General features: G+C 57.7%; 56 protein-coding genes and 2 tRNA genes (2 of these 58 running past the window's edge). 33 read left to right on the top strand and 25 right to left on the bottom strand.

Features of this window, described 5'->3' with window-relative positions:
• The 5 genes from ccsA to Q0Y21_RS12455 form a co-directional block, all read left to right on the top strand.
• Positions 1 to 535: the 3' portion of a cytochrome c biogenesis protein CcsA gene (gene ccsA, locus Q0Y21_RS12475; RefSeq protein ID WP_297795901.1), read on the top strand. 266 nt of this gene lie to the left of the window's left edge; 535 of the gene's 801 nt are visible here — the last part of the coding sequence; the start codon falls outside the window, past its left edge; its stop codon occupies positions 533 to 535.
• On the top strand, positions 532 to 1,809 hold the full coding sequence (locus Q0Y21_RS12470; RefSeq protein ID WP_297795898.1) for an HlyC/CorC family transporter: 1,278 nt from the start codon (positions 532 to 534) through the stop codon (positions 1,807 to 1,809). The genes ccsA and Q0Y21_RS12470 overlap by 4 nt, the downstream gene beginning before the upstream one ends.
• A 151-nt stretch (positions 1,810 to 1,960) precedes the next feature.
• Entirely contained in the window at positions 1,961 to 2,563 is a 603-nt protein-coding gene (locus Q0Y21_RS12465; protein ID WP_297795895.1) for a Yip1 family protein, read from the top strand.
• A 201-nt stretch (positions 2,564 to 2,764) separates the two neighbouring features.
• Complete coding sequence (locus tag Q0Y21_RS12460; RefSeq protein ID WP_297795892.1) at positions 2,765 to 4,984, top strand: DUF1631 domain-containing protein; 2,220 nt, start codon at positions 2,765 to 2,767, stop codon at positions 4,982 to 4,984.
• Positions 4,985 to 5,022: 38 nt separating this feature from the next.
• Positions 5,023 to 5,766 (top strand): TonB C-terminal domain-containing protein, encoded by a 744-nt coding sequence (locus tag Q0Y21_RS12455; protein ID WP_297795889.1) that lies wholly within the window; start codon positions 5,023 to 5,025, stop codon positions 5,764 to 5,766.
• 4 nt (positions 5,767 to 5,770) lie between these two features.
• On the opposite strand, the gene grxD is transcribed toward Q0Y21_RS12455, so the two are convergent.
• Entirely contained in the window at positions 5,771 to 6,097 is a 327-nt protein-coding gene (grxD, locus tag Q0Y21_RS12450) for a Grx4 family monothiol glutaredoxin (RefSeq protein ID WP_297795886.1), read from the bottom strand.
• Between the two features lie 274 nt (positions 6,098 to 6,371).
• On the opposite strand from grxD, the gene argF reads away from it, so the two are divergent.
• Positions 6,372 to 7,286 (top strand): ornithine carbamoyltransferase, encoded by a 915-nt coding sequence (gene argF / locus Q0Y21_RS12445; protein WP_297795883.1) that lies wholly within the window; start codon positions 6,372 to 6,374, stop codon positions 7,284 to 7,286.
• 4 nt (positions 7,287 to 7,290) lie between these two features.
• The gene (locus Q0Y21_RS12440; protein WP_297795880.1) at positions 7,291 to 8,364 is read left to right on the top strand and encodes an ABC transporter ATP-binding protein; all 1,074 of its coding nucleotides are present in this window, start codon (positions 7,291 to 7,293) and stop codon (positions 8,362 to 8,364) included.
• 12 nt (positions 8,365 to 8,376) lie between these two features.
• On the opposite strand, the gene glpK is transcribed toward Q0Y21_RS12440, so the two are convergent.
• The 3 genes from glpK to Q0Y21_RS12425 all read right to left on the bottom strand — a co-directional run bounded on the left by glpK (position 8,377) and on the right by Q0Y21_RS12425 (position 12,487).
• Positions 8,377 to 9,858, bottom strand: a complete 1,482-nt coding sequence (glpK, locus tag Q0Y21_RS12435) for a glycerol kinase GlpK (protein ID WP_297795877.1) — start codon at positions 9,856 to 9,858, stop codon at positions 8,377 to 8,379.
• A gap of 246 nt (positions 9,859 to 10,104) precedes the next feature.
• Positions 10,105 to 11,679: an ATP-binding protein gene (locus Q0Y21_RS12430; RefSeq protein WP_297795875.1), complete on the bottom strand. Its 1,575-nt coding sequence runs from the start codon at positions 11,677 to 11,679 to the stop codon at positions 10,105 to 10,107.
• A gap of 70 nt (positions 11,680 to 11,749) precedes the next feature.
• Complete coding sequence (locus Q0Y21_RS12425) at positions 11,750 to 12,487, bottom strand: response regulator (RefSeq protein WP_297797142.1); 738 nt, start codon at positions 12,485 to 12,487, stop codon at positions 11,750 to 11,752.
• Between the two features lie 249 nt (positions 12,488 to 12,736).
• Here Q0Y21_RS12425 and Q0Y21_RS12420 point away from each other — a divergent pair, with 249 nt between their 5' ends.
• The gene (locus Q0Y21_RS12420) at positions 12,737 to 13,495 is read left to right on the top strand and encodes a GNAT family N-acyltransferase (RefSeq protein WP_297795872.1); all 759 of its coding nucleotides are present in this window, start codon (positions 12,737 to 12,739) and stop codon (positions 13,493 to 13,495) included.
• Positions 13,496 to 13,515: 20 nt separating this feature from the next.
• The gene (locus Q0Y21_RS12415) at positions 13,516 to 14,313 is read left to right on the top strand and encodes a lysophospholipid acyltransferase family protein (protein WP_297797139.1); all 798 of its coding nucleotides are present in this window, start codon (positions 13,516 to 13,518) and stop codon (positions 14,311 to 14,313) included.
• A 22-nt stretch (positions 14,314 to 14,335) separates the two neighbouring features.
• Here the strand turns inward: Q0Y21_RS12415 and Q0Y21_RS12410 are convergent, their stop codons facing one another.
• The 4 genes from Q0Y21_RS12410 to Q0Y21_RS12395 all read right to left on the bottom strand — a co-directional run bounded on the left by Q0Y21_RS12410 (position 14,336) and on the right by Q0Y21_RS12395 (position 18,702).
• Positions 14,336 to 14,794: a peptidylprolyl isomerase gene (locus tag Q0Y21_RS12410; RefSeq protein WP_297795869.1), complete on the bottom strand. Its 459-nt coding sequence runs from the start codon at positions 14,792 to 14,794 to the stop codon at positions 14,336 to 14,338.
• On the bottom strand, positions 14,794 to 16,995 hold the full coding sequence (locus Q0Y21_RS12405) for an acetyl-CoA hydrolase/transferase C-terminal domain-containing protein (protein WP_297795866.1): 2,202 nt from the start codon (positions 16,993 to 16,995) through the stop codon (positions 14,794 to 14,796). Before Q0Y21_RS12405 ends, Q0Y21_RS12410 begins: the two co-directional genes overlap by 1 nt.
• 138 nt (positions 16,996 to 17,133) lie before the next feature.
• Positions 17,134 to 17,436, bottom strand: a complete 303-nt coding sequence (locus tag Q0Y21_RS12400) for a hypothetical protein (RefSeq protein WP_297795862.1) — start codon at positions 17,434 to 17,436, stop codon at positions 17,134 to 17,136.
• Positions 17,437 to 17,664: 228 nt separating this feature from the next.
• On the bottom strand, positions 17,665 to 18,702 hold the full coding sequence (locus tag Q0Y21_RS12395) for an NADP(H)-dependent aldo-keto reductase (protein WP_297795859.1): 1,038 nt from the start codon (positions 18,700 to 18,702) through the stop codon (positions 17,665 to 17,667).
• Between the two features lie 87 nt (positions 18,703 to 18,789).
• On the opposite strand from Q0Y21_RS12395, the gene Q0Y21_RS12390 reads away from it, so the two are divergent.
• The gene (locus Q0Y21_RS12390; protein ID WP_297795856.1) at positions 18,790 to 20,037 is read left to right on the top strand and encodes a glycosyltransferase family 1 protein; all 1,248 of its coding nucleotides are present in this window, start codon (positions 18,790 to 18,792) and stop codon (positions 20,035 to 20,037) included.
• Positions 20,003 to 20,575, top strand: coding sequence for a phosphatase PAP2 family protein (locus tag Q0Y21_RS12385; protein ID WP_297795851.1), 573 nt, complete (start codon positions 20,003 to 20,005; stop codon positions 20,573 to 20,575). Before Q0Y21_RS12390 ends, Q0Y21_RS12385 begins: the two co-directional genes overlap by 35 nt.
• Positions 20,576 to 20,609: 34 nt before the next feature.
• Here the strand turns inward: Q0Y21_RS12385 and dinB are convergent, their stop codons facing one another.
• On the bottom strand, positions 20,610 to 21,674 hold the full coding sequence (dinB, locus tag Q0Y21_RS12380) for a DNA polymerase IV (RefSeq protein ID WP_297795849.1): 1,065 nt from the start codon (positions 21,672 to 21,674) through the stop codon (positions 20,610 to 20,612).
• A 104-nt stretch (positions 21,675 to 21,778) separates the two neighbouring features.
• Between dinB and Q0Y21_RS12375 the strand changes: the two genes are divergently transcribed.
• The 5 genes from Q0Y21_RS12375 (at position 21,779) to minE (ending at position 24,358) form a co-directional block, all read left to right on the top strand.
• Positions 21,779 to 22,057, top strand: a complete 279-nt coding sequence (locus tag Q0Y21_RS12375; RefSeq protein WP_297795845.1) for a DUF1244 domain-containing protein — start codon at positions 21,779 to 21,781, stop codon at positions 22,055 to 22,057.
• Complete coding sequence (locus Q0Y21_RS12370) at positions 22,057 to 22,446, top strand: HopJ type III effector protein (protein ID WP_297795842.1); 390 nt, start codon at positions 22,057 to 22,059, stop codon at positions 22,444 to 22,446. Before Q0Y21_RS12375 ends, Q0Y21_RS12370 begins: the two co-directional genes overlap by 1 nt.
• A complete protein-coding gene (gene minC, locus Q0Y21_RS12365; RefSeq protein WP_297795839.1) occupies positions 22,443 to 23,222 on the top strand; it encodes a septum site-determining protein MinC in 780 nt (259 codons plus the stop codon). Before Q0Y21_RS12370 ends, minC begins: the two co-directional genes overlap by 4 nt.
• Positions 23,223 to 23,287: 65 nt before the next feature.
• Positions 23,288 to 24,100, top strand: coding sequence for a septum site-determining protein MinD (gene minD, locus Q0Y21_RS12360; RefSeq protein ID WP_297795836.1), 813 nt, complete (start codon positions 23,288 to 23,290; stop codon positions 24,098 to 24,100).
• Positions 24,101 to 24,103: 3 nt separating this feature from the next.
• Positions 24,104 to 24,358 carry a cell division topological specificity factor MinE gene (gene minE / locus Q0Y21_RS12355; RefSeq protein WP_012138855.1) on the top strand — a complete coding sequence of 85 codons (255 nt, stop codon included), beginning with the start codon at positions 24,104 to 24,106 and terminating at the stop codon, positions 24,356 to 24,358.
• Positions 24,359 to 24,378: 20 nt separating this feature from the next.
• Here the strand turns inward: minE and Q0Y21_RS12350 are convergent, their stop codons facing one another.
• On the bottom strand, positions 24,379 to 25,386 hold the full coding sequence (locus Q0Y21_RS12350) for a DUF2804 domain-containing protein (protein WP_297795830.1): 1,008 nt from the start codon (positions 25,384 to 25,386) through the stop codon (positions 24,379 to 24,381).
• Between the two features lie 131 nt (positions 25,387 to 25,517).
• Between Q0Y21_RS12350 and Q0Y21_RS12345 the strand changes: the two genes are divergently transcribed.
• The 3 genes from Q0Y21_RS12345 (at position 25,518) to Q0Y21_RS12335 (ending at position 28,218) form a co-directional block, all read left to right on the top strand.
• Complete coding sequence (locus Q0Y21_RS12345) at positions 25,518 to 26,255, top strand: START domain-containing protein (protein WP_297795827.1); 738 nt, start codon at positions 25,518 to 25,520, stop codon at positions 26,253 to 26,255.
• A gap of 61 nt (positions 26,256 to 26,316) precedes the next feature.
• Positions 26,317 to 26,799 (top strand): CBS domain-containing protein, encoded by a 483-nt coding sequence (locus Q0Y21_RS12340; protein WP_297795824.1) that lies wholly within the window; start codon positions 26,317 to 26,319, stop codon positions 26,797 to 26,799.
• 63 nt (positions 26,800 to 26,862) lie between these two features.
• On the top strand, positions 26,863 to 28,218 hold the full coding sequence (locus Q0Y21_RS12335) for a PhoH family protein (RefSeq protein WP_297797136.1): 1,356 nt from the start codon (positions 26,863 to 26,865) through the stop codon (positions 28,216 to 28,218).
• A 56-nt stretch (positions 28,219 to 28,274) separates the two neighbouring features.
• Here Q0Y21_RS12335 and Q0Y21_RS12330 read toward each other — a convergent pair whose 3' ends face one another.
• From Q0Y21_RS12330 to Q0Y21_RS12320, 3 genes are read right to left on the bottom strand one after another with little or no spacing between them, the layout of a single operon-like run.
• On the bottom strand, positions 28,275 to 29,801 hold the full coding sequence (locus Q0Y21_RS12330) for a tripartite tricarboxylate transporter permease (protein WP_297795822.1): 1,527 nt from the start codon (positions 29,799 to 29,801) through the stop codon (positions 28,275 to 28,277).
• Positions 29,801 to 30,247 (bottom strand): tripartite tricarboxylate transporter TctB family protein, encoded by a 447-nt coding sequence (locus Q0Y21_RS12325; RefSeq protein ID WP_297795819.1) that lies wholly within the window; start codon positions 30,245 to 30,247, stop codon positions 29,801 to 29,803. The genes Q0Y21_RS12330 and Q0Y21_RS12325 overlap by 1 nt, the downstream gene beginning before the upstream one ends.
• The gene (locus Q0Y21_RS12320; protein WP_297795815.1) at positions 30,244 to 31,221 is read right to left on the bottom strand and encodes a tripartite tricarboxylate transporter substrate-binding protein; all 978 of its coding nucleotides are present in this window, start codon (positions 31,219 to 31,221) and stop codon (positions 30,244 to 30,246) included. Before Q0Y21_RS12320 ends, Q0Y21_RS12325 begins: the two co-directional genes overlap by 4 nt.
• A gap of 265 nt (positions 31,222 to 31,486) precedes the next feature.
• On the opposite strand from Q0Y21_RS12320, the gene Q0Y21_RS12315 reads away from it, so the two are divergent.
• The 3 genes from Q0Y21_RS12315 (at position 31,487) to Q0Y21_RS12305 (ending at position 35,844) form a co-directional block, all read left to right on the top strand.
• Entirely contained in the window at positions 31,487 to 33,076 is a 1,590-nt protein-coding gene (locus Q0Y21_RS12315; protein ID WP_297795812.1) for a sensor histidine kinase, read from the top strand.
• Positions 33,073 to 33,756 (top strand): response regulator, encoded by a 684-nt coding sequence (locus Q0Y21_RS12310; RefSeq protein WP_297795809.1) that lies wholly within the window; start codon positions 33,073 to 33,075, stop codon positions 33,754 to 33,756. The genes Q0Y21_RS12315 and Q0Y21_RS12310 overlap by 4 nt, the downstream gene beginning before the upstream one ends.
• A 144-nt stretch (positions 33,757 to 33,900) precedes the next feature.
• Positions 33,901 to 35,844 (top strand): alpha/beta fold hydrolase, encoded by a 1,944-nt coding sequence (locus Q0Y21_RS12305; protein ID WP_297795806.1) that lies wholly within the window; start codon positions 33,901 to 33,903, stop codon positions 35,842 to 35,844.
• A 45-nt stretch (positions 35,845 to 35,889) separates the two neighbouring features.
• Here the strand turns inward: Q0Y21_RS12305 and Q0Y21_RS12300 are convergent, their stop codons facing one another.
• Positions 35,890 to 36,315, bottom strand: coding sequence for a secondary thiamine-phosphate synthase enzyme YjbQ (locus Q0Y21_RS12300; RefSeq protein WP_297795804.1), 426 nt, complete (start codon positions 36,313 to 36,315; stop codon positions 35,890 to 35,892).
• A gap of 115 nt (positions 36,316 to 36,430) precedes the next feature.
• On the opposite strand from Q0Y21_RS12300, the gene Q0Y21_RS12295 reads away from it, so the two are divergent.
• Positions 36,431 to 37,552: an HD domain-containing phosphohydrolase gene (locus tag Q0Y21_RS12295; RefSeq protein WP_297795801.1), complete on the top strand. Its 1,122-nt coding sequence runs from the start codon at positions 36,431 to 36,433 to the stop codon at positions 37,550 to 37,552.
• Positions 37,553 to 37,587: 35 nt separating this feature from the next.
• Here Q0Y21_RS12295 and Q0Y21_RS12290 read toward each other — a convergent pair whose 3' ends face one another.
• The 5 genes from Q0Y21_RS12290 to Q0Y21_RS12270 are packed head-to-tail and all read right to left on the bottom strand — an operon-like array spanning position 37,588 to position 41,771.
• A complete protein-coding gene (locus Q0Y21_RS12290; RefSeq protein WP_297795799.1) occupies positions 37,588 to 38,652 on the bottom strand; it encodes a M14 family metallopeptidase in 1,065 nt (354 codons plus the stop codon).
• 1 nt (position 38,653) lies between these two features.
• Positions 38,654 to 39,559, bottom strand: a complete 906-nt coding sequence (gene rimK / locus Q0Y21_RS12285; protein WP_297795796.1) for a 30S ribosomal protein S6--L-glutamate ligase — start codon at positions 39,557 to 39,559, stop codon at positions 38,654 to 38,656.
• Positions 39,556 to 40,053 (bottom strand): ATP-dependent zinc protease, encoded by a 498-nt coding sequence (locus Q0Y21_RS12280; protein ID WP_297795795.1) that lies wholly within the window; start codon positions 40,051 to 40,053, stop codon positions 39,556 to 39,558. The genes rimK and Q0Y21_RS12280 overlap by 4 nt, the downstream gene beginning before the upstream one ends.
• On the bottom strand, positions 40,034 to 40,921 hold the full coding sequence (locus Q0Y21_RS12275) for a mechanosensitive ion channel family protein (RefSeq protein ID WP_297795792.1): 888 nt from the start codon (positions 40,919 to 40,921) through the stop codon (positions 40,034 to 40,036). Before Q0Y21_RS12275 ends, Q0Y21_RS12280 begins: the two co-directional genes overlap by 20 nt.
• 31 nt (positions 40,922 to 40,952) lie before the next feature.
• Positions 40,953 to 41,771 carry a hypothetical protein gene (locus Q0Y21_RS12270; protein WP_297795789.1) on the bottom strand — a complete coding sequence of 273 codons (819 nt, stop codon included), beginning with the start codon at positions 41,769 to 41,771 and terminating at the stop codon, positions 40,953 to 40,955.
• A 149-nt stretch (positions 41,772 to 41,920) separates the two neighbouring features.
• Here Q0Y21_RS12270 and phrB point away from each other — a divergent pair, with 149 nt between their 5' ends.
• On the top strand, positions 41,921 to 43,321 hold the full coding sequence (gene phrB / locus Q0Y21_RS12265) for a deoxyribodipyrimidine photo-lyase (protein ID WP_297795787.1): 1,401 nt from the start codon (positions 41,921 to 41,923) through the stop codon (positions 43,319 to 43,321).
• A 151-nt stretch (positions 43,322 to 43,472) separates the two neighbouring features.
• On the opposite strand, the gene Q0Y21_RS12260 is transcribed toward phrB, so the two are convergent.
• From Q0Y21_RS12260 to hemA, 4 genes are read right to left on the bottom strand one after another with little or no spacing between them, the layout of a single operon-like run.
• Complete coding sequence (locus tag Q0Y21_RS12260) at positions 43,473 to 44,222, bottom strand: molybdopterin-synthase adenylyltransferase MoeB (protein WP_297795784.1); 750 nt, start codon at positions 44,220 to 44,222, stop codon at positions 43,473 to 43,475.
• A 36-nt stretch (positions 44,223 to 44,258) separates the two neighbouring features.
• Positions 44,259 to 45,101, bottom strand: coding sequence for a peptide chain release factor N(5)-glutamine methyltransferase (prmC, locus tag Q0Y21_RS12255; RefSeq protein ID WP_297795781.1), 843 nt, complete (start codon positions 45,099 to 45,101; stop codon positions 44,259 to 44,261).
• Positions 45,094 to 46,179 carry a peptide chain release factor 1 gene (gene prfA / locus Q0Y21_RS12250; protein WP_297795778.1) on the bottom strand — a complete coding sequence of 362 codons (1,086 nt, stop codon included), beginning with the start codon at positions 46,177 to 46,179 and terminating at the stop codon, positions 45,094 to 45,096. Before prfA ends, prmC begins: the two co-directional genes overlap by 8 nt.
• Positions 46,176 to 47,462, bottom strand: a complete 1,287-nt coding sequence (gene hemA, locus Q0Y21_RS12245; RefSeq protein WP_297795775.1) for a glutamyl-tRNA reductase — start codon at positions 47,460 to 47,462, stop codon at positions 46,176 to 46,178. The genes prfA and hemA overlap by 4 nt, the downstream gene beginning before the upstream one ends.
• A gap of 221 nt (positions 47,463 to 47,683) precedes the next feature.
• On the opposite strand from hemA, the gene Q0Y21_RS12240 reads away from it, so the two are divergent.
• The 9 genes from Q0Y21_RS12240 to Q0Y21_RS12200 all read left to right on the top strand — a co-directional run bounded on the left by Q0Y21_RS12240 (position 47,684) and on the right by Q0Y21_RS12200 (position 54,833).
• The gene (locus tag Q0Y21_RS12240) at positions 47,684 to 49,438 is read left to right on the top strand and encodes a tetratricopeptide repeat protein (RefSeq protein WP_297795772.1); all 1,755 of its coding nucleotides are present in this window, start codon (positions 47,684 to 47,686) and stop codon (positions 49,436 to 49,438) included.
• A gap of 44 nt (positions 49,439 to 49,482) precedes the next feature.
• Positions 49,483 to 50,082, top strand: coding sequence for a lipoprotein insertase outer membrane protein LolB (gene lolB, locus Q0Y21_RS12235; protein WP_366517687.1), 600 nt, complete (start codon positions 49,483 to 49,485; stop codon positions 50,080 to 50,082).
• Positions 50,052 to 50,942 carry a 4-(cytidine 5'-diphospho)-2-C-methyl-D-erythritol kinase gene (gene ispE / locus Q0Y21_RS12230; RefSeq protein WP_297795767.1) on the top strand — a complete coding sequence of 297 codons (891 nt, stop codon included), beginning with the start codon at positions 50,052 to 50,054 and terminating at the stop codon, positions 50,940 to 50,942. The genes lolB and ispE overlap by 31 nt, the downstream gene beginning before the upstream one ends.
• 19 nt (positions 50,943 to 50,961) lie before the next feature.
• Positions 50,962 to 51,036, top strand: a tRNA-Gln gene (locus Q0Y21_RS12225).
• Positions 51,037 to 51,088: 52 nt separating this feature from the next.
• Entirely contained in the window at positions 51,089 to 52,039 is a 951-nt protein-coding gene (locus tag Q0Y21_RS12220) for a ribose-phosphate diphosphokinase (RefSeq protein WP_297795764.1), read from the top strand.
• A 190-nt stretch (positions 52,040 to 52,229) separates the two neighbouring features.
• On the top strand, positions 52,230 to 52,874 hold the full coding sequence (locus tag Q0Y21_RS12215; RefSeq protein ID WP_297795762.1) for a 50S ribosomal protein L25/general stress protein Ctc: 645 nt from the start codon (positions 52,230 to 52,232) through the stop codon (positions 52,872 to 52,874).
• Positions 52,875 to 52,904: 30 nt separating this feature from the next.
• Complete coding sequence (gene pth / locus Q0Y21_RS12210; RefSeq protein WP_297795759.1) at positions 52,905 to 53,495, top strand: aminoacyl-tRNA hydrolase; 591 nt, start codon at positions 52,905 to 52,907, stop codon at positions 53,493 to 53,495.
• Between the two features lie 77 nt (positions 53,496 to 53,572).
• On the top strand, positions 53,573 to 54,664 hold the full coding sequence (gene ychF / locus Q0Y21_RS12205) for a redox-regulated ATPase YchF (RefSeq protein WP_297795756.1): 1,092 nt from the start codon (positions 53,573 to 53,575) through the stop codon (positions 54,662 to 54,664).
• A gap of 92 nt (positions 54,665 to 54,756) precedes the next feature.
• Positions 54,757 to 54,833 (top strand) — tRNA-Met (locus Q0Y21_RS12200).
• 80 nt (positions 54,834 to 54,913) lie between these two features.
• Here Q0Y21_RS12200 and Q0Y21_RS12195 read toward each other — a convergent pair.
• Positions 54,914 to 55,423, bottom strand: a complete 510-nt coding sequence (locus Q0Y21_RS12195; RefSeq protein WP_297795753.1) for a gamma-glutamylcyclotransferase family protein — start codon at positions 55,421 to 55,423, stop codon at positions 54,914 to 54,916.
• Positions 55,424 to 55,491: 68 nt separating this feature from the next.
• Positions 55,492 to 55,934, bottom strand: partial view of a pyridoxamine 5'-phosphate oxidase family protein gene (locus Q0Y21_RS12190; protein WP_297795750.1) — the end only. Its footprint extends 559 nt past the window's final position; the window shows 443 of its 1,002 coding nt (coding positions 560–1,002); the start codon falls outside the window, past its right edge; its stop codon occupies positions 55,492 to 55,494.

The following is a 55,934-nucleotide window of genomic DNA, read 5'->3' as shown; positions in this document are numbered from 1 at the left end:
TCAGAGCCTGTTCCTGGGTGCCTATCCGCTGGCCGGGCTTACGATCATCCTGTCACTGATCACCCACACTCCTTCCCGCCTGGTACCGGAAGACAGCTACGGCATGCTCTCTCACATTGCCCTGTCCGTGACAGCCTACAGCCTGTTCACCCTGGCTGCCATTCAGGCCACACTGTTTTATTTCCAGAATCGCCAGCTCAAGCGCAACTACAACAGCCTGCTGGTTCGCAACCTGCCACCGCTACAGACCATGGAATCCCTGCTGTTTGAAATGGTCTGGGCCGGCGTAATCATGCTGATTCTGGCTATCGTTACCGGAGCGCTGTTCGTTAAAGATCTGTTTGCCCAGGACCTGGCCCACAAGACCCTGTTCTCCCTGCTGTCCCTGGTGGTGTTTGTGGCCCTTCTGATTGGGCGATACACCAAAGGCTGGCGCGGCATCACCGCCAGTCGCTGGACTCTCGCGGGCTGCGCACTGCTGATGCTGGCCTTTTACGGCAGCAAATTTGTACTTGAACTGGTGTTCCACCGATGAACGAAACCTCTCTTACCGTACTCTTCAGCATATTGGTTGGACTCATCGTTCTGTCGGCTTTTTTCTCCAGCTCCGAAACCGGAATGATGTCCCTTAACCGATACCGGCTGAAGCATATGGCCAAAACCGGCCACAAGGGCGCTAAACGTGCTCAGGGACTCCTGCAGAGAACCGATCAGCTGATCGGCGTGATTCTCATAGGCAACAACTTCGTCAACATCCTGGCATCCGCCATCGCTACCGTCATCGCTATTCGCATCTGGGGTGATGCAGGGATTGCGATTGCCACCATACTGCTGACACTGGTCATCCTGATTTTTGCCGAGGTGACCCCGAAAACCCTTGCCGCCCTGTTCCCGGAGAAGATCGCGTTTCCCGCCAGCCATATACTCGGGCCACTGCTCAAAGCCCTTTACCCCCTGGTGTGGGCGGTTAACCTGTTTACCGGAGCCATTCTGAAAGTCCTCGGCATCTCACCCCAGGATGCTGCCAATGACCACCTGAGCCGGGAAGAACTCCGCACGGTGGTGAACGAAGCCGGCGCCCTTATTCCTGCCAAGCACAAAGACATGCTGGTGGGCATTCTTGACCTGGAGAGCGTGACGGTAAACGACATCATGGTGCCCCGGAACGATGTGGTCGGGATTGACCTGGACGACGAACTGGACACCATCCTGCGACAGCTTCGCAGCAGCCAGCATACCCGGCTTCCTGTCTACAAAGGCGACGTCAACAACATCCAGGGCATCCTGCATCTTCGCAGTGCCTCAAAATTGCTGCTCCACGATGAGATCAACAAGGCCATGATCATGCAGTTGTGCCAGGAACCGTATTTCGTTCCCGAGAGCACGCCGCTGAATACCCAACTGATCAACTTCCAGAAAGGAAAACGCCGCTTCGGAATCGTTGTCGATGAATACGGCGACGTACTGGGGCTGGCCACGCTTGAGGATATTCTTGAAGAGATTGTCGGCGAGTTCACCACCGATTACGCAGCAACCAGCCCCGACATCATCCCCCAGGACGACGGCACCTTTATTATTGACGGCGCCACTGCCCTCAGAACCATCAATAAAACCCTGGGCTGGAAAATGCCCACGGATGGCCCCAAAACCCTCAATGGCCTGATCACCGAAACCCTGGAAAACATCCCCGAAACCAATGTCTGCCTGAAAGTCGCCGGCCATCGTATCGAGGTCCTGCAGATCAAGGACAATGTGGTCAAGGCGGCCATTGTCCACCCCAGCCGCCGCAAGAAGCGCTCCCTGCTCTGACCCACCCCATCCGCCGATACTGCCTAGATCATACTGTTATAACCGCCCGCGGGTTAGAAGATCAAAATTTAACCGACTCCTTGACCGACACCCACATTCCACCAAGACTGAAGAGGCGTGCGACATAACAACAATCACTAGGAGTCTGTCCATGAGCCTGACACATACTGTTGGCCTGTTCACTCACCCTGACCGCGAATGGGAGTCTATCCGCCAGGATTCCGAATCCGTTAGCAGACTGTATATCGGTCATATTCTCATTCTGGCCCTGATCCCCGCTGTAGCAGGCTTTGTGGGTACGACCCAGGTCGGCTGGCAAATTGGAGATGGCGCTGTTACCCGCTTGACGGTCACCAGCGGCCTGCAACTGTCAGCTCTGTTTTATGCAGCCATGCTGGCGGGTATCTATGTACTCGGCAAATTCATCGATTTCTTTGCCGCCACCTACGAAGTCAAGGATCGCACCCCCCGTGGCGTGACCCTGGCAGCCTATACAGCCACCCCGATGTTTCTGCTGGGCGTGATTGCCGCCTACCCCAATATATGGGTCAACATGGGCGTTGGACTGGTAGCAGTGGCATACGCTGTATACCTTCTTTATGAAGGCCTCCCGATCCTGATGAAGATTCCGGAGGACAGGGGCTTCATGTTTGCATCCTCAGTATTGACCGTCGGACTGGTCATGCTGGTGGCCCTGCTCGCAATCAGTGTGGTGATCTGGAGCGTTGGCATTGGCCCCGTTTACGTCCATTAGGACCGGAAGCACAGCTCAGCACATGCCACAACTCATAAACGGGGCACCCTTCGGGGTGCCCTGAAATATTATGTCAACATGTGCCTGTTATCATTCAGCCATGTTACGACACGCAAAAATGCGGTAGATTTAACTGATAAATAGAAACTCAATCATTAAGCTCGGTCATGTATCCGGTTAAGGCGCAAACAGGAGTCGGCCATGAATAAGCAGTCCGGCATACATTATCTCCGCGAGCATAGAGAGGCGGGCAGCTCCCGCCCCGTACCTGCAGAGGTAACCAGGATCCGTGACACCGTTGTAGCCGGACTGGGGGACCTGTTACAGGGTGCCTTTGACGCGGTTGATGACTCGTTGTTCGAGCTCGCCAACAACGCCCGCAGCAACAACGAACAGAACCGGTATTTTGAAGCGATGCGCGAAATCCGCATCAAGCGCAAGGGGGTGGAACGACACTTCCAGAATGCCGTTGCCCAGAGTTTCGCCAACCCGCCCCGCAGCGGTATCGTCGCCAGTGAAGACAGCCAGGCAACACAGCCCTCAGCGGACAGCCTTTCACTGGTGGGCAAGGACGATCTGGAAGAACAGGTCGCACTCAACGCCATGATCACCAAGGCCAAGGCACATTTCCAGGGGCCCCTGCATCAACTTCAGACCCGCTTCAGCGAAGTCTATCCGGAGTCCAGCGAAGAGCTACCCGTTAACCCAATGGCTCCGGAACACCTGTGTCGCGCCTTCATCGAAGCCATTCAGGCCCTGGAAATCCAGATTCGTGAACGGCTTATCCTGCTAAAACAGTTTGATCGCTATGTCGTTTCCAACCTTGGCATGTTGCTGGATGAAGCCAACCGAATTCTGATTCAGGCTGGGGTGATACCCAATTTCCGTTACCATGGCAAAGCGGGTCAGCAGCATAAGAAGGCTAAGGGCGAGACCGCCGAACCAGCATCCTCAGGCAGTAGCGCCGGCGAGCAATCCCAGGATTCCAGCCAGGCCGGTGGCAGTGCGATTTTCGACCAGATCCGGCAAATGCTTGCGCTACAGAGGGCCAACGCCGGTATCCCTCCTCGCGCGTCAGATCCCAACATTCATGTCATCGGCGACGCAGAGCTGATTGGCTTACTGAGCGCCCTCCCCCAACAACCAACAACGTCCCACCCCGATAACCTGAGTGCAGGAGAGCCGCTAACCGTGGATCTACGGCAGGTGGTGGAACAACTGCTGGCCCGAAACGCCACAGGGGATGGCAAGAAGCCCGCGCTGAATGAACTGGATGAGGATCTGATTAACCTTGTCTCCATGCTCTTTGAATTCATCCTCGACGACTACAACCTGTCTGCGCCAATCCAGGTATTGATCAGCCGGCTGCAGATCCCGATTCTCAAGGTGGTCATCAAGGACAAGAGCTTCTTCAGCAAGGCAACACACCCGGCACGCCGACTGCTGAACTCACTGGCCCGCGCAGGTATTGGCTGGAGCGACAGCGACGAGAAAGCCCGTGACAAGCTCTACGACAAGATCCACAGCATCGTGCAGCAGATACTGAACGAGTTTGATGGTGACCTGTCCCTGTTTGAACGGCTCGGAGAAGAGTTTGAACAATATCTCGCCAGGGAGAACCGCAAGGCCTCCCTGGTTGAGCAAAGAACCCGGGAATCGGAACGGGGCCGCATCAAGTCCCAGAAAGCCCAGGAAACTGTGGATCGGGTCCTGCAAGAGAAAGTGGCGCGCTACCACCTCCCGGATTCAATTAACAATATTCTGGTTAACGGCTGGAGCCGGGTCATGTTCCTGGCCTATCTAAGGGATGATGTTGAGCACCGCTGGCTCGAATCCGTAAGGGTGGTCGACGACCTGATCTGGTGCCTGCACCCTCACCAGGAAGACGAAGAACGCGACCAGTGGGTTCGGGTCGTACCCGGGCTGATAAAGTCGCTTCGTGCCGGGCTGGAGGAGGTTTCCTACAATTCCTCAAAGCTCGACGAAATGATGAGCGAACTCAAGCATGAGCTGACAGAAGCGTTCCGGGCGAACGCGCAGGCAGAAGCCCGCGAAGACATACCGGATACCTATTATGGGGAGCCGGAGCAACCGCCGCCAACCGCGGTTGAGCGACAGCAGGAACTGGAAGAAGCAGCGATTGCCGAATACATCGCCCAGATTGACAACATCGAAATCGGCAACTGGGTGGAATTCAATCTGGTCAATGGCGCCAGCTTCCGTTGCAAACTGTCAGCCATTATTGAGGAAGCGGACTGCTTTGTGTTCGTTAACCGCATGGGGCTCAAGGTTATTGAGAAGAGTCGCGTTGAATTGGCCCATGAGATGCGGCGGGGTCGCCTGACCGTACTGGAACAGGGGGCACTGATTGATCGGGCGCTGGACGCTGTTGTCGGCAATTTGCGAAACAGGGCGGGATAAGCCCTCAATCCTTTATCATCTGGAGTGCCTGACAGACCATGCTGGACTATGGCAGCAGCACCAGCCTTCCGGCCAGGTATCGCATTGCCTTTGCCATATCCCTGGCATTGTTTCTGCACACCCTTGGTCTGTCAGCCATCCCCTTGTCGCATGAACCCACAGAACAACCGCCCCCCACGATGACCATCGCGCTCATTCCGGCCGGCAGCGAAGCGACTCCCGAAACTTCCGCCAGCGCCGGAGAGACTCACGCGGAAGCCCCCGTCACAAACACGGCAACCGTGAACTCGCGTCAGGAGCGACACCGGGTAACGCCCGAACCTGCATCAACGACGTCACCACCCGCAAACGAGTCCCCTCAGGCCGCGGAGACAGCTCCACAAACTACCCCATCGCCGTCTACCGCTGCCGGCGCTCCCTCCGACTCACCGGTGGCCGAGTCACGCCGGGATATCGTACAAATGACAGAAGCTCCGAAAGAAACCGACGCTTACGTGATCAGGCTCGCCACGCGCGTTGCCCACGAACTGAAACGCAGCCGTATTCCGGCTCTGCGGAAATTAACCGCGCCGGTTGCCATGGAAATGGAATTGCACTTATTAAACAATGGCGCCTTGATCAAGGCAGACGTGAGCCGAACAAGCGGCACGGAGGCGATCGATGGCGCGGCTTATCGGGCTGCGCTGGCAGCCAGCCCCTATCCGGAACCACCAACCAGGGAAGGAGGACAACAACGCTACCGGGTTGAACTGTTGTTCTCCCCGGAGCGCCTGGAAAACTAGCGGATCAGGCTTCAGCCTGCTTCGCTGCTTCCTTGACGGCCTTGGCCAGCTCACCACTCTCGGACATCTCGAGAACGATATCGCAACCACCTACCAACTCGCCATTGATATAGAGCTGCGGGTAAGTCGGCCAGCTGGAGTAGATCTTCAGGCCTTCACGCAATTCCTGATTATCCAGAATATTGACGAACGCAAAGCGCTCACCGCAGGCCATCAAAGCCTGGACGGTTTTTGCGGAGAAACCGCACTGTGGAGCCTGCGGAGTACCCTTCATGTACAGAATGATCGGGTTACCCTCAAGTTGGCTCTTAATGGTTTCATTAATGTCCATGAACACTCACCTCTGATTGAAAACGGAATTGCCTGGAGGCAATGTACCTGGAGCTTATTGTACACGTCGCACAACGGGGTCACCAAACTCCCTGCTTGACCCAGCGCAACCACTGCGGCAGCGCCGTTGTCATCACCTGCCCGAAGGGCTAGACTTAAGCCCCTGTCTTTCAGGCAACTCCCGTTACGTTCACCCGCCGGTGCGGTTCTTCCGCAGTCTGGCGTGTTGTTGTTTTCCTGTGCGGCAAGGTTTTCGTTTGATAAAGGTCCAGAACATGGCAGCAAGACACTTTCTGACATTGAATGACATGACAGCCAGCGAGCTTGAGGGCCTGCTGGACCTTGCGAGCAAGCTTCGCAAGGAATGGCGCAGTGGCGCTACCCGGGACACCCTGAAGAACCGGGTTCTGGCGATGATTTTCGAAAAATCATCCACTCGTACCCGGGTATCGTTTGAGGCCGGGATGACACAGCTCGGGGGCGCCGCACTGTTCCTGTCCCCCCGCGACACCCAACTGGGAAGGGGCGAGCCTGTTGAGGACTCCGCCATTGTCATTTCCAGCATGGTGGATGCAGTGATGATCCGCACGTTTGCCCACGATACGGTGGAGAAATTTGCCAACGCGTCCCGCGTTCCGGTCATCAACGCCCTGACCGACGACTTCCACCCTTGCCAGTTATTGGCTGACATGCAGACGTACCGCGAGCACCGGGGCAGCATTCGTGGCGCCACGGTGACCTGGGTAGGCGACGGCAACAACATGTGCCATTCCTACATCAACGCCGCCACCCAGTTCGGCTTTAACCTGCGCGTTGCCTGTCCCGAAGGTTACGAGCCCAGCGAGTCCCTGATGCAGGCACACAGTGATCGGGTGACCATCATACGCGACCCGGCCGAAGCGGCCCGCGGTGCCAATCTTCTGGTCACTGACGTGTGGGCCTCCATGGGCCAGGAAGATGAGCAAAAAGCACGGGAGAAAGCCTTCCGGGGCTACCAGATCAGTCCCGATCTGATGTCTCTGGCAGACAAGGATGCACTCTTCATGCATTGCCTGCCGGCTCACCGGGGAGAGGAAATCTCCACCGACATGATGGAACACGCCAGTTCCGTGGTGTGGGATGAGGCAGAAAACCGCCTGCACGCGCAAAAGGCGCTGCTTGAATTCCTGATCCTCAACAAGCTGGACTGACCGAATGAGCCTTAGCGCGGACCTTCCCGTTGACTGGCTGCTGGAAGTAAATAACCTGTCTTGCGGCTACGGTAATGGGTCGGTCGTCAAAGACGTCAGCTTTGCACTGAGCCACGGCGACATTGGATGTCTGCTGGGCCCCAGTGGCTGTGGCAAAAGCACCATACTCCGTGCATTGGCCGGATTCCTGCCGCTCAATGCCGGGGAAATCCGCCTGCAATCACAGTCCATCAGCCTGCCCGGGCGGATGGTGGCGCCCGAAAAACGGCGCATTGGCATGGTATTCCAGGATTACGCGCTGTTTCCGCATCTGACCATAGCCGACAACGTCGGCTTCGGCCTGCACAAGGAAAGCCGCCGCGAAAAACGCCAGAAGGTCATGGAACTGCTGACCCTCGTGCACCTGCAGGATCTTGCAGACAATTACCCTCATGAGCTGTCTGGCGGTCAGCAACAGCGGGTCGCCCTGGCTCGGGCGCTGGCCCCGGAACCCACTCTGATCCTGCTGGATGAGCCCTTCTCCAATCTGGATACCGACCTGCGCAGGCGCCTGAGCCTGGATGTCAGGGACATTCTCAAAACCCTGGGCATCAGTGCCATCCTGGTCACCCATGACCAGCAGGAAGCCTTTGCCATGTGCGACCAGGTGGCCGTACTCAAAGACGGCAGCATTCAACAGTGGGACGTGCCCTACAACCTCTACCATGAACCCGCCAACCGGTTTGTAGCCGGATTTGTCGGTCAGGGAGGGTTCATCCCCGGAAAGGCCCTGGGACCGGACACTATTGAATCGGAACTGGGGATTATTCACGGTAACCGGGCCTACAAGTGGCCTCCCGGCACGCTGGTCGACGTGCTGATACGCCCGGACGACATCGTCTACGACGCAGACTCCGACCTCAAACCCAAGGTGGTCGAGAAAACGTTTGCCGGCACCTCAACCCTGTACCGCTTCCGCTGCTCGGAAGACACAGAATTCGAAGCCCTGTTCCGTAGCCACCTGGATTTTCACCTGGGCGAATCGGTACCGGTGAGCGTGGAAGCCGATCACCTGATTGCCTTTGAGCGAACCGCCTGAACAGACAGGCGGTCAGTTGTTACAGACCCGCTCCACTGCATCCAGCCAGCCCGCGTATAGCGACTCCCTCAAGGCCGGCTTCATGGCGGGTTCGAACCGCCGCTCCTGCTCCCATAACCGGGCAATCTCATCCAGGCTCTTGTAAACGCCGGTATGAAGCCCCGCCAGGTAAGCAGCGCCCAGCGCCGTAGTCTCCGTCACCCTGGGTCGGTCAACCGTGACATTCAGGATATCCGACAGGAATTGCATGACCCAGTCGTTCACGGCCATGCCACCGTCAACCCGTAATGCCTGCAGACTGGCACCATCGTTCTGAATGGCGCGCACCAGATCCTTGGTCTGGTAACACACGGACTGGAGCCCGGCCGTCACAATCTCGGCTATCCCCGTATCCCGGGTCAGCCCCATGATCGCCCCGCGGGCGTGAGGGTCCCAGTGCGGCGCCCCCAGACCGGTAAAGGCCGGCACCAGGTACACCGGGTTATCCACTCCCACCTGCTCGGCACAGGCGGTGGATTCGCTGGCATGGCGGATCAGCTTCAGACCATCCCTCAGCCACTGCATGGCCGCACCCGCCACAAAGATGCTGCCTTCCATGGCATAGCAGGGCTCGCCGTCCAGCCGATAAGCCATGGTGGTCAACAGGCGGTTCTCGGAACGTAACGCCCGCTTTCCGGTGTTAAGCATCAGGAAACAGCCGGTCCCGTAAGTGCTTTTCGCCATGCCGGGCTCAAAACAGGCCTGACCGATCAACGCAGCGTGCTGGTCACCCGCGATACCTGCAACCTTCACCGGCGCCCCCAAGCATGCCTCATCCGTCGTGCCGAAATCCGCTGCACAATCCAGGACCTCTGGCAGTAATGCCCTTGGAACGCGGAACATCTTGAGCAACTCGTCGTCCCAGGCCTGCTCATGGATGTTGAACAACGCAGTACGGGAAGCGTTGGTGGCATCGGTCAGATGGGAACGGCCGTCGGTGAGGTTCCACAGCAACCAACTGTCGACAGTGCCGAATGCCAGTTCGCCGGCCTCGGCCCTGGCCCGCGCACCGTCGGTGTTATCCAGGATCCATGCGATCTTGGTAGCGGAAAAATAGGGATCAATCAGCAACCCGGTGCGCTCGACGACCAGGTCTTCATAGCCGTCTGTCTTCAGCTTGGTGCAGACTGAAGCGGTGCGGCGGTCTTGCCAGACAATGGCGTGATGAATGGGCTTGCCGGTGAACCGGTCCCAGATAATGGTTGTTTCGCGCTGGTTGGTTATACCGATACCCGCCAGGGTGGCGGCGTCTATACCTGCCGTCTCCAGCACCTCACGACACACCGCCAGTGTGCTGTCCCAGATTTCAACGGCATCGTGCTCAACCCAGCCATCCCGGGGAAAGTATTGATGAAACTCCTGCTGGGCTACTGCGACACTCGTACCGGTCTCATCGAACACGATGGCGCGTGAGCTGGTGGTTCCCTGGTCAATGGCAAGAAGGTAGTCAGGCATGGTCTGGTACTCCGTTGTTTTTCCATGATTCTAACAGCGGAGGGCACGAACAAACCAAAAACAAACACCAAAAAAAAGGGCCGGTAAAAACCGGCCCTCAAATGACGAATGAAACAAGGAAAGTTCGTAAGAACTACAACCTCAAAAGTCATCCCTTACACTGCGAATTATGGACAAGTGAACGTCGGCATTCCGTTGAGGTTGTGTATGCCGATTGTTACATCAGGTGAGGGAGCGAGACACGGTTCACACTATGGCATCCACCGGCTTTTTACGGGGCCATACCAGACTGAACCTTGCGCCACCAAGTGCATCGCTGCGACTGACAAAAGCCTGCCCGCCATGCCAGTACAGGATTCGGCGAACGATGGATAATCCCAGACCGTAACCACCGGAGGTACGCGTACGGCTATCGTCCAGGCGGGCAAAAGCAGTAAAGACTTTCTCCCAGTCCTCTTCAGGAATACCGGGGCCATCGTCTTCGACATCCACCCGGCAGTTGTCCTCATCAAAATGGCAACACACCTCTACCGTGCCACTGGCGTACCGGCCGGCATTTCCAACCAGATTCTGGATCGCACGGTGAATGTAGCGAGGCTCTACATCAGACAAGCCCCACCGCTCAGACTCATCGTCGATTCTTGCAGCGATCGTCAGTTCCGGGCGAATCAGTTGCTGCTCCTCCACCACCTGGCGAACAATGTCCGTTACCGAGACCTCCTGTAGCGCAAAGACCGGGCCGCCCTGCTCCAGGCGGGCATAGGTCAGAATCTCATCGATCAGTTCATCCAGTTCCTGGATATCGCCATCAATGCCTTCCAGCTGCTTGTGCAAGGCCTCCGGAGTAGAGGCTCCCTCAATCATCTGCACGCCAAAGCGGATACGGGCCACCGGCGTACGCAACTCGTGGGATACGGCATGGATCATCTCCCGCTGTACCCCAACCAGCCGTTGGATATGTTCTGCCATACCATTGAACGCAGCCGCCAGGCGGGACACCAGTTTACTGTCTCCGGCATCCACACGAGCGCCCATTTCTCCCCTGGCAATACGAACGGCAACGGATTCGACTGCCCGAAGGTTGTTGTCAACCGCCCGCATTGCCAGGTACAGCACAAGCGCCAATATGCCACCACTAACCGCGACCAATAGCAGGATCACCGGCCAGGCCCACGGATCGAAAGGTGTCGGCATGGTGAGGTTGACCAGAGAACCGTCCTCGAGCCGGATGAGCACACTGGCCGGATCGCTGGCGTTCTTCTGGTACAAAGACAGGCCCCGCTCGGACACGCGCTCCAGCACTTCGGAATCCGGCACACTATCCGGATTCTCCACCCGTGACAGGGAAATGCGGAAAGCGTCTTCCAACCGTGCGGCCATCAGCTCTTGGCCACTCGCACCGACCTGGTCAAGATGTTGCCGCACAATCAGTGATACGGCCTCGGCCACGTCACGATAGATGTCCCGGAAGCGGAGTGATAGCACTGAACCATCGGCATTCTGAATCAGAACCTGCCGACCAATACTGGAATCCCTGGTAACAACCTGATCATAACCAAGCCGTTCCAGCGTGACCCTGGACAGAGACAGGTCACCGGGAGCCGACACTTGAAAATCATACAGGGACTGGAGCCAGTGATATTGCAGGAGGGGAGCCGGTGTATCCGCAAGCCAGCGCATCAGCGGCTCAGGAAAGCGTTCATTCCAGAACTGTGAACGAACCGAGTTGACCCCCATAAACAGGGTCGCGCACAACAGCAGAACCAAAAGGGTAAGACCAATCAGGCGCGCGTAGAGTTTTAGAAAGAACTTCAGGGGCATTGGGATAACCCTGGCAACAAACGCCGGCCCCGCCCCAATAAGGACACAACCAGCGCCAGAGACTGATGGTTCAGGCTTCTTTTACAAACAGATAGCCCTTGCTGCGAACCGTCTTGATGCGACGGGGATGTATCGGATCATCGCCAATCTTGGGACGAATCCGTGACACCCGGACATCAATCGAGCGGTCCTGACCGTCATACTCGATACCCCGCAAGGCCGTGAAGATCTCTTCGCGGCTGAGTACGCGACCGGCGTTACTGGCCAACAACCAGAGCAGGTCAAACTCGGCACTGGTCAATTCAATACTCTCATCACTCAACCAGGCCTCCCGCATGGAACGGTCCACCACCAGGTCATTGAACTGAAGCCGGACCGGCTCTTCGCCATTGGCCTCGTCAGCCCCGCCCTGGCCGCCTTCGGTAATCCGTCGCAACATGGCACGGATCCTCGCCAGCAGTACCCTGGGCTGCACCGGTTTGCCAATGTAGTCGTCCGCACCCATTTCCAGACCGAGTACCTGATCCAGGTCATCGGTACGGGCAGTGAGCATGATGATCGGCCCCTGGAAAAAAGGCCTCACCCGGCGACAAATGGACAAGCCGTCCTCTCCCGGCAACATGAGATCAAGAACAACCAGATCAGGCTGCTCGCTGCGGATACGTTCGACTGCACGGCCGCCATGGGTCTCCAGGGAAACGGTCAGACCGTTACTCTCCAGATATTCCCGCGTCAGCTCTGCCAGCCGTTCATCATCCTCGACAATGAGAATTCGCCAACTTTCGTTTGTCTGTTCCACGCCGTCCATCTCTGGTTTTGTTATTCCGGTTTCATGAAGAAGCACTCAGTTCCTGACAATACAGGCAACCTGCTGTAACAGCAATTATACATGCTATTCAGAAATATACATGGAACATCCCCTCTGTTACAGCTCGTGACATACTTCGCATCCATATTTGTCCCAAAGCGACTGTCACCGAGTCGTCATCGGGCGGTCATTCCGCTGTCATACCCAGTTCATAGCCTTGTCTGGAAACGGCAACAATGAGACAAGGTTATGAGCGCGCAATCCGTACGCATCACCCGCCCCGCCCGGCGTTTGAAGGCTGGAATAACCACCCACCCAACAACCGTGGAAGCCGCACAGCGCCTGCGTTACCGGGTTTTTTCCGAGGAATACGACTCCGATCTCGGAGCCAAGACCCCGGGTATTGATGCAGACAGCTTCGATGCCTGGTGCGACCACCTGATTGTCACCGACCAGGTCAGCGGCGAGCTGGTCGCCACCACCCGCATCCTTCATCAGCGCAATGCGGCGAAGGCAGGTGGCTTCTACTCGGAAGGCGAGTTTGACCTGAGCGCCTTTCACCAGCTCACAGGCACCGTGGCAGAACTTGGCAGAACCTGCGTCCATCCGGATTACCGCAACGGCGCCACCATCACACTGCTGTGGGCTTCCCTGGCAGAGTATCTGGTCAGGCACCGGGTGGACTACCTGATTGGCTGCGCCAGTATCAGCATGTCGGATGGTGGACTGAAAGCCTGGAACATTGCCCGCTACCTGCAGCGGGAGTTCATGTCCGATGAGGGATTTCGGGTGACTCCTAAACGGGAGCTGCCCCACCTGGCCCATCCGGTCAGCGAAGAGCGCCCGGTGAACGTCCCGGCGCTGATCAAGGCCTATATGCGCCTTGGAGCCCGAGTCTGCGGAGAGCCCTGCTGGGACCCCGAGTTCCGTTGCGCCGACATGCTGGTGGTGCTGGAAGTCAGCCGCCTGGCCTCACGCTACAGCCGACACTTTATGGGCAAGGTCTAACGAGGGAGATTCCCGTGGGAATGATTCGACTGATGCTGAGACTGGCACTGTTCTCCGCCTTTCTCTTCGCAACCGCCCTGATCGCAATCACCTGCGGGATAGTGGAAACGATTACCCGCCGGGCTATTGATCGTGCGCCCGTCGCCCGTTTCTGCTTCCACGGCGCCAGCCGCTGCCTGGGCCTGCGGGTTCGTCAGCAAGGCATGCCTGTCTCTGGCCCGGTGCTGCTGGTGAGCAATCACATCTCCTGGTCGGACATACCGGTCCTCGGTGGGACCACGCCTCTTAGGTTCCTGTCCAAGGCGGAGGTTGGCCGCTGGCCAGTCATTGGCTGGCTTGCGCGACAGGCAGGCACCCTGTTCATTGTCCGCGGCAGTGGCAAGGCCCGGGAAGCCAAACAGGAAATCACCTCCACTCTGAGCGGGGGGCAATCGGTACTGATCTTTCCGGAAGGTACAACCAGCGCGGGACTCTCCGTGCTTCCGTTTCACAGCCGGTTGCTCCAGGCTGCGGCGGATGCCGGTGTTGCCCTGCAGGGCATCAGCATCGCTTACACACGAGATGGACGACCCGACCACCTGGCACCGTTTATCGGCGATGATGAGTTCCAGTGCCACCTGCCGCGCCTGCTTCGTCACCCAGCGGTGGATGTGACCATCGTCTTTCACCCGCCCATCCGGGTCGAGGTCAACCGCCCACTGACGGAAGCAACGGAACAATTACGGGAAATGATTGCCGCCGGGGTGCAACAGATCTATCGGGAACGGGCCATAGAGGAAGACCGGCAAGGTAAGGAGGCTGTGCGTCAGCAGGCATAGCGCCGCACAGCCAAACCGCCATTCAGTAAAGCGGGCGCCCTTGCGTCACCTCTTCTTCCGTGGCCTCCCGTCGACCGACAATCTCCAGATCAAAGTAGAGGGTAAAGCCCGCCAGCGGATGGTTGGCGTCGACCTTCACCAGATTACCGTCGATACCCACCACCTGCACGATCTGCGCGCTGTCTCCGGTGTTGGTCTGGAACTTCATACCGATCTCGAGGTTCTCCACCCCCTCAAACATGGAGCGTGGCACCGTGCGAATCAATTCCGGGTTGTGATCTCCATAGGCCATGGAGGGCGGCACGGTCACTTCCAGACAGTCCCCCACATTCCGGTCCTTTACCGCTTCCTGAATGCCGGTGATTACGCCCTGGCTGCCGTAGAGGAAGTGCAATGGTTCACTGCCTTCCGACGTATCAACCAGCTCCCCGATCTTGTTCTTCAGGACATAGTGAACGGTAAAAACATCAGGTTTTTGCATCAGGTCTCTTTGCTTCCCGTATTCGATGGTGTGTCGAGTGTGCGCAGGCCATGAATGACCAGGCGCCGATCCAGCCTGGCTTTCAGCCCCCGGGGATTCTCCAGCCCCATACGCTGCAACAGTGACGAGTAACGACCCTCCTCATCTTTTTCCCGGAAGGCGTGCCACAAGGTCGCCAGTTTACCACGTTGGGTCGAGGTTGCGGCCTTCAGGGTTTTCAGCGCCTTGCCCAGAGTCAGCTCCTCGTCGGTGAAATCACGGCCGAAAGGAAATGCCGGGAACAACTGATCGTTACCACTGCAGCTGATCGCCTCACGCACCGACGCCGGCGTGTTATTGCACCAGTCAGCGGGCAGCGTGAAATCCGACGCCACCTTGCCTGCCTTCTGGGCCTGTTTCAACAAATCCTGCTGGAAACGCGAGTCAGCGATGCGGATCAGCCTCAGGTATACCTGTTCGTCAGACTGGCCCCGCAGATCGGCAATACCATATTCGGTCACCACAATATCCCGCAGATGTCGCGGAATGGTGCAATGACCATAACTGAACACAATATTGGATAGCGTCTCACCACCGGACTGGCGGGTGCTTCGCAATGTCAGAATAGAGCGGGCACCGGGCAGCTCATGGGCCATGGCAACAAAGTTATATTGCCCGCCCACGCCACTGACCACACGACCGTCTTCCAGGCCATCGGAAACGGCGGCGCCGCTGAGGGTATACATCATCGCTGAGTTGATAAACCGACTATGAACACGCTGGGCAGCCTTTAACCGCTGATTGCCAAAGGCGTGGTCATAGAGATGATTGATGAAGTTCACGCTCGTCATGCAGATGCGCTCACGGTCCTCGGCGGACAAATCCCGTAGCGCCTGATAAAAGGATTCCGGCCCGACATAGAAACCGCCGTGCATAACCACACCGCCGGTCAGACGATCACCCAGCGCCAGGGTACGAATGGCCTCCCTGGCGTCAGGGTTATCCAGATCCGCGTCCAGCGACTGCTCCCCTATCCTCAACCGACCGCCCTTGAACTCGACAGCGTCCCTGAAAATGCCGAAACGGGTCAGCCAGCGCACATCCCTGGCCCGCATCGGGGAATCAATCAATTGTTCCCGGCGGAGGACATCAAGCGTTTCCAGGGTTACCTGGTGGCTGATATCGCCCCGGTTGATCAGTGTTTGCAAACCTGCATGGTCATACACCTCGCGGGTCAGTACGCCAGCATCCAGCAGATAGTAGAAGCCATCCACCATCATTTCGCTGCACCCATAAAGCCCTTCCCGGAACGGGCCCATACCGCCGGTCTGTGCTGCTACGGGGAACCTGTCCGCGATTTTCAGGTGATCGAAAACCGCTCTCCAGTCATCATTCTGCTTGTGCCGCAGGATAGTGCTGTGCACCAACGCTGCCCCCAGAGACCCAATTCCCACCTGCAAGGTGCCGCCGTCTTTGAGCAGGGCACTGGCATAGAAACCGATCAGGTGATCCTCCGGACTCACTGCCATTTGCGGCGCGGAAAACAGTGGATAATCAGACGCCCGATGCTCCAGGAGAACATCGAACTCGTCTTCTCCAATCGCCGCATGATGGCCCATGAACGGCATATATTCATTGAGCTCCCCGATGATTGCGACCGGCGTACCCTCGGCTTCCCGCTCACGCATCAGAGGCAACAAATCCAGGGAAAGGTCCGGATTGGAACTGAGACTGACCTGTCCGGAGCCATCTCCGGGCGCCACCATCTGCCCAATCACATTTACCCCCAGGGCCATCAAATCCCGCACGGCGTGGGTGTAATTGGTACAGACGTAATGGCGCTGTTGGCCAGTGTTGTGAAGGAATGATCCCGCCTTGAAGAAAAACTCAGACACCTGGACGTTGTCCGGCAGGCGATTGGCGCTCACGTCCCGAGCGTATGCCAATTCCGGGGTACGGCCGTACAAACGCTCCACGAACGGCCCGAGAAACCGCTTTTCCAGAGAAGAACTGCCATGCGGAGCAAGCAACGAAAGCGCTGTCACAATATGGAGGTTGATGGAAGGGTCGTCCTTGGCACGCTGATAGAGCGCATTCACAAACCGAACGGGCTTACCCAGTCCCAGGGGCAATCCGAGGGTAATGTTCTTACCCACCCGCTCAATAACAGCGTCCACACAGGCATTGGTATCGCTCAGTCGTAACGGGGCGTCCGCGACCATATCCATACTCCTTTTTAACCTTCGAGAGGGTTCCGGAGAGGATCATCACATGAGAGGTGCACGCAGGCAATGAGCCAGGCGACTTATTCGGAGGCTATAACGATGAATTCGGGGAAGATTGCAGTGGTAGGTTAGCGTTCAGAAATTCCACTTCAGATTCAGGGCCGCACCCTCTTCCAACAGGGCAACACCGTGGTCCGCACGGGCCCGATCAGAGGCGTAGCGCTTCTTTCCGGACTCGGAACGATACAAGCTGAGACTCAACAGGCGGGATCCAATTTCGGCCAGTGCGTCTTCGGAGTCGTCGCGCTCAAAATCCCCTGCCATCCGTTCCTGAAGTTCGTATACATCCTCAGCAACGACTCGTTCTTCCGCTTCGGCACGAACGACGAATGCAACCATGTTGAGAGCTAACAGCGTGACAAAAATGCGGATAATCATGATACTTCTGACGACCTTTTTATTAGAGCAGCAGTTTACGTTCGTATAAGGCTAAAGTCTAATGATTCCAGGTCCGAAAGATGTGAATTCGCACACAAAGTAGTCGGTTTTTTGTCACCAAATGAAAGCGTTCATGTCAAAAATTAATCTTTAAGCCCTTCCACGTATCACACCACGCACAAATGCGCCCCGACCCTCTTTCTGAAAAAAGCGCCGGGGCCCAGTCATTCAGGGGCAGGGATAGGTAAATTCCTGATGAAGAGCCTCAATGGCGTCAATGACCTCGCGGTCCAGGGTGATGCGAGCCGACCCGATGTTTTCCCGCAACTGCTCCATGGTAGTAGCGCCAATGATGTTGCTGGTGACAAAATCCCGGCTGTTCACCCAGGCCAGCGCCAGTTGTGCCGGTGACAGACCATGCTCCCTCGCCAGATCCGCGTAGGCGCGGGTTGCCGCCTCGCCACGGCCGCCGGCGTAACGGCTAAAACGTTCGAACAGGGTCAGACGAGCCTTGGGTGGTCGCTGTCCGTCCAGGTATTTGCCGGACAACGTGCCAAACGCCAGGGGCGAATAAGCCAGAAGCCCAGCCTGCTCCCGGTGTGACACTTCTGCCATCCCCACTTCATAGGAGCGGTTCAGCAGATTGTAGGGATTCTGGATACTCACCGCCCTGGGCCAGTCCCTTTCCCGGGAAAGTCTCAGGTATTCCATGGCGCCCCAGGGCGTTTCATTGGACAGTCCGATATGACGGATTTTGCCCTCTTTCACCAATTCGTCGAGAGTCGAAAGGGTCTCCTCAATCGGCGTCGACTGCTCCTCGGAGTTATGGGCATAACCCAGTTTGCCGAAAAAGTTGGTATTCCGGTCTGGCCAGTGCACTTGGTAGAGATCAATGTAATCCGTCTGCAGGCGTTGCAGGCTGTCATCACAGGCCCGGCGGATATGATCGCGGGTCAGGCGGGGCCCATCCCTCAGATAGCTCAGGCCATTACCCGGCCCGGCCACCTTGGACGCGATCACCAGATCATCCCGGCGGCCGCGGCGAGCCAGCCAGTTGCCCAGATACTGCTCAGTCCGCCCCTGGGTTTCGGCCCGTGGCGGCACCGGATACATTTCCGCCGCATCAATGAAATTGATGCCTTCGGATACCGCCAGATCCAGCTGCTCAAATGCTTCCCGTTCCGTATTCTGCTCGCCCCAGGTCATGGTGCCGAGGCAAATCAGGCTGACATTGATATCGGTACTACCGAGCTTGCGCGTCTGCATAGATACTCCGGTTCGTCTGGTCAAAAGGTAAACAGATTGTCACGGGGTTGTCGCACAACTGTCACAGCGACTTTTCATAGTGGAACCATGATTCAGGGCAACACAGGACGCACCGTGACCAACCCATCGCAGGCCATCAGGCGCAGCAGCCACATTACCATCGTTTCCGAGACCTTTCCTCCGGAAATCAATGGTGTGGCTAACACCTTGCGGCACTTGTGCCAGGGCATGCTGCAACGCGGGCACAGCGTAACGGTGGTACGGCCCCGTCAGCAGCATGAAGCCAAAGGACAGGTGGCCCACGCCGGTGATCAACTGTTTTCCGCTGAACACGTAGTGACAGGACTGCCCTTGCCCGGCTACCCCGACCTGCGGTTTGGCATCGCCGGTGCCCGGTCGCTGACCAGGCTCTGGAAAAGGCAACGTCCGGACGCCGTTTACGTAGCCACCCAGGGTCCCCTGGGCGTGGCAGCCGTCACCGCAGCCAGACGGCTGGGCATACCGGTCAGTTCCGGTTTTCACACCAACTTTCACTCCTACAGCCAATACTACGGAGCCGGGTTCCTGGAAAAGCTGCTGTGCGCGTATGGACGCTGGTTTCACAATCGCACCGCCATCACCCTGGTGCCCACCCGCAAAATGCAGCGCACGGTCGCTGACATGGGCATTACTCCAACGGGACTCTGGAGCCGGGGCGTTGATTGCCATCGGTTCAGCCCACACAAACGCGACGAGGCACTGCGTCAGCAATGGGGTCTGAAAGGCAGTGACCGGGGAGTTCTTTATGTGGGTCGACTGGCCTCCGAGAAAAACCTGCAGATGGCCGCTGCCTGCTTTGAGCGCATCCGGGGACTGCACCCCCAGACCCGCTTCATCCTGGTGGGCGATGGTCCACTGCGCAAACAGATGGAAGAACGTCACCCGGATTACATTTTCTGCGGCACCCAGCGCGGGGAAGACCTGGCACGCCATTATGCATCAGGCGACATTTTCCTGTTCCCGAGCAAAACCGACACCTTCGGCAACGTGGTTACCGAGGCCATGGCAAGCGGCCTGGGCGTGGTGGCCTTCGACGATGCCGCGGCCAGTGAACATATTCGCCAGGAAGACAACGGCATGAAGGCATCGCTAACAGACGATGAGGGCTTCGTGGACAACGCCCTGCGCCTCGCCGACCAGCCCACATTACTGAACCGAATCCGCGCCCAGGCTCGCCTGGATGCACTGGAACTGAACTGGGCCAGCCAGATCGAGCAGTTTGAACAGCTGGTATTCAATCAGCCCACAAAGGCCAATGACCATGCCCTCGACAACCAAAGCATCTCGTTTCTTTAACCTGGTGGACCAGCGCGAATACGCGTTCTGCCAGGCCATTAACCAGAGCCTGCGCTTCCGGCCGGTGCACGGCTACTTTCAGCTGATCAGCCGCCTGGGTGACGGCTGGCTGTGGTACGCGCTGATTCTAGCCATGCCGTTGATCCGGCCTGACAATGGACTGGCGCTGGCCCTGCTGATGGCGGCGACCGGGCTCACCTGCACAGTGACCTACAAACTGCTCAAACGCTGGCTGATCCGGGAGCGACCGTTTATTTCCTTCCCAAGCATCAATTGCGGCACACCGCCGCTGGACCGCTATAGCTTCCCGTCCGGCCACACCCTCCATGCTGCCTGCTTCACCACTATTATTGCCATCATGGCTCCGGGACTGTTCTGGCCGCTGTTACCGTTTACCCTGAGTGTGGCGGCGTCACGGGTTGTCCTCGGACTGCATTATCCCAGCGATGTCGTCGCCGGCGCGCTGATCGGCGGATGCATGGGGGCAGTCGCGGTATACAGCTTTGCCGAGCCACTCCGGATTCTGCTCGCTGCCTGACTCAGGCTTTGTAACCGGGTGTGGTGATCCGCCATCACTCAAACAGCCGCAACTGCATCACCGGCGAATCATCATCGCGAAAACGAACGCCCAGCCCCAACAGTCGAACCGGGCGCGCACTGTCCGTGACCAACTCATCCAGTAAAGGGCCGAAATCCTCAACACCGGGTTCGCGTATCTGCTCCCGAACCCGCTCAAGGGTATGGGTCGAAAAGTCACTGTAGCGGATCTTGATAAACAGCTTGTGAATGGGCTTGTCACGGGCCTTGCGGTTCAGGCGCAAGTTCAGATCAGCCACCAGTGAAGCCATCACCGACTCGCAGGCAGCCTTGTCCGGAAGGTCCTGGGAAAAGGTTCGCTCCACGCTCAGGGACTTGGCAATACGGGACACCACCACCGGGCGCTCATCACGCCCAAAGGCCATCTCGTGCAACCGGTAGCCCTGCTTACCGAACCGATCGATCAATACATCGGCGCCAATCGCCTGCAGATCGCCACAGGTATTCACGCCGAGGGCGTGAAGTTTGCCAGCGGTGACCTGCCCCACTCCGAACAGTTTTTCCACGGGCAGTTCGGCCACAAAACCTTTCACGTCCTGGGGACGAATCACGAACAGACCGTCCGGCTTCTTCCAGTCACTGGCGATTTTTGCGAGGAATTTATTGGGAGCCACGCCAGCGGAGATCGTAATGCCGACTTCGTCCCGCACGCGCTGACGAAGATACTGCGCCATCAACGTTGCGCTACCTTTATGGTCAGCAACATCACTGACATCCAGGAACGCCTCGTCCAGGGAAAGCGGTTCCACCAGATCTGTCAGCTCACGCAGGATAGCCATGACCTGCTGCGAAACGGCACGGTATCGCGCCATGTCCGGCGGCACCGTTACCAGCCCCGGGCAGAGACGACGAGCTTCCCCCCCGGGCATGGCGGAGCGGACCCCGAATGCCCGGGCGCGGTAATTACAGGTCGTCACCACACCCCGGCCGCCTTCTCCACCCACGGCAAGAGGGATATCCCTTAACGAGGGATCATCCCGCATCTCCACGGCAGCATAAAAGCAGTCGCAATCCACATGTATGATCTTGCGCTGGGGCATCGGGTAACAACTCGGGTCGACAATCTGTACATATATACAGCCTTGTATCTTAAGCTAACATACAGAGAATGTCAGGATCTCTATGGCCCAACAGGCGAGCAACCATGACAACCCCCATTCCCGAGCAATCACAAACCGAAATCGAAGCCGCGGCATTCCGGCGCCTGGTACAACACCTGCGTGACCACACTGAAGTACAGAACCTGGACCTGATGAACCTCGCCGGGTTCTGTCGTAACTGCCTGTCCAAGTGGTATCGCGCCGAGGCCGCCGAACGGGGCTTTGAATTGTCCGACCCGGACGCCCGCGAGATCATTTACGGCATGCCTTATGAAGAGTGGAAATCCCGCTATCAGAAAGGCCCCAAGCAGGATCACAAATAATGAACGCGAACGAGGCAGTGCGGATTCACCTGGCCTCCCTGAGAGCTGGCCACGCCGACTTTGACGACACCCTGGCATTGATTGACCACCATTTCGAGTATCATCCGACCGGCTTCCACAACGGTCCACTGTTCAATGCCCTGGGCGAGAACGCGGGTTCCTGCAGGGTTTTCGCACTGGGCCAGTACTGCAGCCTCAACGAAGCCGATACCCTGCAACTGTTCGCACAACATTACCAACAGGTATTGAATGATCCTTCAGGCGATAGCCATGGTAACATTCGCCAGTTCATCAGCACCGGTTGGTCCGGCATCCGCTTTGAAGGCGAGCCACTGCGCGCCCGCCCCGCCGACACCCGGAACGATCCCAAGGAAGAGAGCCTTTCATGAGCGATACCGCCACCTCAGGGGTACAACACTGCTTTCAACTGAAAAGCGCCAGCGTGTCCATGACGGCACTGGAACTTTATTACTTTGACAACGACGAATTCGAGGACACCCTGCGGGACAAGATCAGCCAGGCTCCCGGGTTCTTCAAGGACATCCCGTTGATCATCAGCCTGGAGAAGTACGAAGGCCTGAGCAGCGAACTCGATTTCTTCAAGATTATCGGCACCTGCCGCCGCCACAATATCCACGTTGTCGGTGTACGCGGCGGCAATGACGACCAGCGCCGGCTGGCCCGGGGGGCGGCGCTAGCCCTGATGCCCGGAGGCAATCAGCGCGACCGCGAGGTGAGCCCGGCCGATCAGAAAACCACGGCCGCCAACGAGCCGGCACAGGTGAGCGAACCGGAAGCCAGCCCGGCCGCAGAATTGCCATCCGGGCCCGCACCGGCACGCATCATCAACCAACCGGTGCGCTCGGGCCAACAGGTGTATGCCCCGGAGGGTGACCTGATCATTCTGGCCCCTGTTCAGGCTGGCGCGGAGGTACTGGCGGCAGGTAACATTCACGTCTACGGCCCCTTACGTGGTCGCGCCCTCGCTGGCATACACGGCATGCAGTCCGCCCGGGTTTTCTGCCAGTCACTGGAAGCGGAGCTTGTGTCCATCGCCGGACACTATAAAATCTCCGAGGACCTTCAGGAGAAAAGCTGGAAAACCGCCGTTCAGATCCAGCTCAGGGACGACCTGCTGGTGGTGACGCCACTGGAGAAGGCCTGATAAGACTATAACGACCGATTTACTCGGCATATATGACGAATCCACCGTGAAACAGGAATGCAACCTTGGCTAGAATCATTGTCGTTACCTCAGGAAAAGGTGGCGTAGGCAAAACCACCACCAGCGCCTCAATCAGTACCGGCCTGGCCAAACGCGGCCACAAAACCGTGGTCATTGATTTTGACGTGGGCCTGCGCAACCTCGATCTCATCATGAACTGCGAACGCCGGGTGGTGTATGACTTTGTCAACGTCATCCAGGGTGAGGCATCGCTGAACCAGGCGCTCATCCGTGACAAGCGTGTCCAGAGTCTTTACATCCTGCCAGCCTCGCAAACCCGGGAAAAAGAAGCTCTCACCCGCGAAGGCGTTGAAAAAGTCATTAACGAGCTGTCGGAGACGTTTGACTATATTGTCTGCGATTCCCCGGCCGGTATCGAACACGGTGCCTTGATGGCACTGTACTACGCGGATGAGGCCATTGTGGTCACCAACCCGGAAGTATCCTCGGTGCGGGACTCCGACCGTATCCTGGGCATCCTGCAGAGCAAATCCCGCCGCGCCGAGATGGGGCAGGATCCGGTCAAGGAACACCTGCTGCTGACCCGCTACAACCCCTCCCGGGTGGAAAAGGGCGAAATGCTGTCTGTCGGCGATGTGGAAGAGATTCTTGCCATCCCTCTGCTGGGCGTTATCCCGGAAAGCCAGATCGTGCTGAACGCGTCCAACCAGGGTCTGCCTGTCATTCTTGAGGAAGACAGTGATGCCGGTCAGGCCTATGACGACGCCGTGGCCCGTCTGCTTGGCGAAGAACGGGAACATCGCTTTATGTCTGCCCAGAAAAAGGGCTTTCTCTCACGGATGTTCAAGGGAGGCTAAGGGATGAGTTTCCTCGATTATTTCAGAAGCAAGAAAAGCAACAACACCGCCAATGTTGCCAAAGAGCGTCTGCAGATTATTGTTGCCCATGAACGGGGCCAGCGCGAACAGCCGGATTACCTGCCCCAGTTGCAGCAGGAATTGCTGGCGGTTATTCGCAAGTATGTGCAGATCAGTGACGATATGGTGCAGGTGGAAGTGGACCGCAATGACAGTTGTTCCGTACTGGAACTGAACGTCACCCTGCCGGAAAGCTGACGCTCCGATCACGCCCGCGGTTACCAGCGGGCGAAATGATCCTCCATCACTCCCCGTAGCCCTGCTATGGGGATTTTTTTGCCCTCCTCATCCACCACAAAGCCCTCAAACGTCCCAGCGTATTGGCGGAAGTTGGACGCCAGCACCACTGCATTCAGCCGTTCCTTGCGAACACCCGAGGGTACAAAGCGAAGATCCACCCGGCCATCGCTGGTGGTCACCCGCCAGGGTGCGGACTCGTCATACCGATCAAATTCGAACCGGGCCAGATCAAGCTTGATGCAGCGGCCATCGAGCCACAGTGCGTTCTCGGTCAACCCCGATTCGTTCACCCCGGTGGCGAGATTAAGGCCGACAGAGGTACCGCCTGCCAGCTGACCGGCCAGGCAGGCCCAGTTCCAGGCGGTTTCACGGCGCATAAAGCCGCAACTCCAGTCGATTGAGCCCCGGGTATGGTCATCACAGCGCCAGACCCGGTCTCCCCAGCGAATTTCACCGGTGACTGGCAAGCCCGCAGACTTACGGGTAAACACCCAGCCATTATATCCCGCAGGGCAAGACAGCCGCAGAGGATCCCGGTCTTCATGCAGTGCAAACATCGCACGAATAGTGTCACCGACAGTGACACTGATACTTCGACCCTCCTCGCCCGGAATAATCCTCAGGTGCGCCTGTTTACTCCGGAAACTGGCCACACCATCCTCCGGACGCGGTTCAATCACAGTGCCCATGCCCAGCGGCTTCATAAATGTCTGTTCCAGCATTTCTCCGGATGCAAAATCGTATAGGTAGAAAAAACCATTGCTCACCAGTTTCAGGTCAACAATGGCCAGACCAAATACCCAGTGTTCCGACATGACACTGACAAACTGGAACTGATTGAACCGCCATTTCCGGGCCAGCCGGGATCGCGGTCTGTCCATCACCGTTCGCAGGTCATAATCCAGATAATTGATCGTTTCCACGGGACTCGAAAACACCCCGGTTTGCACCCGTCCCTTGTCATCAATCAGCTGCTTTATCGTCATCTTCAATTCGGGCCAAATTCAGTGTGTGGATGTAAAGGCAGTTACCCAGTTCACAATCCCTGGATTCGATGCCACGCCCCCGTATATGTGCATGGTAGACTCGTGCCACCCAAATCAAGGAAGTGTACTCTATGCGCAAACCAAGAGCCCATGGCAATCCCGCGTTCGGCGTTCTGGCGGCCATCCTGGCCTGCACCTCCATTTTCCCGGCGCTTGTCCAGGCTGCATTACCCGCTGAAAATGCCGATGACTGGACCCTGCGCAAAGAAACCGACAACATCAAGGTTTACACCATCGACCAGGACGACTCCAGTTTCCAGGCATTCAAAGCGGAAGCACTGATGGACACCTCCATGGAAAACCTGATGGCGGTGATGGTCAACCCGAAATCCTGTGTTGAGTGGGTACACAATTGCACCCAATCCCATGCGTTTGGTGACGGACACTTCCACGACCGCTACGCCTACTCAGTGAACAACATGCCCTGGCCTGTGGCTGACCGTGACTACGTCCTGCGTATCCGCACTCAAGGTGAACAGACGACTGGTGAGGTGGTGATGGAACTCAACGCTGTCCCTGATCGCCGCGAGGAGGTCGATGGCCTCGTGCGGGTGGACCGCTCCGATACGCTGTACCGTTTTATTCCCGAAGGCGACAAGACCCGTATGGTCTGGATCCAGCACACCGAACCCAATGGCGCGATACCCGGCTGGCTGGTCAACACCCTGCTGGTGGACATTCCGGTGAAATCCATGGAGCAACTGGAGCGAGTTACCCGCAAGGAACGCTATCAGGACCACACTCTGGTATACGGCGACGAAGGTAAACTCATTGATGTGGTACCTTCTGCGCAATCAGGGGATGACTAGCCGCACGGGACAAGCTAAGCTCTGTTGAAAAGGACCCTTTAACAGCACAGGACCCCGGTAAATGACTGTTCTCGCTCACGAGATCATGACCCCAAGCATCAAAGCGGTACCACAATCCTGGACCATGGAGAGGCTGGCCCGCTTCCTGACCGACAACGAAATCACCGGCAGCCCGGTGACCGATGAACACGGTGACATTGTCGGTATCGCCACCCTGAAGGACATCACTGAATTCCGCTGGAATGCCAACCGGAACGACAACGACGCCCGGTTGACCCCGGAAGAAGAGCAGGAAGCCCGCCGCCTGCGCATGGCCATCTTCGAGGAGATGGGCAAAGTGCCCGTCGAAGTGCGGGACATCATGACGCCGAGCATTCTTTCCGTTGATGAACAGACCCCGGTTCGCGATATCGCCGACATCATGATGCGTGAACACCTGCATCGGATTTTCGTCACGAAAGACAAGAAAATCACCGGAATCATAACCACTTACGACATGCTAAAACTGATTTCTGACAAGGAACTCACCAGCCGCTGTGCCTGAAACGACTGAGCCACCAGAGAGGTAACGCGCCCTATGCCAGGAGCATCGCAAGCTCGCCGAAAGATGTATGTCCTCGACACCAACGTCCTGATTCACGACCCGAACGCTCTCCTCAATTTTGAAGAACACGATGTCATCATCCCGATGACGGTCCTCGAAGAACTCGACAGCCTCAAATCCGGTAAACAGGCGGTAGCAGCCGATTGTCGCCAGGCCATCCGCAACATCGACAAACTATTGGGCGATGCTGTCCCGAAAGACATCGAGAAAGGCGTTCCGATCGTTCGCGGCAAGAAAGCCGAACCCCTTGGCACACTGTCGATCCTGATGAGTACGGAACACCACAACAATCATTCGTTACCGGAAAACCTGAACGACAACAAGATCATCAACACCCTCGCCGCCCTTCAGGACAGGCACAAATCCCGGGACATCATCCTGGTCAGCAAAGACATCAACATGCGGCTGAAAGCCCGCGGTTTTGGTGTGGAGGCGCAGGATTATCACAATGACCAGCTGCTGGATGACATCGACCTGCTCCCCAGGGGCTACAAGGAGTTTCCCAACTCCTTCTGGGACAACATCGCCAAGGTGGAAACCATTCAGCGGGAAGGCATCACTGAGCATATCCTCAAACGCGAAGGTGATTTGGCCAAGCTCAACATCAATGAGTTCGTGGTGGACGAACAGGGATTTGTCGGCAAGGTCGTGGACCTGTCCGATGACCAGCTGGTCATGCAGGATTTACATCAACACGACCTGATGAGCGAGGAAGTCTGGGGGCTGGTTCCCCGGGACATCTACCAGTCCCTGGCCCTGAACCTGCTGCTGGACCCGGACATTCACCTGGTCAACCTGACCGGGTCGGCCGGGTCGGGTAAAACCATCCTGGCGCTGGCCGCGTGCATCGAGATGACCGTCGCCAGCAAGCTGTACAAGCGCATCATTGCCACGCGAAGCACCCAGGGCCTTGATGAAGACATAGGCTTCCTGCCCGGTACTGAAGCGGAGAAAATGGAGCCCTGGCTGGGCGCCATCGTCGATAACCTGGAAGCACTCCATGAAGACGATGAGAACATGACCGCCAGCGTGGACTACATCCTCAGCAAGGTGCCGCTGCACTTCAAGTCCATGAACTACATCCGTGGGCGGAGTTTCCAGCACAGCCTGATTATTATTGACGAGTCCCAGAACCTGACGCCACACCAGATCAAAACCATCATTACCCGCGCGGGCAATGGTTCCAAGGTGATCTGCCTGGGCAACCTGGCGCAGATCGATACACCGTACCTCAGTGCCCTGAGTTCCGGCCTGACCTACATGACGGAACGCTTCAAAGGCTTCCGCCACGGCGGCCATATCCACCTTCAGGGTGTACCGAGATCGGTTCTGGCGGAGTACGCCGAAGCCAATCTCTGATCATCCTCCAGAACCAGAAAAGCCGCACCCTTCATAAGGGTGCGGCGAACCGGTATTCAGTCACTGACCGGATTTTCCTGCATGGCCGCGTTCATTCGGCGACGCAGCAGGGGGCCAACCAGGTACGGAAGTAACAGACTCAGCCCCGCGACCAGCCAGAAGCTTTTGGCCAGGGTGCTGGCCCAGAGAATGCCCCAGTCACCATCGGACAACACCAGGGCATGCCCGAGGTTCTTCTCCATTTCCGGTCCCAACAACAAACCGAGAATGATAGGCACCACTGGGATTTCCAGCTTACGCAGGAAATAACCAACAACCCCGAACGCCACCATGAAATACAGATCGAAGGTACTGTTGCTGATGGAGTAAATGCCCACGAAGGCAACCATGGTCACAATCGGCAGCAAGTACATGGGGGGAACCGACAGCAATCGCACGAATACCCCGACTAACGGAATGTTCAGCAACAGCAAGAGCACATTCCCGATGAGAAGGGCCGCAATGACGCCCCAGACAATATCGGCGTTCTGGGTGAACATGAGCGGGCCAGGCGTGATGTTCAGCGAGATCAACATCGCCAACAGAACCGCTGTCGTGCCACTGCCAGGCACACCCAGGGTCAACATGGGCACCAGCGCGCCCGATGAGGCACCGTTGTTACCCGCTTCAGGCGCAACCACACCACGGATGTCGCCTTCACCAAACTTGCCTTTCTTGCCGAGCACCTGCTTCTCCAGCGTATAGCTGATAAAGCTGCCCAGAGACGCGCCCGCCCCCGGAAGGACCCCGGAAATGAACCCAAGCACCCCCCCACGCAACTGGGTGGGGATAGTGGAAACCAGTTCCCGGAAGCTGAGGGTCAGCTTGCCCACACTGACCTTTTCGCGACCACGGCCCATGCGTGACTCGACGAAGAACAACAACTCCGAGATCGCAAACAGGCCGACAATGGCGAGAATAAAGTCGATTCCCTCATACAGCTCCAGCACCCCAAAGGTGTAGCGCTGGGTACCGGTGGAGATGTCGATCCCCACCGTGGAAATCATGATCCCCAGAGTGGCGGCAATCACGGTTTTCATCGGGTTCTTACCGGTTATTCCACCCAGCGTTGCGAACGCCAGCAGGAACAGCGCAAAGTACTCCGCTGGTCCGAAGCTGAGAGCGAACTTCGCCAGCACCGGTGCCAGCATGATCAAACCAACCGTTCCGATCAGACCGCCTGAGAATGAGGCTATGGCCGAAATCGCTAGCGCGTCCGCCGCCCTGCCCTTACGGGCCATGGGATAGCCATCAAGACAGGTCATCATCGCCGGCTCGTCACCGGGGATATTGAGCAGGATGGAGGATATGCGACCGCCATACATCGCCCCCGCGTACACCGAGGTCAGCAGAATCATGGCCGTTTCCGGCGGCAGCCCCAGAGTGAACGCCAGGGGAATAAGAATGGCTACACCATTGGCGGGCCCGAGGCCCGGCATGCAACCGATCAGGGTGCCGGCAAAGGCACCAAGCAGGGCAAACATCAGGTTGTACGGCGTCAGCGCCACCGCAAAACCCTCCATCAGAAAACCGAGCGTTTCCATCAGTTCACCTCCAGCAGACCGGCAGGCAGGTTCAGTGACAGGCCATAGTTGAACAGGACGAACACCACCAGCGCACTGATCAGACCCGTAACGAACGCGCTTCGGGGATTAGCCCCCATGCGCCAGCTCAGAGTGCCCACTGCCAGGGTCGTCGAGATGATGAAGCCCAGAGGCTCAAGCAACATGGCGTACACCACCAGAACCAGCAGGGACACCACAAGCTCCAGTGTGGACTTACCCAGCGGCCACTGGGCATCGGGGTCCGGCTTGATCATCAGGTAGATGCCCCCGGCCACCAGAACAACCGCAAGGATAGTGGGGAAGGTTTCCGGACCTACCGTTTCAGCGCCGCCAAAGGGTTCGGGCCATTGCTGGGCAACCCAGCCGTAGGCAACCGCCAGCACCATCAGGCCAAGACCAAGGATACGATCACCTAAGGCAGTCATTTGAGCAGTCCTATTTCGCGAGACAGAGCCTCAATATCCTGCACCTGCTGCCGAACAAAGCTGTCAAATTCACCCGCCGGCGGATGGAAAGGAATCAGACCATTGGCCTTCATCACCTTTTTCCATTCCTTGCTGGCGTAGAGGGTATCGATGGTATTGGACCAGTAGGTCTTTGACGCCTCGGAGGTGTCCTTCGGCATGTAGAAACCACGCCAGTTCGGACCCACCGCATCAATACCCTGTTCTTTTGCTGTCGGGATGTGCGCAAAATTGCCCGGCAAACGCTCCTCTGCCAGTACCGCCAGCACACGTAAATCACCGGAGGCCATAAAGCCGGTGACTTCGGAGAGGTCACCGGTAAAGGCATCGACCTGACCGCCCACGACCTGGGTCATGGCTTCGCCGCCGTTGTTATAGGAAAGGTAGGGAATCGACGGAAGCTGGCCGGCACCGGCGGCCCTGGCGGTGATCAGAACCTTGAGGTGGTCCCATCCGCCCCGGGCACTCCCGCCTGCGAACTTGACCGACTTTGGATTCTGCTTGATGGCGGCCAGAAGCTGGTTCAGGTCCTGGTACTCGGAGTTTTTACCCACGGCAATCACGCCGAAGTCCGCCCCCAATGCCCCAACCCAGTTCACCATATCCGCATTCAGACCGGGAAACTGCTTCTGGGCCAACCGTGTAGTGGTGGCAGTGGATGCCGCCACGATAAGCTTGTCATCCTCGGACCGCTTGCTCACGGTGTGGGCGAAGGCAACCCCGCCACCGGCTCCAGCCATGTTCACCGTCTGTACTGTGCCGTCGATCAAACCGAGATCCCTCAGGACATTGCCGGCGCTGCGGCAGGTAAAGTCCCAGCCGCCGCCAGGATCGGAAGGAGCAATACATTCCACTTTACCGGAAGGCTGCCAGGCCAATGCGGACATGCTGAAGGTGGCAGCTGCCACGAGGAAAAGTGTTCGTTTGATAGTCATGATTGTCACCTCACTCTTGTTTTTGTGGCCTCCCATAAGACAACTGCTCACTGGGCACTGTCGGTAGAAGACTCTGGAAAACAGACTAGAGGGCAATCAACGCTGCCAGAAGTTTCTGGGCGTAAAGCCTTTAAAGAATTTAATGGGCGTTAAGTTCATAAAATTTACGGGCAATCGCGGGGCTTGTGATTTAACCTGATGACATAACGACAACAAACCGATCGCTGTTGATAACGTGCTCCGAAAAACCAAACTCAAAACCCGAATGATCCTTTCGCTCGGGTTCGTCAGTGCCCTGCAAACCACTCTGATTGGCGTATTCGCTGGCTATTACCTCAGTGACTCCCTGTTTGACGAAATCGGGCAACGGGCACTGATGGTCGCAAAAACCGTTGCCGCCGCACCCTCTGTGATAGAGGGAATCCGCCAGCGTGATATTGAATCCCTCAACCTGTTGGCCAGTCGCCTGGCACACACCAACGAAGCCCTCTTCATTGTGATCGGTGACCACCAGGCCCTTCGCCTTGCCCATCCCTCCGCTGCGCGAATTGGCCACTCCATGGCAGACGATGACGGAGATGACGGACGGCGGGCATTGATCGATGGTGAATCCTACGTGGCGAGGGCCGAAGGCAGTCTGGGCGACTCCATGCGTGGCAAGGCCCCGGTGATTGAACCGGATAGCGGCGAGATTATCGGTATTGTTTCCGTCGGCTATGGCGTTGATCAGGTGAACGCCACCATCGAACGGTACAGCATTGTGCTTTACAGCGTTGTTGGCCTGGCGCTACTGATCAGCATACTGATTGCCATAGTGATCGCCGGTCGCTTCAAGCGTGCCATATTCGGGCTGGAGCCGGAGGAAATTGCACGCCTGTTCCAGGAGCGGGACGCCACACTCCAGTCAGTTCGGGAGGGCATCATCGCCATCAACCGCGACGGCATCATCACCACCGTGAACCGGACCGCCCTGGAAACCCTTGGCCTGGAGCCGGACACCCCTCTGGCAGGTCGCCCGATTCTCGACGTCTTGCCGGAGAGCGACCTGCTTTCGGTGCTAGAGTCCGGCACTCCGGACTTTGACCGGGAAGTGTGGCTGAGGAACCGTCAGATGATTGTGAACCGGTTACCGGTCCGACAGGGCGCGGAGATTATTGGCGTGGTCGCCAGTTTCAGGCTTCGCGACGAAGTGGATCAGGTCAGCCGGCAACTCACCCGGATACAGCAATACGCTGACACCTTACGAAGCCAGACCCATGAATACTCGAACAAGCTCCATACCATTGCCGGCCTGATCCAGATCGAGGCCTACGAAGATGCACTGAACCTGATTGGCAGCGAAGTCAGTGACCACCAGGCGCTGATTCACCTGTTGCTGGATGCCGTACCCGATCCCGTCATTGCCGGCTGTCTGCTGGGCAAGTACAACCGGGCGCGGGAAATGGGCCTGCATCTCCGTATCGATCCGGAAAGCCGGATGACGGACATACCTGCCAACATGCCACGTGATCAATTGGTCAGTGTGCTCGGCAATCTGATCGACAATGCCCTTGAAGCAACCCGTCAACAAACCGGCGAAGGCGGGCTCGTTGAGCTCTCCATGACAGACCTCGGACACGAACTGATTTTCGAGGTGGAAGACCAGGGGCCAGGCATTCCCGAAGACGCGCGTCAGAAGATTTTCGAGAAAGGCGTGAGCACAAAGTCAGGTGATACCCATGGCTACGGCCTGCATCTGGTAAGCCAATTCCTGAGTCGCTGGGGAGGGTCAGTCACCGTGGACGACCTGCCCGGAAAAGGCTCCCGCTTCACCCTCTACCTACCCAAAACCAGCAAAGGGAGGGACAATCATTGACCACCATTCGTATTCTGATTGTTGAAGATGACCGGCAAATCGCCGAAATCCAGCGACGATTCGTCGAACGCCTGAACGACGTCGAACTGTGTGGCATCGCCCACAGCCTGGAAGACGCAAGGGACCTGATCGATGTGATGGTGCCCCACCTGATCCTGCTGGACATCTATTTCCCCGACGGCAACGGACTGGAACTGCTCCGCGAGCTCCGGGCAAAGGATAGCGGTAGTGACGTTATCCTCATCACCGCCGCCAAGGAAGTAGAAACCCTGAGAAGCGCGCTGCGCGGCGGGGTTTTCGACTATATCCTCAAACCTCTGGTGTTCGAACGCCTTGAGGAAGCCGTCAGCCGATACCGGGACCACCTTCGCCACTTATCAGGCCTGGTTCAGGTGGCGCAGAAAGAAGTGGATGCCTTGCTGCCCCGGAGTTCGGGCGAGGATACCCAGCCGATCCGCGAAGAACGGCTACCCAAGGGCATCGACAGTATCACCCTGGATAAGATCCGCGAGGTGCTGTCAGCCGGTCAGCAATGGAGCGCCGAGGAGCTGGGCAATGCCATTGGTGCCTCACGGACCACCGCCCGCCGCTATCTGGAGTTTCTGGTTGGTAAGGGCGAACTGACTGCGGAAGTGACCTACGGCAGCGTTGGACGCCCTGAAAGACGATACCACCTTTAGCAAGGATCACGCTCCCTGAAGCTTTGACCTGCGTGCCATGCAGCCCGGGCATTCTGGCCATCGCCCCGTATATCGCCCCCACCTTATTGTGCCTCTCGTCACGTTTTGTAATGCATCACAACAAAAACATAAAAAGGCGAAATCATGAACAGAATAACCAACACCCTGGTTATCGGGACCAGCGTGGCTTTGCTCTCGGCATGCGGAGGAAGCAGCGGTAGCTCCGACTCCCCTGGCGGGGCCACCCTGGGGGACACCGAAAGCCGCGACAACAGCGGCCAGCCCTCAACCACCAGAACCATTTCCCGCCCCCTGACAGACAGCATCAGTGAGCTGGTGCATGCCTCCTGTGACCAGAACAGCGACCTGACCGGCGGCCGTAGTTATCGGGTGGAGATGCCCTCCCGTATTGATGGTGCCGCGATCGTATTCCAGGTTTTCGAACCCGCCCAGTTTGACTGCCAGACCGAGCACCCCCTGATCCTCCAGGGCCATGGCTTCAGTGGGACTCGTACTACCGAAGCCGGCGATGATCCTCTGGCCCCCATTGCTCCGATGGTGGATGCGGGCTTCACTGTGATCAGCATCGACCAGCGCGGTCACGGTGAGAGCGGCGGAACCATACGGGTCATGGACCCGGACTTTGAAGGCGAAGATCTCGTCCAGATAGTCGATTGGGCGGAGAGCCATCTGGACTATCTCAAATACCGGGACAACAACCTGCTGCTGGGTGGTGTCGGCGGCAGCTATGGCGGCGGCTTCCAATACTTGCTGTATAACGTGGATCCCGATCAGCGCATGGATGCCATGGTGCCGCATATTACCTGGCACGACCTGACCTACAGCCTGAACCCGGGCAATGTCACCAAGAATTACTGGCTGGCGTTCCTGTCCCTTGCCGGCGATGCCGGAACAGGCGGCTCAATGGATCCTTACCTTCGCTCATCACTGCTTGACGGTATTGTTCAACACCGCTTCCCTGAGCCGGCGCTGGATTTCTTCCACTACCACAGCCCCAGCTATTTCTGGGAGAATGAACGGAACCTCGAGCTGTTCGACAGCGGAAACAGCCAGGAATACCTGCTGGACCCGATCACCGGCCGTATTCCCGTCACCAGTGACGGCCGATACGTCATCAAGACACCACAGATGGACCCTTACCCGGTCGACGTACTCATGTTTCAGGGCATGCGGGACAGCCTGTTTCCCTTCAACGATGCCTGGGAAAACTACAAGGAGCTGAAGGCCGCCGGCGGCGATGTGCGCCTGCTCACCTACCCCTTCAGCCACCACTACCTCGCACCGAACGTCGGCCTGATTCAGGAAACCCTGGCAAACCTTGGCTTCTATGCCGAAGCGCTTCCGGACCTGCCTGCTGCTGGTCTCAACACCCTGACTGATTGCGGTGACATCAGCGCCAATCAGGCGGCCGTGGCCTGGTTCAATGAGAAGCTTCTGGGTCGTGGCGATGCCGATAACGTCATCACCACCGGCGATCAGATCTGTTACACCCTCTCCCCCGGCGACGCGGTCGCGGCACCGGAGGTCACCGTTGGCGGCGCCAGCTTCCCGGTCAGATACGATATGCTGGGAGAGGACGTCGAGGTGACAACATTCACCGGCGCTACCGGCTCATTGCCAACGATTGTTCCTCTGACAACTCTGGAGAATGACGGGGTCATCGCCGGCATCCCGACGGCCACTCTCGACGTCGGAGCACCGTTGTCTGACCTCGAGGAGCGTTGTCTGGATGAGTCCGATCCGGTGTTTGCAACCGGCACCTGCGACGCCATCCTGTTTGTCGGGGTTGGTGTAATCCGCGGAGGTACGAGCATTCCCGAGCTGATCGACGAGCAGGTTCAGCCCGTTCGCGGCTTCGGGCGGCATGACATTGAACTGACGGGGATTGCAGAACGGCTGAACACCGGGGACCAGCTGGTGCTGATGCTTTATGGCCAGCACCCGACATTCGTAGGCGCCTTTTCCCGCGATCTGACGGTTCCCGCAGTCAGTGTCAGCGGCGATGTTTCACTGCCTTTGCTGACGGAAGACGGCCAGCAGCAACTTGAGATGACCACCTCACGCTAAGACAGACCATACTGGCAGGTCCCTTCAAGGGGGTCTGCCAGCCCCTTACCACCGACCCTGCAACGTCGCCACAATACGGCGGCTTCCGGCATGGTCCCGGTGCTCGCACAGATAGATTCCCTGCCAGGTTCCCAGGGCAAGATGGCCATCCGAAACCGGGATTGTCAGCGAGTGGCCAATCAACACGCTTTTTATATGGGCGGGCATATCATCGGCACCCTCAGCGGTGTGCTGATAGTAGTCAGCGCCTTCCGGAGCCAGCACATTGAAATGCCGCTCCAAATCCCCCCGCACGTCCGGATCCGCATTCTCGTTTATCGCCAATGACGCGGAACTATGCTGAATAAACAGATGCAGCAGCCCAACCTGACAATTCGTGAGATCCGGTGCCTGGGCAACAATTTCGTTAGTCACCAGGTGGAATCCTCGTGGAAGAGGCGCCAGTTCGATAAATTTCTGGTCCCAGATCATCTATCTGTTCACCTATATGTGTGGTCGTCAACAAACTCTGCTTTTAGCCTAACGCTCTGCGTCAGTATTGGCTATGCTTGGAGACAAACTCCAACCTTGGCGTTACGACCCAACTATGCGCAGCCGGAATGATGTATTAATCACTCTCAATCAGTCTGATTCCCTCGCCGAGAAGCTGGTGCATCTACATCAGGTTGTCCGGGATCTGCATCCACAGATAACGCGAGTATCGATAGCGTTATACGACAAGGCCACCGACAAGGTCAGAACCTTTACCTACAGCGGCAAGGAAACACCGCTCAACCATTATCAGTCAACTTTGTCCAAATGCCGCTCGCTTAAGCAGCTGGCCGAGAGCAGAGACGCAAGACTTGAACAGGACTTGTCTGTATTCAGAAACAGCCCTCACATTCATGCCCAGAAGATTTATCAGGCCGGATACCGAGGGAGCTATACACTGCCATTGTTCTTTGATGACGAGTTACTCGGCTTCATCTTCTTCAACACCGAGCATGAAAATGCGTTCGATCCTGCCTGCATCAGTCAGCTGAATCTGGTGGCAGATCTGATAGCGCTGCTGATATTCAACTCTTTCAGCCTGGTTCGAACCCTCCTCTCCACCGTTCAATCTGCACTGGATCTGACTTATTCGCGGGACCCGGAAACCGGTGCTCATCTCCAGCGCATGTCCCGTTACGCCAGAATCATCGCACGCCACGTCGTCTCCACCAGCGCAACCGATGACCAGTTTCCCGAATATGTCTACCTGTTCGCGCCGCTCCACGATATCGGCAAAGTCGCCATCCCGGATAGCATCCTGTTCAAGCCCGGGAAGCTGACAGCGGCGGAGTTTGAGGTTATGAAAACTCACACCTCCAAAGGTAAGGCCATGGCAGAAAAGCTGCTCCGAAACTACCGCATGGGAGACATTCAGCACACCACAATGCTGTTGAACATCATTGCCCACCACCACGAAGCCTTTGATGGCACCGGTTATCCGGATGGGTTAGCGGGCAAGGCCATTCCCCTGGAAGCCAGAATTGTCACCGTGGCGGATATTTTCGATGCCCTGACCAGCCGTCGACCTTACAAGGAAGCATGGACGGTTGAGGAATCGCTGGACGAAATCAGGGCTCTTTCCGGCCAGCGAATTGATCCGGATTGTGCCAATGCGTTGATGGACAACCTCGATGAGGTGCTGGAAATCCGCGAGACATTTCAGGACACAGATCAGTAACAGACCGTCGCACAGCTTCCTGGATGTCGCGCGGATTACTTCTGCTGGTCATCCCACGGATGGACTGGCACCACCGCCTCACCCACGTCCGCCTCATAGGAGCTGCGGAAATAGTTCATCGCTTTTTCAGCCTCGCCCAGCTCATCAAAACGGGCAATGTGATAGATGGCCTCGCCTTCATTCACCAGCGGCAGGTTGTTCACGCAGATTACGATACCAGACACCGGCGACAGCACTGCCGCCTCGGTTTCACCAAACGGATCCGCCACCATCGCCAGTTTCTGTCCCTTGCGGACTTTCTGGCCAAGATGGGCCACGGGGCGCATGATGCCATCAATATCCGCACGCACCCATAGGGAGTTGGCCGCAGTTTCGGAGCGCTTCCTGGGGGCTTTCGGACCTTTCTTGGCGGGCACCATTTCCAGCTCCCGCATCACCCGGATGACCCCTTTCACGCCACTGGTGATCACCACATTATCAAACCTCAGGGCTTCTCCACCCTCATAGGTCACTACCGGAATATCCAGTGAATCCGCGTAAGCACGCAAGCTGCCATCGCGCAGACTGGCGTTGATGATGATGGGTGCGCCGAACGCTTCCGCCATGCGGATGGTTTCCGGATGCTTCAGCTCAGCACGGATCTGCGGCAGGTTAAACCGATGAATCGCCCCGGTGTGCAGATCGATGATATGAGTGACATTTTCCATGATCTGGGTACGCAGCAGGTAAGCAATACGTCCCCCCAAGGAACCCGTCTCACTGCCCGGGAAGCACCGGTTCAGGTCGCGCCGGTCAGGCAGATAGCGGGTACGCTGCACGAACCCGAAAATATTAACGATGGGCACCGCCAGCAGGGTACCGCGCAGGTGCCGCAGTGCCGAGTTGGTCAGTACCCGGCGGACAATCTCCACACCGTTGATTTCATCCCCGTGGATAGCACCGCAGACCATCAACACCGGCCCGTCCCGACGACCGTGAATCACCTCCACCGGAATATGCAGCGGCGTATGGGTGTACAGCTTGGCAACCGGCACTTCCACGGTTTGACGGGTACCAGCCTTGATTTCGGTACCGGCGATGACAAATGGCGCTCTGGCCATCTCAGCCTCTCCCTTTGGTACGGGTTTTCCAGGGTTTCTGGTTTTTCTCAATCCAGTTAACAATCATGCCCGCGACGTTCTTACCGGTGGCATTCTCGATACCTTCCAGCCCCGGTGACGAGTTCACCTCCATCACCAGGGGGCCACGACTGGATCGCAACAGGTCCACGCCTGCCACATTCAGGCCCATGGCCTTGGCGGCAGTGATCGCGGTGCGACGCTCTTCCGGCGTAATGCGAATCAGAGAGGCGGTGCCGCCACGATGCAGATTGGAACGGAACTCCCCTTCCGCGCCCTGACGCTTCATAGCCGCAATGACCTTGTCACCAATAACGAAACAGCGGATGTCGGCACCGCCAGCTTCCTTGATGAACTCCTGCACCAGAATATCCGCCTTAAGGCCCATGAAAGCCTCAATCACACTCTCCGCAGCCTTGCGAGTTTCCGCCAGCACCACGCCAATGCCCTGAGTACCCTGTAGCAGCTTTATCACTACCGGCGCGCCGCCCACCATTTTCAGCAATTCGGGTACGTTGTCCGGCTTATTGGCAAAACCGGTCACCGGCATGCCCACGCCCTTGCGGGCCAGCAACTGGAGCGAGCGCAGTTTGTCCCGGGACCGGGTGATGGCCACAGACTCGTTCACGGGGAAGACGCCCATCATTTCAAACTGCCGCAATACCGCCGTGCCATAGAAGGTGACAGACGCACCAATTCGCGGTATCGCCACATCAAAATCCTCCAGCACCTCTTCATGGTAGTGAATCTGGGGCTTCGACGATGTGATGTTCATGGAGCAGTGAAGGCAGTCGATCACCCGCACTTCATGCCCCCGGTTGATCCCCTCCTCGACCAGACGGCGAGTGGAGTAGAGGTGACGGTTGCGCGACAGAATCGCTATCTTCATTTGATCGTCCTTAGGGCCGGTTCACCGGCAAGATAGGAAGCTTCAGGATATACAACGGAACGTCCGGACATGGCGGTGCGCCCCAGCAACATCCGGAACCGCATGGAATCCCGGTTGGTTAAGGTCATTTCCACGGGCCAGATCGTATCACCAAGGACCACTCGGGTATTGATCACCAGGCGCAGTTCGCGGTGGCCACCGGAATCCGACACCGTACGTTCATCCAGAACGGCCGCATCACATTCCACTACGTGATGAAGGTTGTTCTGGACCGGGTGCACCCAGAAACGCACCCGACGCTCACCATTTTCGGTGTAGGGCTCGGTGCGAAACGTATGCAGGCAGGAGGTACGTGCTCCCGTGTCCACTTTCACCTTGAGCCGGGCAATATCCAGATCAGGCAACGCCACCCACTCCCGCCAGCCAAGATTGATCCTGTCCTCAAGCATGGGGTACGTGGCAGTTTTTGCGGGCTTATCCGTTTTCGTCGGCATCCGGCAGTTCCTTTTGGGTCGATCTCTCCGGTCGCAACAGTTCCACCCGGAAGGGGGCGGAATGGCTTCCGGCATAAATACTGGTATGGGGAAACGGAATCTCGATTCCTTTCCGATCCAGTGTCTTCTTGATTTCCACCATCATGCTACTGCGGCTTTCCAGTACCCGGTCATTCGGTACCCAGAACGAAAACTGCAGGTCAACAGAGGACGGTCCAAATGACGTAACCAGGACAAACGGTCGAGGCTCCTCCAGACAGGCCGGATTGCGCTCGGCCAATTCCAGCAGCAGCGCTTCAACCTTTGCCACATCTTCAGCGTAGGCAATACCGACCGACAGGTCGAGACGGCGAATCGGGAACCGGGAACGATTCACCACCTGCGTCTTGATCAGGGTTTCGTTGGGAATCCGCACATACAGATTATCGGTAGTCCTCAACTTCACACTGAGCATATCAATGCCGACAACCTCCCCCAGCGTGGCATCCACTTCAATAAAATCGCCGATTTCAAAGGGCCGCTCCACCAACAGGAAAAGCCCACTGATCATGTTCGACGCGGAGGTCTGGGAAGCAAAACCAATGGCCACCGTCAGGATACCCGCAGCCCCCAGAACGACATCCAGTGAGAACCCGGCCTCCCGGAGCGCCGCCATGGCAAATACGGCGACGACAATATAGAACACCAGACGGCGAATCATGACCGTGTGGTGTAGCGATGCCCTTGCCTGCATGACCCGGGAAACGCTCCGTGCCGCCAGGGATCCCAGAAAAATCCCCAGAATCAGCAGGAATGCGGCGCTGAGCCACTGCATCCAGGGCAAACTACTGGCTACTTGCTGAAGACTGCTTTCCAATTCCTCGATCAAACTACTGTCTCCATTATCGGCTCTCGCACGCTCATCCGAACATCCTGTCGAAGGTTCGCACCAGTCGTCCGCGGCCGCCCTTCTCACGCGCTGGCGACACCAGCTTGCAGGTGCCGGCGGCCTTGATCACTGCGTGTTCCACGTTCAGGCTGGCGGAATTCATTTCGGTTTCACAGACGACCGTTACGGCGGGCGTCCAGAGCTGCCCCCGCTCGTTCTGATGCAGTGATAACAAAGGCGTCGGCAAGCTGAAGCGCTCCAGCAACAATGGTTCGGTACGGCGATTCACGATTTTTACCGGTGTAATAGCCCGCCAGGGACGCTTGGGCACCGCTTCCAGAACCAGACGGGCAAAGCTGGGCGCTGAATAGCACAGCTCCCCTTCCATGGTATTTCTCCCAACCCAGGTCTGCGAAGGCTCTGACAACGCCAGTTCCGCCAGTAGCGTGCGCTGAGGACCAACACAAACCTGCATCCACACCACCGTACCGACATAGATCATGCACTCGCCACCCGCGGGGATTGTCAGCGGCTGATAGGGGCGGATGACGGTGGGAAGATTCGCCAACGCGGGAAGAAAGACCACCTCATTACTGTCATCCGGCTTCACGAAACGCTGCAGGGGAACCTCAGTGCCCGGCAGCACGTGACTGATCTGTTCGGTCCAGCGCATGGGGTCGGCGTCCGCTTTTACGGTCTCCGACCGAATCTGCCACTCAAGATCAAGTCGCGTAACCCAGAGGCGCGTCTGGCTGAGTTCATGACACTGGGTCTGCCCTGATTTCAGGGTATAGGGGTGAGCCCAGGCCCCATCACGCAGCTGCGCGGATTCTTCTTTATTATCGGCCATCAGCATCCTGAATGTTCTGGAAGTAAAACAGTTTTAACTATAATCCAATCAATGCCTTCCAGCGAATATCCTGATAATGATATTTACTCATCCAGCGCGGTGGTAATTACCCTTACCCGCTCTGCCAGCCACCCTCAACAGGAAGTTTGATGACCCAACTCGTCTGGTTCCGTAACGACCTCCGCCTGGCCGACAACCCGGCCCTGACCGCAGCCTGCAAGGCCGGGGGCCCCGTTAAAGCCTGTTTTATAATGACACCGCAACAGTGGCAGGAACACGACTGGTCCCCTGCCCGGGTACAATTCGTCATCGCCCACGCCAACGCCCTGGCCAGGGACCTTGCGAAACTCGGCATCCCCCTGATTTTCCTCGAAGCCCATCATTTCAGCGACAGCAGCGAATTGCTGACCCGTTACTGCCGCGAGCAGAATATCACTGCCGTACACTTCAATGAGGAATACGGCATCAACGAACGCCGGCGGGACAAGACCGTCCGGGAACAGCTCTCCGCGTGTGACATCAAAGCAAACAAGTACCGGGACCAGACCGTGGCCCCTGTTGGCGCCATCCTGACCCAACAGCAGGAACCCTATTCGGTTTTCACCCCCTTCTCCCGCCGCTGGCGCACCTGGATCGAAGAAACCCAGCCGACGGTTTTCCCGGTTCCTGCCCCGCAGGGCGATGCGGTTCAACCCCGGCAACTCGAATCTGTTCCGGCAGGCTTTGATAACGCGCCACCGGCCCTGGTGGACACGGGCGAGAACGCCGCCCACGACCAGCTGGAAACCTTCCTCCGGGAAACGGCAGGCAAGTACAGGGAACAACGGGACCTCCCCGCCATCGACGGCACCAGCCAGCTATCCCCATACCTCGCCAACGGCGTATTGTCCGGGCGCCAGTGCCTGATCGCCGCCCGCCAGGCCCAGGGCGAAGCAGGCAGCCAGGAAGGCCTGACCACCTGGATCAACGAAATAGCCTGGCGCGACTTCTACATCCACATCCTCTACCACTACCCACGAGTCAGCATGCACCGCGCATTCAAACCCGAAACCGAACGCCTCGCCTGGAACACCCCGGGGGAACACTTCGAAGCCTGGAAAACCGGCCAGACCGGCATCCCCATCGTCGACGCCGCCATGCGCCAGCTCAACCAGACCGGCCGGATGCACAACCGCCTGCGCATGATCACCGCCATGTTCCTGACCAAAAACCTGTTCATCGACTGGCGCCTCGGCGAAGCCTACTTCATGTCCAGACTGGTCGACGGATTCCTGGCCTCCAACAACGGCGGCTGGCAATGGAGCGCCTCAACCGGCACCGACGCCGCCCCCTACTTCCGGGTCTTCAACCCGGTGACCCAGAGCGAGCGTTTTGATCCGAAGGGCGAATTTATCCGTGAATGGGTGCCGGAACTGCGGAAGCTGGATGACAAACACATCCATGATCCCTCTAAGGGTGGTGTTATTCCGAAAGGCTATCCGCGGGCGATAGTGGATCTGAAGGAAAGTAGAAAGGAAGCCATTGCGAAGTTTCAGGCATTGAAAGACTGACTTGCACCGAGGTCGAGAGTAGCCGGCTGCTAGCCACTATCCAAAACCCTGCGGAGCCATGGATGGCGGAGCGGAGCCTACAAGGACGTATTCACGGCGTGTTTTGGATAGTGGCTAGCTGCCGGCTACGCCCCACTCCAAAACCTGAGGGCTAGAGGCCGGAACACACGGGACAACCAGGATCCCGCGCCAACTTCATCTCCCGCCACTCCATCCGCCAGGCATCCAGAATCAACAACCGCCCCACCAAAGGACGACCAACCCCGGAAATCACCTTCACTGCCTCCATCGCCTGACTGGCCCCGATCATCCCCACCAAGGGCCCGATAACGCCAGCCTCCGAACAGGACAGATCCTCATTCCCCTGCTCCGGATACAGACAGTGGTAACAGGGACTCTCAGGATCACGGGAATCATAGACCGACAACTGCCCCTCGCCGCGAATCGCCGCGCCGGACACCAGCGGCACCTTTGCCGCGACACAGGCCCGGTTGAGGGCAAAACGGGTATTGAAGTTATCCGTGCAATCCACCACCAGACTCGCTTCACCCACCTGACGAACCAGCCCATCGCCCTCCAGACGGTGGTCGATGGCTTCCACCGACACCAGCGGATTGATCCGGCGCACCCGGTACGCCAGGCTCTCGGCCTTGGCATCGCCCAACTGATCCTGACTGAACGCAATCTGGCGCTGAAGGTTGGCCACTTCGATGGCATCATCATCCACCAAAGAGAGATGACCGACCCCGGCCGCACCCAGATAGAGCGCCACCGGACATCCCAGACCACCGGCGCCCACCACCAGCACACGAGCCGACTTCAGCCTCTCCTGACCAGCGATATCGAACGTCGGCATCAGAATCTGCCGGCTGTACCGCATCAGCTCGTCATCACTGAGCATCGCCCACCTCCATTTGAAATCCACTACCCTGACTATTCAGCCCGGCCATTGCCCGAGCGTCAACCGGTCCCGGTCGCCGTAATCCCGGCGGGTCTCCACAACAACCAATCCCGCTTGCAAAAACAATTCGCGAACGGCATCGCCCTGATCGAAACCGTGTTCAACCATCAGCCAGCCACCGGCGTTCAGCCACTCCGTGCTGCTTGCCACGATCGTCCGGATATCATCAAGACCATCCTCGCCGGCGACCAACGCGGACGCAGGTTCAAACCGCACATCGCCCTCGCCCAGATGATGATCGCCACTGGCAATGTACGGCGGATTGGAAACAATCAGATCAAAACGTCCTGCCGGCAGATTATCAAACCAATGGCTCAACACCATCGTGACCGGCAAATCCAGGCGTCGGGCATTTTCAGAGGCGAGCTCTACAGCCGATGCCACCGCATCACAGGCCAACACTCGCCAGCCGCGACGTTCGCTGGCCAGCGCCAAAGCAATAGCACCGGTGCCCGTGCCCAGATCCAGTACCCGGGCGTTATCCGGCAGGGGCAACCCCAACGCCGCTTCCACCAAACACTCAGTGTCCGGACGGGGAATCAGGGTAGAGACATTCACCTTTAAAGGAAGGGACCAGAATTCCTGCTCGCCAAGAAGATGGGCTACCGGATGTCCGCTGGCACGTTGCTGGACCAGCGCCTCGAAGCGCTTCGCCTCGGAGGCCGTGACCTGCCGTTCCGGCCAGGCCCGGAAACTGGTGCGGGACAGCCCGGTGACATAGCTGAGCAACAACTCGGCATCCAGCCGCGGAGACTCCCCCGCAATTGTAATGGTCCCTTTTCGCAGAAGGGCATCACAAGTAAGCGATGACTCACTCATCGGAGAGGGACGCAAGCAATTCAGCCTGGTGTTCCTGTTGTAGCGGAACCACCACTGAATCGAGATCGCCGGAGATGACTTCATCCAGCTTGTACAACGTCAGGTTGATGCGGTGATCAGTCACCCGTCCCTGGGGGAAGTTGTAGGTGCGAATACGCTCGGACCGGTCGCCACTGCCCACCAGGCTCTTGCGGGTTTCGGCCATCGATTTTTGCTGACGCTCGGTTTCGGCATTCTGCAGTCGCGATGCCAGCAGGCTCATCGCCTTGGCGCGGTTCTTGTGCTGGGAACGCTCTTCCTGGCACTCCACCACGATTCCCGTTGGCAGGTGAGTGAGGCGAATGGCTGAATCGGTCTTGTTAACGTGCTGACCACCGGCCCCGGAGGCACGAAAGGTGTCCACCCGCAGGTCTGCCTTGTTGATCTCGATCGCCTCCGCTTCGTCCGCCTCAGGTATCACCGCCACGGTACAGGCCGAGGTATGGATGCGCCCCTGGGACTCGGTTTCCGGTACCCGCTGAACACGGTGCGCCCCGGATTCGAATTTCAGGGCGCCATACACACCAGCCCCTACTACCCGGGCAATCATTTCCTTATAGCCGCCGTGCTCACCCTCATTTTCACTGATCACTTCCACTTGCCAGCGATGGCGCTCAGCGTAGCGCAGGTACATGCGGAAAAGGTCCCCGGCAAAAATGGCGGCTTCATCGCCCCCCGTCCCGGCACGAATTTCAAGAAACACGTTCTTGCCGTCGTTGGGGTCTTTCGGCAACATCAGGCGCTGGAGTTCTTCATCCAGCTCATCGGCTTTTCCCTCGGCCAGCGTCAGTTCTTCCTCGGCCATCTCCCGCATGTCGGCATCACCATCACGAGCCAGCTCACGGGCCTCCTCAATATCAGCCAGGGAACTCTTCCAGGCCTGGAAGCAATGAACAATCGGCTCGATCTCGGCAAACTCCCGGGAAAGGTCGCGGAATTTGTCCTGATTGGAAATAACACTGGAATCGCTCAGTAACGCACTGACTTCCTCGAAGCGATCTGACAATTGCTCGAGGCGGTTCTGGATAGATGCTTTCATAGTTTTTCCGGGGTCGTGGCGTCGTCGTCCTGGGCATCAAGTTGATGCAGTTCCCTCAGCCACTCGGTCACTTCACTGCGACCTTCGGTTGTTGCCTTGCGAACCTGAATGGAGGGTTCGTGGAGGAATTTATTGGTGAGGCCACGGGCAAGACTTCGCAACACGGTTTCAGGGTCACCACCGTTGCGCAGGGCCCGTAACGCTTTCTCGGTTTCGGTATCACGCAGGGTCTCGGCGCGCTGCCGGAACTGTTTAAGCGTGGATACCGCATCCAGTGCCCGTAACTGGCTCAGAAAATCCTGAACACCATCGGTCACCAGGTTTTCCGCTTCCCGGGCGGCACCCTCGCGGGAACGGATGTTCTCTTCAATCACCTGGCGCAGATCGTCCACAGTGTACAGGTAGACATCCGCCAGGGAAGCCACTTCCGGCTCAATATCCCTGGGTACGGCAATATCCACCATGAAATAGGGCCGATGCTTGCGCTTTTTCAGGGCCCGCTCGACAGCGCCCTTGCCCAGAATGGGCAGCGGACTGGCCGTGGACGAAATGACAATGTCCACATCCTGCAGGTGCTCCGGGATATCAGACAGAAGGATGCCCTTGCCGCCCCGGGACTCGGCCAGTGCCTGGGCACGTTCCAGTGTACGGTTGGCAACCAGGAAATCCTTTACCCCGGCATCGGCAAGATGGCGGGCAACAAGCTCAATGGTCTTGCCGGCACCAATCAGCAACGCCTTGTTGCGAGACATATCCGCAAAGATATGATGCGCCATGTTCACTGCGGCGTAGGCCACCGATACCGGGTTCTCCCCAATGGCAGTCTGGGTGCGCACCCGCTTGGCCACGGAAAAGGTATGCTCGAAAAGGCGCGAGAGGAAGGTGCCGGTGGCGCCGTGCTCCCGGGAGAGCGCATACGCATCCTTTAACTGCCCCAGTATCTGCGGCTCACCCAGCACCATGGAATCAAGGCCGGCAGCAACCCGCATCATATGGCGCACGGCATCGCCGTCGCGGTGGAGGTAAAGCACCTCTTCCAGTTCGGCGGCGTCCAGGTCATGGAACCCGGCCAGCCAACGCAGCACCACCGGCGCACAGCTGTCGTCGCCGGCGATGTACAGTTCGGTACGGTTGCAGGTAGACAGGATCGCCGCCTCGCTGGCACCGCACATTGCACGCAGTTCGGCAAAAGCCTCCGCCATACGCTCAGGCGTGAACGCGACGCGCTCGCGCAGCTCGACCGGTGCGGTGCGATGATTGATTCCCAGCGTAACCAGAGCCATTTCGGGTTTGCGTGACCTTATGCCAGAGTACGGACTATTGACGACATTTTACCGACCAGCCGCCCCAGTCGCCACCCAAAACCCAAGAGAGTTCGGGAAGTGCTGACAGGTTGGGCAATATCAGATGCTTGTGCCATCATAGAGCCTCGGCACTGCATGGTCACATACCCACTTAGGGGTGGCCGTTCCAGATGCGTTGTATACAGAATACGGGATGTTGCATGCATAGATCCGCACCGTTGTTGCTTTCCTGCCTTCTTGGGCTGTCACTCACTGGCTGTGCCTCACTGACCGGAACACCGGACGACTCAGCCGATACCGGAGAACAGGCATCCACCGGGGATACCCCGACCAGTTCCGGGGAAGGCGAAATCCAGTACGCCGATTTCGAGCCGGAAGTACTCTACCTGCTGTTGTCTGCCGAGATCGCCGCCCAGCGGGGCCGCTATGACGTGACCCTGGTGAATTACCTGAATGCCGCCAAACAATCCCGTGACAAAGCAGTCATTGAGCGGGCCATGCGCATCGCACAGTCCCTTAACGGTGACAACGCCCAGCAACAGCTCGCCAGCCTGTTGCTGGAAGTAGACCCGGACAACCTTCAGGCACACCGGGTTTCAGCCATCCAGGCGGTCAGAAGCAACGACCTGCAATCCGCCCTGAACCATATGGAACGGATCATGGACCTGGGCGGCGACGCCGACTTCGACAGCCTTGCTGCTATGGCCGGCAACCTGCCACCCGAGCAGCAACAGGAATTGCTCGGCCTCTATAAAAAAATGGCCGAACGTCACCCGGAAACACCGGAACTCAATTACAGCACGGCCCTGCTTCTCAAGGTAACCGGCAAATCCAACGAGGCCCTGGAAAGAATCGACGCGCTCCTGGAAGATAATCCGACGTTCCAGCCCGCCATCGTCCTCAAGGGCGATCTGCTATACCAGTTAGGCAAACGCCGTGAAGCCCTGGATTATTTGCTGGTGAATACCCGCCGCTTCCCGACCAACCGTCAGATGGGCACCCTTTACGGTCGCATGTTGATTGGCGAAGGAGAGCTCCAGGCCGCCCAGGATGAATTCGACCGACTGATGCGGCGCTTTCCCAACACCCCGGGGCTGCGCCTGTCCCACGCCCTGGTCGCCCTGGAAAATGGCCAGACCGACCTGGCCAGGCAGGACCTTACCCGCCTGGTCCAGCAGGGACACCATACCAATGAAGCCCATTACTACCTCGGCCGGATAGCGGACGAAGAGAATAACCCTGAGCAGGCTATCGGTTATTATCGCAGCGTAGAGGAAGGCAACTATTATTTTCCCGCCCTGGCCAGGGCCAGCGCCCTCCTCGCCGAACAGGGCGAACTGGATACAGCGTTGACCGACATCCGCAATCTGCGCGAGGCCAACCCGAATCAGGCAGAAAACTTCTGGCTGCTGGAAGTGAACCTGCTGATCGACCAGGGAGAGGAAAAAGCCGCCCTGGACGCGGCCACCGAGGCGCTGCAGTCATTCCCGAACAACATCCGGATTCGCTACGCTCGCGCCATGCTGTTCGATGGCACGGGCTCGACACAGCAGGCAGAAGAGGACCTGCGACAGATTGTCGAAGAGGACCCGGAGAATGCCGTGGCCCTGAACGCCTTGGGCTACATTCTCACCTCCCACCGCGACCGCCTGGATGAAGCACGAACGTACATAGAGCGTGCCCTGGCCCTGGATCCTGAGAACCCCGCAATCCTGGACAGTATGGGCTGGGTGCTCTACCTCCAGGGACAACAGCAGGAGGCGCTGGCTTACCTGTCGAAAGCCTGGGCCGCCTACCCTGACCCGGAAGTGTCCGCACACTATGGCGAGGTCCTGTGGGCCACCGGTGCCCGAAACCAGGCAAGAGTCATCTGGAAGGAAGGCATAGACGCAGACCCGGACCACCCCATTCTCATTGAAACCATCGAACGGCTGACAGGAGAACAGGCCCCTTGAATTTGCCCAGCCCAAAACTCTTGCTGGCAGGCGCTTGCGCCCTGATGCTCGGTGCCTGCACCTCCATTCAGCTGGAACCTCTGCCAGAGGGCCTCACCGACCAACCGCCTGCCGACTGGAGCGAGCGTAGCGAGCGCCTTAAAGCTTTCCATTCCTGGGAGTTGAGCGGCAAACTCGCCGTGAAACAGCCTTCCGACAGCGGCACAGCCATTATCAACCACTGGATCCAGAAACGGGACGCCTATGACCTGGAGTTGTCGTCATCCTTCCTAGGCATGGGCCGAACCAGCCTACAGGGCGTGCCCGGTTTTATCTCGCTGACCCTGCCCGATGGCGAGACCTATCGCTCAGGGGACCCGGAAGCCCTGATTGCGGCGGCCACGGGCTGGCAGCTTCCACTCAACAGCCTGGTGTGGTGGATTCGCGGACTGCCCGGACCCGACGGCGATTTCCGCCTGCTGTTTAACGACGAAAACCAACTGGCCATGATTCGCCAACAGGGCTGGGAAATCCGCTACGACCGCTGGCAACCGTTTATAGCTGGGTACCCCCCACTGCCAGCACGCATAACCGCAGTAAAGGAAGACAAGCGAGTCAGAGTGGTTGTCGTCCAATGGAACGAGACAACGGATCCGACCCGGTGAACGCCTTTACCCTTCCCTCCCCTGCGAAGCTCAATCTTTGCCTGCATATTGTGGGGCGCAGGCCAGACGGTTATCACGAGCTGCAGACGCTGTTCCAGTTCCTCGACTACGGCGACGACATTACCTTCCGGCCAGCGAGGGATGGCGATCATGACATCCACCTTGAGCCTTCAATACCCGGCGTCGCAGATGACGACAACCTGATCCTCCGGGCCGCACGCCTGCTGGCCGGCACGCGGGACGAGAAGCTGCCTGGCATCACCCTGTCCGTGGACAAACGCCTGCCCATGGGCGGCGGCCTTGGCGGTGGCAGCTCCAATGCAGCCACCGTGCTGCTGGGCCTCAACCATTACTGGCAACTGGGGCTGACGCTCGACCACCTCGCCGAACTGGGCCTGCAACTGGGCGCGGACGTACCGGTATTTGTTCGCGGTCACGCCGCCTGGGGCGAAGGTGTGGGTGAAAAACTGACCCCGGCCAACCCACCCGAAGACTGGTTTTTGGTTCTTAAACCCGCCTGCGATATAAACACACGAAAGATTTTTTCCGAGCAAGGGTTGACAAGGAACACCCCTAGAATCAAAATAGCGCCCGCTTTTGAGGGAGACGCCTCGAGGTACCGAAACGACTGTGAGGATGTAGTTCGCAAACTGTATCCAGAGGTTAATCAGAGCCTGGAATGGCTTTCACAATTCGGACCTGCAAGATTAACCGGAACCGGGGCTTGCATTTTTGGACGTTTCCCGACAGAATCCGCAGCCCGGATTATCTGGGAAAGCAAACCCTCCGGCATCACGGGGTTCGTCGCTCAAGGGGTGAACGTGTCACCGCTTCACACAAAGCTGACAGAGCTAAAATGATGCCAAAAAAGCACGATACTGGGGTGTCGCCAAGTGGTAAGGCAACGGGTTTTGATCCCGTCATGCGCAGGTTCGAATCCTGCCACCCCAGCCACCTTTCTCCTGCTTCTTCTGAATCAAACGCCGATACCGTGAAGGATGCCGTCGTGTCCAAACTGATGATTTTCGCTGGCAACGCCAATCCAGACCTTGCCAAAGCTATTGCCCAGAAACTCCACATCCCCATGGGTCAGGCCACTGTAGGCCGATTCAGCGATGGTGAAACCACCGTTGAGATCGATGAGAATGTCCGGGGCCATGATGTCTTCATCATCCAGCCCACCTGCTACCCCACCAACGACAACCTGATGGAACTGATCGTGATGGCCGACGCACTTCGCCGTGCCTCCGCAACACGCATCACCGCGGTCATTCCCTATTACGGGTACGCCCGCCAGGATCGTCGCGTTCGCTCAACGCGGGTAGCTATCAGCGCCAAGGTCGTGGCCGACATGATCTCCAGCATCGGCGTGGATCGTGTACTGACCGTGGACCTGCACGCAGACCAGATTCAGGGCTTCTTCGATATCCCGGTAGACAACATCTACGCCACTCCAGTCATGCTGGAAGACATCGAGAAGCAGCGCTTCGAAAACTTTGTTGTTGTCTCCCCGGACGTTGGTGGTGTTGTACGCGCCCGTGCGGTCGCCAAGCGACTGGACGACGCCGACCTGGCCATCATCGACAAGCGTCGTCCGAAGGCCAACGTCTCTCAGGTCATGCACATCATTGGTGATGTGAAAGACAAGACCTGTATCCTAGTGGACGACATCATCGACACCGCCGGCACTTTGTGCAAGGCCGCCAACGCCCTGAAAGAGCATGGCGCAGCGAAAGTGGTTGCCTACATCACCCACCCCGTTCTCTCGGGCCCGGCCATTGAAAACATCAATGCCTCCCAACTGGACGAGCTGATTGTCTGCGACACGATCCCGCTGGGTGACAAAGCAAGGAATTGTGATAGAATCCGCACCCTCGGAATGGCAGGTCTGCTCGCGGAGTCCATTCGTCGCGTGAGCAACGAAGAGTCCATCAGCGCCATGTTCGAGAACGCCTGACCCGGAAAATCCGGAGATATTCAGGCCATTCAGCCGGTTACAATACGCTGAAAAAGCATTTGAGTCGGGAGCCCTGCAAGGCTCCCGACTCTTTTAGTCAGCCGGAGAAAAGTTTCAACGGCTATTCAGAAACATCACCTGTTCACACGCCTGGTCGCGGGCAGTTCAGGTGACGATTGAGGTACATATCATGTCCCAGGAATTTGTTATCGAAGCATTTCCTCGTGGCGATCAGGGGAGAGGTGCGAGCCGCCGCCTGCGTCGTGAGGAACGTAAAATCCCGGCCATCGTTTACGGTGGTAACAAGGAAGCCACTCCGATCTCCATCTGGCACAACGAGCTGAAAAAAGCTCTGGAGAACGAGGCCTTCTTCTCTCACGTTCTGACCATCGAACTCGATGGCAAGAAGGAGAGTGTGATCCTGAAGGATCTGCAGCGTCACCCGTACAAGCCGCTGCTGACCCACGCCGACTTCCTGCGCGTTGACAAGGATCACGAAATCCACGTTAACGTTCCGCTGCACTTCCTCAACGAAGACAGCGCACCGGCTATCAAGCTTCAGGGCGGCGTTGCCAACCACCAGATCACCGAAGTGGAAGTGATCTGTCTGCCGCAGAACCTGCCCGAGTTCATCGAAGTCGATATGGCTGAAGTGGACATGGACAAGGTTGTCCACCTCAGCGACCTGAAACTGCCGAAAGGCGTTCGTGTTGCTGCCCTGCTCCAGGGTGAAGATCACGACCTGCCTGTAGTGGCTATCCACAAGCCGCGCGGTGCCAAGGTTGATGACGCCGAAGAAGGTGAAGAAGGCGAAGAAGGCGAAAGCAAGGAGTAATCACTCCTGCACTAACGAGGGCAACGGCGGATGGCACAGGATATCCTCATGGTGGTTGGTCTGGGAAATCCCGGCGCTGACTACGAGAATACCCGCCATAACGCCGGCGCCCTGTTCGTCGAAGCTCTGGCCCGCGCTGCGGGCCAGACGCTCCGCCCCGAACGTAAATATCACGGGCTTTACGCCCGTATCCAGTGGCAGGGTCTCGACCTGCACTTGCTGAATCCCACCACCTTTATGAACCGCAGCGGCCTGTCTATCAAGGCACTGGCGGATTTCTTCAAGATTCAGCCCCAACAGATCCTGGTCGCCCACGACGAGCTCGACATTCCTCCCGGCACCGCCAAGCTCAAGAAAGGCGGCGGACACGGCGGACATAACGGTCTGCGGGATACCATCGCCCACCTCGGCAGTAACGACTTCCTGAGACTGCGAGTCGGCATTGGCCACCCTGGCGACAGCCGCAAAGTGACCGGCTACGTACTCGGCCGCCTTGGCAAACGGGAAACCGAAGAGCTGAACGCCGTGATCGACGAAATCATGCGCGTACTGCCAGACGCCGCAAACGGCAAACTCCCCGCCGCCATGAACCGTCTGCACAGTTTCAAGCCAACCCCCTGACACATCCCCTTACTCGCTTACGCCACCATACACCGGTATAATCCGCCCAAATTTTCCAGCACCAGCAGAGGCATTCCATGGGATTTAACTGCGGCATCGTCGGCCTTCCCAACGTCGGCAAATCCACCCTGTTCAACGCACTGACCAAATCAGGCATTGGCGCGGAAAACTTCCCGTTCTGCACCATCGAGCCCAATGCCGGTGTCGTCGCCATGCCCGACCCCCGCCTCACCAAGCTGGCCGACATCGTCAAGCCGGAGCGGGTGGTACCCACAACCATGGAGTTTGTGGACATCGCGGGCTTGGTCGCTGGTGCCTCCAAGGGCGAAGGCCTGGGCAACCAATTCCTGGCCAACATCCGCCAGACTGACGCCATCGCCCACGTCGTGCGCTGCTTCGAGGACGGCAACGTCATCCACGTGGCCAACAAGATTGATCCGGCCTCCGACATCGACGTCATCAACACCGAGCTGGCCCTGGCCGACCTGGAAACCGTCGAAAAGGCCATCAAACGCGTTCAGCGCGTGGCCAAGAGCGGTGACAAGGAAGCCAAGGCCCAGCTGGAGATGTTCGAAAAACTGCTGCCGGTACTGAACGAAGGCAAGCCCGTGCGCAGCATGAACCTGGACAAAGACCAGATGGCCCTGGTCCGGGAACTGTGCCTGCTGACCGTCAAGCCGACCATGTACATCGCCAACGTCAATGAGGACGGCTTCGAGAACAACCCGCACCTGGATACCGTCCGGGAAATCGCCGCTTCGGAAAACGCCGTGGTGGTACCCATCTGCAACAAACTGGAAGCCGAGATCTCCGAACTGGAAGACGATGAGAAAGCCATGTTCCTCGACGAGATGGGCATGGAAGAGCCCGGCCTGGACCGCGTAATTCGCGCCGGATACAGCCTCCTGGGCCTGCAGACCTACTTTACCGCCGGTGTTAAGGAAGTCCGCGCCTGGACCGTTAAAATCGGTGCTACGGCCCCTCAGGCGGCCGGAGTCATCCACACCGACTTCGAGCGAGGCTTCATTCGCGCCGAAGTGGTCAGCTACGACGACTTCGTGCAATACAACGGCGAAGCCGGTGCCAAAGAGGCCGGCAAATGGCGCCTGGAAGGCAAGGAATACATCGTCCAGGACGGCGACGTCATCCACTTCCGCTTCAACGTGTAACTTTTCAGGAAAAAACGGGCTTCAAGCCTTGACAGGAAGCGCCCAAATACTGAAAATACGCGCCTCGTTTGGGGCGATGCCCAAAGCGAAATGGCAAGGTAGCTCAGTTGGTTAGAGCACAGCACTCATAATGCTGGGGTCGGCGGTTCGACTCCGCCCCTTGCTACCAGTATTCGAAAGGGTCGCGATTAACGTCGCGGCCCTTTTTTGTTGGTTGCCCTCCCCTTTTTGCCCCCGCACCGGTTCTTGTTAACGGTATATTGCACGCTCACTCGCATCCCGATCCCTGTCAGGGTCTTCCTTACTGATGGTCGCTTCTATAGCACCCAAGTAACCAGCTGGAACGTCTGTTTCCATCGCGCCGTATATGACGTGGTATAGGTACCAGGAGTAAGGCAGCAAATCAGGATCGGTATGGGTTGCATAGTAAGTAAACGCTTCAACGACGCTCCCCTGAGAATCACTGACCAAGACACGCTTTTCTTCATAGCCAAAACCCAGGCCTTCGGCCCGATCCAGGGCTAGTTTTTCGTTCTCGGGTATTTCGAACAGCGCACCGATCACACAGTCTTCAGAGTGGCCTGTAAACAGAGCATCGCATTTTGCAGATCCATCTATCTTGCTCACCTTATGAAACCGCAGAGAGTGCTCTGCAAGCGCATAGGCGCCTAGTCGCTTGGCGCCGGGAACCCTTTGCCGCAACCTTGGGAGGGACATGTTTGATCCGTAGGCAAAATATCTCACACCGCTTATTCCCATCACTCTCGTGAAAACTTAAGTACTTTTAACCTCAATTCGATGGGGCGGGACGGTGAGCTACCATCAGCTCAGTACATGTTATGTTTATAGTCCAACTCCAGGCCCTTCTCCATAGCGCCAGGCAAAGACACCGCTGCACGCGCAACCTTTGCTTGCAGAGAACTCTCTTTACTTTTTTTCACGTGAGCCTTAAAAATCTCTGAAGGCCTCAGATCTTCAGGCACTTTTTCCGCGGGCCACAGAACTGAATTGGCAATGGCCAAGCTTGGTCTTATTCGCATTGAGGCTGGATTTATTCTTGTGATGAGCTTTGGCTTCTTACCTTCTATCTCGAATCTATCCAGGAGATGCTCATCAGTGCAAAGCTCTGCTGTACCCTTAAGCTCGAGAATGTCCTTGCAACCTGGCACCAAGGCTATAATGCTAACGTCCGGCTGCTCAATAATGTTGCCGAAACTGTCTATTCTTCGATTACCTGGGCGATCAGAGAAACAGATAAAGCCACCGTCCT

Source organism: uncultured Marinobacter sp. (assembly GCF_947259545.1).
Lineage (GTDB): Bacteria > Pseudomonadota > Gammaproteobacteria > Pseudomonadales > Oleiphilaceae > Marinobacter.
Note: the sequence above shows the minus strand (reverse complement) of the source record. Positions and strands in the feature narration are given on the sequence as shown.

What these genes read in the sequence shown, in the direction of transcription:
- Q0Y21_RS12465 (WP_297795895.1), top strand. Translation starts at nt 1,961, where the DNA reads ATGAGCCTGACACATACTGTTGGCCTGTTCACTCACCCTGACCGCGAA.
- minE (WP_012138855.1), top strand. Translation starts at nt 24,104, where the DNA reads ATGAGTTTCCTCGATTATTTCAGAAGCAAGAAAAGCAACAACACCGCC.
- Q0Y21_RS12425 (WP_297797142.1), bottom strand. Translation starts at nt 12,487, where the DNA reads ATGGACGGCGTGGAACAGACAAACGAAAGTTGGCGAATTCTCATTGTC.
- Q0Y21_RS12305 (WP_297795806.1), top strand. Translation starts at nt 33,901, where the DNA reads ATGAACAGAATAACCAACACCCTGGTTATCGGGACCAGCGTGGCTTTG.
- Q0Y21_RS12290 (WP_297795799.1), bottom strand. Translation starts at nt 38,652, where the DNA reads ATGGCCAGAGCGCCATTTGTCATCGCCGGTACCGAAATCAAGGCTGGT.
- Q0Y21_RS12335 (WP_297797136.1), top strand. Translation starts at nt 26,863, where the DNA reads ATGTATGTCCTCGACACCAACGTCCTGATTCACGACCCGAACGCTCTC.
- glpK (WP_297795877.1), bottom strand. Translation starts at nt 9,858, where the DNA reads ATGCCTGACTACCTTCTTGCCATTGACCAGGGAACCACCAGCTCACGC.
- Q0Y21_RS12370 (WP_297795842.1), top strand. Translation starts at nt 22,057, where the DNA reads ATGAACGCGAACGAGGCAGTGCGGATTCACCTGGCCTCCCTGAGAGCT.
- Q0Y21_RS12395 (WP_297795859.1), bottom strand. Translation starts at nt 18,702, where the DNA reads ATGCAGACGCGCAAGCTCGGTAGTACCGATATCAATGTCAGCCTGATT.
- Q0Y21_RS12460 (WP_297795892.1), top strand. Translation starts at nt 2,765, where the DNA reads ATGAATAAGCAGTCCGGCATACATTATCTCCGCGAGCATAGAGAGGCG.
- Q0Y21_RS12405 (WP_297795866.1), bottom strand. Translation starts at nt 16,995, where the DNA reads ATGGTCGCGGACGCCCCGTTACGACTGAGCGATACCAATGCCTGTGTG.
- Q0Y21_RS12420 (WP_297795872.1), top strand. Translation starts at nt 12,737, where the DNA reads ATGAGCGCGCAATCCGTACGCATCACCCGCCCCGCCCGGCGTTTGAAG.
- pth (WP_297795759.1), top strand. Translation starts at nt 52,905, where the DNA reads ATGGCACAGGATATCCTCATGGTGGTTGGTCTGGGAAATCCCGGCGCT.
- hemA (WP_297795775.1), bottom strand. Translation starts at nt 47,462, where the DNA reads ATGGCTCTGGTTACGCTGGGAATCAATCATCGCACCGCACCGGTCGAG.
- minC (WP_297795839.1), top strand. Translation starts at nt 22,443, where the DNA reads ATGAGCGATACCGCCACCTCAGGGGTACAACACTGCTTTCAACTGAAA.
- ychF (WP_297795756.1), top strand. Translation starts at nt 53,573, where the DNA reads ATGGGATTTAACTGCGGCATCGTCGGCCTTCCCAACGTCGGCAAATCC.
- argF (WP_297795883.1), top strand. Translation starts at nt 6,372, where the DNA reads ATGGCAGCAAGACACTTTCTGACATTGAATGACATGACAGCCAGCGAG.
- Q0Y21_RS12385 (WP_297795851.1), top strand. Translation starts at nt 20,003, where the DNA reads ATGCCCTCGACAACCAAAGCATCTCGTTTCTTTAACCTGGTGGACCAG.
- Q0Y21_RS12440 (WP_297795880.1), top strand. Translation starts at nt 7,291, where the DNA reads ATGAGCCTTAGCGCGGACCTTCCCGTTGACTGGCTGCTGGAAGTAAAT.
- Q0Y21_RS12345 (WP_297795827.1), top strand. Translation starts at nt 25,518, where the DNA reads ATGCGCAAACCAAGAGCCCATGGCAATCCCGCGTTCGGCGTTCTGGCG.
- Q0Y21_RS12390 (WP_297795856.1), top strand. Translation starts at nt 18,790, where the DNA reads ATGATTCAGGGCAACACAGGACGCACCGTGACCAACCCATCGCAGGCC.
- Q0Y21_RS12455 (WP_297795889.1), top strand. Translation starts at nt 5,023, where the DNA reads ATGCTGGACTATGGCAGCAGCACCAGCCTTCCGGCCAGGTATCGCATT.
- Q0Y21_RS12325 (WP_297795819.1), bottom strand. Translation starts at nt 30,247, where the DNA reads ATGACTGCCTTAGGTGATCGTATCCTTGGTCTTGGCCTGATGGTGCTG.
- prfA (WP_297795778.1), bottom strand. Translation starts at nt 46,179, where the DNA reads ATGAAAGCATCTATCCAGAACCGCCTCGAGCAATTGTCAGATCGCTTC.
- Q0Y21_RS12240 (WP_297795772.1), top strand. Translation starts at nt 47,684, where the DNA reads ATGCATAGATCCGCACCGTTGTTGCTTTCCTGCCTTCTTGGGCTGTCA.
- Q0Y21_RS12215 (WP_297795762.1), top strand. Translation starts at nt 52,230, where the DNA reads ATGTCCCAGGAATTTGTTATCGAAGCATTTCCTCGTGGCGATCAGGGG.
- ispE (WP_297795767.1), top strand. Translation starts at nt 50,052, where the DNA reads ATGGAACGAGACAACGGATCCGACCCGGTGAACGCCTTTACCCTTCCC.
- Q0Y21_RS12340 (WP_297795824.1), top strand. Translation starts at nt 26,317, where the DNA reads ATGACTGTTCTCGCTCACGAGATCATGACCCCAAGCATCAAAGCGGTA.
- Q0Y21_RS12350 (WP_297795830.1), bottom strand. Translation starts at nt 25,386, where the DNA reads ATGACGATAAAGCAGCTGATTGATGACAAGGGACGGGTGCAAACCGGG.
- Q0Y21_RS12300 (WP_297795804.1), bottom strand. Translation starts at nt 36,315, where the DNA reads ATGATCTGGGACCAGAAATTTATCGAACTGGCGCCTCTTCCACGAGGA.
- Q0Y21_RS12315 (WP_297795812.1), top strand. Translation starts at nt 31,487, where the DNA reads ATGATCCTTTCGCTCGGGTTCGTCAGTGCCCTGCAAACCACTCTGATT.
- phrB (WP_297795787.1), top strand. Translation starts at nt 41,921, where the DNA reads ATGACCCAACTCGTCTGGTTCCGTAACGACCTCCGCCTGGCCGACAAC.
- Q0Y21_RS12375 (WP_297795845.1), top strand. Translation starts at nt 21,779, where the DNA reads ATGACAACCCCCATTCCCGAGCAATCACAAACCGAAATCGAAGCCGCG.
- Q0Y21_RS12260 (WP_297795784.1), bottom strand. Translation starts at nt 44,222, where the DNA reads ATGCTCAGTGATGACGAGCTGATGCGGTACAGCCGGCAGATTCTGATG.
- Q0Y21_RS12470 (WP_297795898.1), top strand. Translation starts at nt 532, where the DNA reads ATGAACGAAACCTCTCTTACCGTACTCTTCAGCATATTGGTTGGACTC.
- Q0Y21_RS12280 (WP_297795795.1), bottom strand. Translation starts at nt 40,053, where the DNA reads ATGCCGACGAAAACGGATAAGCCCGCAAAAACTGCCACGTACCCCATG.
- grxD (WP_297795886.1), bottom strand. Translation starts at nt 6,097, where the DNA reads ATGGACATTAATGAAACCATTAAGAGCCAACTTGAGGGTAACCCGATC.
- Q0Y21_RS12410 (WP_297795869.1), bottom strand. Translation starts at nt 14,794, where the DNA reads ATGCAAAAACCTGATGTTTTTACCGTTCACTATGTCCTGAAGAACAAG.
- Q0Y21_RS12195 (WP_297795753.1), bottom strand. Translation starts at nt 55,423, where the DNA reads ATGGGAATAAGCGGTGTGAGATATTTTGCCTACGGATCAAACATGTCC.
- prmC (WP_297795781.1), bottom strand. Translation starts at nt 45,101, where the DNA reads ATGAGTGAGTCATCGCTTACTTGTGATGCCCTTCTGCGAAAAGGGACC.
- Q0Y21_RS12430 (WP_297795875.1), bottom strand. Translation starts at nt 11,679, where the DNA reads ATGCCCCTGAAGTTCTTTCTAAAACTCTACGCGCGCCTGATTGGTCTT.
- dinB (WP_297795849.1), bottom strand. Translation starts at nt 21,674, where the DNA reads ATGCCCCAGCGCAAGATCATACATGTGGATTGCGACTGCTTTTATGCT.
- Q0Y21_RS12295 (WP_297795801.1), top strand. Translation starts at nt 36,431, where the DNA reads ATGCGCAGCCGGAATGATGTATTAATCACTCTCAATCAGTCTGATTCC.
- Q0Y21_RS12400 (WP_297795862.1), bottom strand. Translation starts at nt 17,436, where the DNA reads ATGATTATCCGCATTTTTGTCACGCTGTTAGCTCTCAACATGGTTGCA.
- lolB (WP_366517687.1), top strand. Translation starts at nt 49,483, where the DNA reads ATGCTCGGTGCCTGCACCTCCATTCAGCTGGAACCTCTGCCAGAGGGC.
- rimK (WP_297795796.1), bottom strand. Translation starts at nt 39,559, where the DNA reads ATGAAGATAGCGATTCTGTCGCGCAACCGTCACCTCTACTCCACTCGC.
- Q0Y21_RS12415 (WP_297797139.1), top strand. Translation starts at nt 13,516, where the DNA reads ATGATTCGACTGATGCTGAGACTGGCACTGTTCTCCGCCTTTCTCTTC.
- Q0Y21_RS12320 (WP_297795815.1), bottom strand. Translation starts at nt 31,221, where the DNA reads ATGACTATCAAACGAACACTTTTCCTCGTGGCAGCTGCCACCTTCAGC.
- Q0Y21_RS12270 (WP_297795789.1), bottom strand. Translation starts at nt 41,771, where the DNA reads ATGGCCGATAATAAAGAAGAATCCGCGCAGCTGCGTGATGGGGCCTGG.
- Q0Y21_RS12330 (WP_297795822.1), bottom strand. Translation starts at nt 29,801, where the DNA reads ATGGAAACGCTCGGTTTTCTGATGGAGGGTTTTGCGGTGGCGCTGACG.